We start from the raw sequence: 57,671 nt of genomic DNA, 5'->3' as shown, positions 1-57,671 counted from the left end.
GATCTCGGTCTACAACGACACCGAGCCCGCGCCGGGACCGAGGAACCTCGCCCGGCTCATCGCGACCCGGGGCCGTATCGAGGGCTTCCTGGTCGGCGACCACTACGACCTGCAGCCGGAGTTCGTCCAGAAGGTCGCGCCGTGGGTCGCCTCGGGCGAGCTGAAGTACCGCGAGACCGTCGTCGAGGGCATCGAGAACAACCTGGAGGCGTTCCTCGGGGTCCTGCGCGGCGACAACATCGGGAAGATGATCGTCAAGCTCTGAGGCCCCGGCCGGCCTTCCCCGCCCTTTCCGGCATGCGGTAACTTCTTTCCGAATTCCGTCGTCGATCGTGGGCGCGAGTCGCGGCGGACCGAGGAGGAAGAAACCGCATGCCCATCACGCAGTCCGATGTCCTGTACACCGCCGTCGCCACCGCCGAGAACGGCCGTGCCGGCCGGGTCGCCACGGATGACGGCAAACTCGACGTCGTCGTCAACCCGCCGAAGGAGATGGGCGGCAGCGGGGCCGGGACCAACCCGGAGCAGCTGTTCGCCGCGGGGTACTCCGCCTGCTTCCAGGGGGCGCTCGGAGTCGTCGCCCGGCAGGAGGGGGCCGACGTCTCCGGCTCCACCGTCACCGCGAAGGTCGGTATCGGCAAGAACGACGACGGGTTCGGGATCATCGTGGAGATCTCGGCGAGCATTCCGAACGTATCCGCCGAGGTCGCTCGGGGTCTGATCGAGAAGGCGCACCAGGTGTGCCCGTACTCGAAGGCGACGCGTGGAAACATCAGCGTGACGCTGGTCTGACAAGCGTCGTTTCAGACAGCGGAGGCCGCACCCTTGGACGTGGGGTGCGGTCTCTCTTTTGGCGGGGGGCGTGTGCCGGGTGCGGTGCGTCTTCGGGTGCGGGTTGTGGTGGGTTGCTCGCGCAATTCCCCGCGTCCCTTCAGGTTGGACCGCTGCCCCCTTCCCGAGAAGCGAGCGTCAGATGCGCCCGATCGCCGCTCGGTGCAGCACGCTCACGAAAGCGTCGTTCTCCGGTGCCGCTCCGCCCGGAAACGCCATCCGGCGGCGGGTGTAGCCGTAGGCCAGGCCGCTGCGAGGGTCGGCGAAGGCCTGGGTGCCGCCCGCGCCGCTGTGGCCGAAGGCGCCGGCGCCCAGGTTCGGGTGCCACATGTCCGCGGTCGCCTGGAAGCCCAGGCCGTACGACTTGTGGGCGCGGGCCACCAGGTCGTAGCCCACGGAGTGGATCTGGCCCACCTCGGCCACCGTGTCCGGCTTCAGCAGGGGCGGCCGCTCGTCCAGCTGGCTGATCGCCGCCGCGTACATCGTCGCGAGCCCCCGGGCGGAGGCGACGCCGCCCGCGGAGGCCGGTCCCTTGGCCCGTACGACGCGGGAGTTGACGTAGTCGGCCAGCGTGCCCGGCTCCGGCACGTGCGTGTTGAAGGCGATCGAGGTCAGGGTGTGCGGGCCGGCCGGCTGGGCGGCCAGCAGGGCCTGCTGCTCGGGGGTCGGGAGCATCGGCTGGACCGAGCGGAAGCGGGGCTCCTCGGACTCGGGCAGCCCGAGGAAGAAGTCCGTGCCGTACGGCGCGCGCACCCGCTCCTCGTACACCTCCTGCAGGGTGTGGCCCGTGGCCCGGCGGACCACCTCGCCGGTGAGCGCGCCGATGACCAGCGCGTGGTAGCCGAAGGCCGTGCCCGGACGCCAGAACGGCTTCTGGTCGGCGAGGCGTTCGGCCATCGCGCGGTCGTCGGCCATCTCCTCGGCGGAGAACCCGACGTCGATCCCGACCAGGCCCGCCCGGTGCGCCAGCAGCTCCCGGAGGGTCACCGCGCCCTTGCCCTCGGCGCCGAACTCGGGCCAGTAGTAGGTGACTTTGCGGTCCAGCTCCAGCGTGCCGTCCTGCACCAGGAGCGCGACCACCAGATGCGCGGCACCCTTGGTGGACGAGAACACGCCGTACAGCGCGTCCGCCTCCGTGCCCGCCCACAGGTCGACGACGCGCCGCCCGCGCACATAGGCACACAACTGGCCCTCGTAGTCGTCGCGTTCCCCGGCCACGAAGGCGGCGAACTCCTCGCGCACCGGCTCGAAGCCCTCGGCGACCGTGCCGTGGACGGTGATCTGCTGCGTCATCCGCTCTCCTCAACCTGAGCCGCTCTCGCTGCTCCCCCTCAGTACAACGCCCGTTCCCGCTCCGGACGTTCCCGAGACCGGTACGGCGCGATGTACCTGTTCGACTCAACCGCCGCGAGCGCCTCGGGATGTCGTCGCTGCCCCGGATGGCGGATGGCGCGGGGTGGCGCGCGGGCGCGCGCCGAGGCTCAGGTGCACCACCAGAGGAAGCGGGTGCAGGTCTTGCTCGGCGAGGGGGCCGGGGTCGGAGCCGATGTCGTCGGGGCGCTGGACGGGGTGGGGGCCGGGCGGGGCGTGGCCGGGGGCGCCGGGGCCCTGGAGGTGGTGTCGGAGCCCGTCGTGGCGGACTGCCGGACCGTGCCGGAGTCCTTGGCGCCGGGCGACTTGGAGTGCTTGCCCTTCGGGGACTTGCCGGCGGAGGCCGAGGCGTCCGGGGAGGCGGCGGCGCCCCGGCTCGCGGAGGTGTCGGAGACCGGGTCGGCGGTGGCGCCGGGCGACGCGGAGGACGTGCCGCCGTCGGCCGCGGTGCGCCCCGCCGCGTCCGGCTGGCCGCTGGAGAAGGGCGAGAAGGGCGCGTCCGTGCCGAGTTCGGCGAGGCTGAGGCCGCTCGCGGCCAGCACGAAGCCCGCAGTGATCACGACGGTACGGCGGCGTCGGCGCCGGTGCGCGGCGGCTTTGCGGTCGCGACGGCTGGCGTCGGCGTCGGCGGGGCCCACGGCGACGGAGCCGCGCCCCCTGCGCCGGGCCGCCCGGCCACCCGCCTCGGGGTCGGCCACGGACTCGGCCACGGATTCCGGGGCGTCGCGCGGCTCCGGTTCCTCTTCCTCTTCCGCCTCCATGGACCCGGCCGCCGCGTACTGCCCCTCCGCGGCCCCAGCCGGCGCGTACTGCTCTTCCGTGGCCCCAGCCGGCGCGTACCGCTCCTCCGTGGTCTCCGTCGGCGCGTACTGCTGGGGAATGCGGTACCCGTGGGCGTCGTAGTGCTGCTGCTCGTACCCGTGCGGTGTGTGCGCCTGAGGGGCGCTGTGACCCGGTGCCTCACCCGTGCCCGCGTATGCGTGCGCGACCGGTGCCTCCGCGGCGGAGTGTGCCGGTGTTCCGCACCCGGGGCAGGCCAGGGCGCCGTTGAGGTGCCGTTGGCACGGGTGGCAATAGTCCATGACGCCGGAAGACTAGATTCCCCATGCGTCAGGTTCCTAGGTACGTCTGTGAAGGTTTGGTAGAGCAGCGAAATAATTGCCGAAAGGCGTGTCGAAACCGTTACCTGTTCGACCCATTGACACTCCCACCACCCCGTCCTTACTGTCACGCCAGCATTTCGAACGTGTGACGAAATCTCGAACAGCTGAGAGGCAACTGCCGTGCGCATCACCGGAATCAGCACACACGTGGTCGGCACGCCGTGGCGCAACCTGACCTACGTCCAGGTGCACACCGACGAGGGGATCACGGGAGTCGGCGAGACCCGGATGCTCGGTCACACCGACGCGCTGATCGGCTATCTGCGGGAGGCCCAGGCCAATCACATTCTCGGCTCGGATCCGTTCGCGGTCGAGGATCTCGTCCGCCGGATGAAGTACGGCGACTACGGCCGGGCCGGTGAGATCGTCATGTCCGGCATCGCGGTCGTCGAGATGGCCTGCTGGGACATCAAGGGCAAGGCGCTGGGCGTGCCGGTGTGGCAGTTGCTCGGCGGCAAGGTGACGGACAAGGTCAAGGCGTACGCCAACGGGTGGTACACGACCGAGCGAACGCCGGAGGCCTATCACAAGGCCGCCCAGGGGGTGGTGGAGCGCGGATACCGGGCGCTGAAGATCGACCCGTTCGGCACCGGGCACTTCGAACTCGACCACCGGGAGACCCTGTACGCCGTCTCGCTCATCGAGGCCGTACGGGACGCGATCGGCCCGGACGCCGAGCTGATGCTGGAGATGCACGGCCGCTTCTCCCCCGCCACCGCCGTCCGGCTGGCCCGGGAGCTGGCGCCGTACCGGCCGGCCTGGCTGGAGGAGCCGGTCCCGCCGGAGAACCTGAAGGCACTGGAGAAGGTGGCCGCCAAGGTGGACATCCCGGTGGCCACCGGTGAGCGGATCCACGACCGGATCGAGTTCCGCGAGCTGTTCGACAGCCAGGCCGTGGACATCCTGCAGCCCGACGTCGGGCACGTCGGCGGCATCTGGGAGACCCGGAAGCTCGCCGCCACCGCCGAGACGCACTACATGCTGGTCGCCCCGCACAACGTCGGCGGCCCCGTGCTCACCGCCGCCTCCCTCCAAGTCGGCTTCACCACGCCGAACTTCAAGGTCCTGGAGCACTTCAACGACTTCGCGGACGCGGAGATCAAGAAGGTGGTGAAGGGCGCGCCGCAGGTCGATCCGGCGGACGGGTGCTTTCATCTGTCCGACGCGCCCGGTCTCGGGGTCGAGCTGGACGTCGACGCGGCCGCCGAGTTCCCGCAGCAGCAGGCCCGGTTCGACCTGTGGGCCGAGGGCTGGGAGCAGCGCAAGCCGAAGGGGACCAAGTGAGCGCCGCCGCCGTCGTCGTCGAGGCCCCGGGCCGGCACCGGCTCGCCGAGCACACGCCCCGCGAACCCGGTCCGGGCGAGGCGCTGGTGACCGTGCACGCGGTCGGCATCTGCGGCAGCGACCGCGAGGTGTACCAGGGCAACCGGCCCGAGGGGTACGTCCGTTACCCGCTGACCCCGGGCCACGAGTGGTCGGGAACGGTCGCGCGGGTGGGCCCGGGTGTCCCGGCGTCGCTCGCCGGCCGGAAGGTGGTCGGTGAGGGCTTCCGCAACTGCCAGGTGTGCGACCGCTGTCACGCGGGCGAGACCACACTGTGCACGGCCGGGTACGAGGAGACCGGGTTCACCCAGCCGGGCGCCATGGCCGCCACGCTGACCCTGCCGGCCCGGCTGCTGCACGTCCTGCCGGACGACGCCGACCTCACCGCCGCCGCACTGCTGGAGCCGGCCGCCTGTATCGCGGCGGCCGCGCTCAAGGCGAACGCCCGGCCGGGCGAGCGGGTCGCGGTGGTCGGCACGGGCACGCTCGGGATGTTCGCCGTGCAGTTCCTGAAGGCGATCTCGCCGGCGGAACTGCTCGTCGTGGGTACCCGGGGCGACCGGGCGGCGCTCTCCCGGCAGTTCGGGGCGAGCGACTTCCGGCTCAAGGACCAGACCCTCCCGGACGACTTCGACGTCGTGATCGAGACCGCCGGGTCCGCGTCGGCCGCGCGCACCGCCGCCTCCCTGCTCAGGCGCGGCGGACGCCTGGTCCTCACCGGTCTCCCGGCGCCGGGCGCGGCCGGGCTCGACCCGACCGATCTCGTCGTACGCCAGCTGGAGGTGCACACCGTCTTCGGGGCGCCGCCGGCCGCCTGGGCACACACCGTGCGGGTGTTCGGCGCCGGGCTGCTGGACCCGCTGCCGCTGGTCACGCACGAGCTGCCGCTGACCGAGTTCCCGCAGGCCATCGAGCTGGTGGGGGCCGGTGATCCGAAGGTGGGCAAGGTGCTGCTCCGCCCCTAGAGACGTACGCCGGTCGGGGCGTGACCTGACGGCGCCCTGCCCGGCGTACCTCCAGCACTTTTCCTTACCCAGAGCCGCGAACCTTGTCCGAAATACCGAACACGAAGGACAGCTTGTGACCGACGCTTCCGCTCCGGCAGCCCGCAGGCCCGGCGAGCAGGCGCTCGCCGCTCTCGGCCTGGCCGCGCCCGCCCTCGACCCCTCCGACGCCTCCCCCCACGGCTTCCCGGGCGGCGGCCGCTGGCGCACCGAGATCCCCTCGTGCGAGGGCCCCGAAGCGCTGGCGGTCGTCCTGAAGGAGGCCTCGCGCCTCGATGTGCCGATCCACCGGATCAGCCAGGGCAGCGGGGTGTGGATGCTCACCGACGCCGAGATCACCGAGATGGTCGAGGCGACCGGCGAACGGGACATCGAGCTCTGTCTGTTCACCGGTCCGCGCGGCACCTGGGACATCGGCGGTTCGGTGCGCTCCGACTCGCGGGGGGCCGGACTGCGCGCACGGGGCCACGACGCCGTCGCCGGCTGCGTCGAAGACGCCGTACGGGCCACCGAGTTGGGCGTCAGGTGTCTGCTGGTCGCCGACGAGGGCGTGTTGTGGACGCTGCACCGGGCGCGGGAGAGCGGCATCATCCCGGCCGGCACCACGCTGAAGGTCTCGGCGCTCGTCGGCCCCGTCAACCCGGCCTCGTACGCCGTCTTCGAGCGGCTCGGCGCCGACTCGGTCAATGTGCCCAGCGATCTGACGCTGGATCACCTCACCGAGATCCGCCGGGTGTCGGCGGCTCCCATGGACATGTACATCGAAGCCCCCGACGACCTCGGCGGCTATGTGCGCATGTACGAGGTCGCCGAGCTGATCCGGCGCGGCGCCCCGCTGTATCTGAAGTTCGGCCTGTCCAAGGCGCCCGGCATCTACCCGTGGGGCACCCATCTGCGGGACGTGACCCTGGACACCGCCCGGGAGCGGGTGCGGCGCGGCCGGCTCGCCCTGGACCTGCTCGCCCGGCACGGCGCGGACGGCGACATGGCGCCGCTCGGCTCGCGGCTGCCGGGGTCTTTGAACCGGTTCCCCGCCGAACGCTCTGCTGGCTGACCGATGGGGACTGCGGGCCGTCCGTGGCTGGTCGCGCCCGCGCGGCGGAGCCGCACATGTCCCCGCCCCGCGCCCCTTCAGGGCGCTTCCACCGACCTCCGCTTGAAACATCTCAACGCCGAGACGACCAAGGACAGATCATCATGCGCAACCGCAGAACGGCCCTCGCCGCGATAGCCGGAGCCGCCTCGCTCGCCCTCACCCTGACCGCCTGCGGTCAGAGCGGCTCGGGCGGCAGCAAGGAGAAGGCCGGCGACGTCAAGGGCGCCACCATCGGCATCGCGATGCCGACCAAGTCCTCCGAGCGCTGGATCAACGACGGCAACAACGTCGTCAAGGACCTCCAGGCGAAGGGCTACAAGACCAAGCTGGTCTACGGTGAGGACGACCCGAGCACCCAGGTCTCGCAGATCGAGAACCTGATCACCCAGGGCGTCAAGGGCCTGATCGTCGCGGCCATCGACAACAAGTCCCTGAACAACGTGCTCCAGGAGGCCCACCAGGCCAACATCCCGGTCATCGCCTACGACCGGCTGATCCTCGGCACCAAGAACGTCGACTACTACGCCTCGTTCGACAACGAGAAGGTCGGCACCCTCCAGGGCACGTACATCGTGCACAAGCTCGGTCTGGACAGCGGCAAGAAGGGTCCGTTCAACATCGAGCTGTTCGCCGGGTCGAACGACGACAACAACACCCAGTACTTCTTCGACGGCGCCATGAAGGTGCTCCAGCCGTACATCGACAAGAAGCAGCTGGTGGTCAAGTCCGGGCAGACCAAGCTCAACCAGGTCACCACCCTGCGCTGGGACGGCACCACCGCCCAGCACCGCATGGAGGACATCCTCACCTCCGCCTACAAGAGCGGCCGGGTCGACGCGGTGCTCTCGCCGTACGACGGCATCTCCATCGGCATCCTGTCCGCGCTGAAGTCGGACGGCTACGGCTCGGGCAGCAACCCGCTGCCGGTCATCACCGGCCAGGACGCCGAGCTCGCCTCGGTGAAGTCGATCATCGCCGGGCAGCAGACGCAGACCGTCTACAAGGACACCCGGCAGCTCGCCAAGGTCGCCTCGACCATGGTCGACGACTCCCTCCACAACAAGACGCCGCAGGTCAACGACACCAAGACCTACACCAACGGCGCCAAGGTCGTCCCGGCCTATCTGCTCCAGCCGGTGAGCGTGGACAAGACCAACTACGAGGACGTCCTGGTCAAGGGCGGTTACTACACCGAGTCCGAGCTCAAGTAAGCGCCCACACCTACGGATTGGAAGGCACGACCATGGCGGGACCCGTCCTGGAAATGCGCTCGATCGTCAAGACCTTTCCCGGTGTCAAAGCGCTGTCGGACGTCACACTGACCGTCCGCCAGGGCGAGGTCCACGCCATCTGCGGGGAGAACGGCGCCGGAAAGTCCACGCTGATGAAGGTGCTCTCCGGCGTCCATCCGCACGGCACCTACGAGGGCGAGATCCTCTTCGAGGGAGAGGTCTGCCATTTCAAGGACATCCGGGCGAGCGAGCAGCGCGGCATCGTCATCATCCACCAGGAGCTGGCGCTGGTGCCGTTCCTCTCCCTCGCGGAGAACATCTTCCTCGGCAACGAACACGCCACGCGCGGCTTCATCAACTGGAACGACACCCTCAGGCACGGCACCGAACTGCTGCGCCGGGTCGGCCTCGACGAGCACCCGGAGACCCGCGTCGCCGACATCGGCGTGGGCAAGCAGCAGCTCGTGGAGATCGCCAAAGCCCTGTCGAAGAAGGTGAAGCTGCTCATCCTCGACGAGCCGACGGCGGCCCTGAACGACGAGGACAGCGGCAAACTCCTCGATCTGATCCTGGAGCTGAAGAACCAGGGCATCACCTCGATCATCATCTCCCACAAACTGGGCGAGATCCGCAAGGTCGCCGACTCGGTGACGATCATCCGCGACGGGAAGTCGATCGAGACGCTCGACGTGAAGGCGCCGGAGACGACCGAGGACCGGATCATCAGCGGCATGGTGGGCCGCGACCTCGACCACCGTTTCCCCGAGCGCACCCCGCACGAGCCGGAGGCGGGCGCGGCCGCCGCGCTGGAGATCCGCAACTGGACCGTCCATCACCCCATCGACCAGCAGCGCAAGGTCGTGGACGATGTGTCGATCAGCGTCCGCCGGGGCGAGATCGTCGGCATCGCGGGCCTGATGGGCGCCGGCCGCACCGAACTCGCGATGAGCGTCTTCGGCCGCACCTACGGCAAGTACGGGGGCGGCACGGTCCTCAAGGACGGCACGGAGATCCGTACGAAGTCCGTCGCGGAGGCGGTGGAGCACGGCATCGCGTACGTCACCGAGGACCGCAAGCACTACGGCCTGAACCTCATCGACACCATCAACCGGAACATCTCGCTGACCGCGCTGAAGAAGGTCGCGAGGCGGGGCGTGGTGGACGAGCAGGCGGAGCGGCAGGTCTCCGAGGGCTTCCGCACGTCGATGAACATCAAGGCGCCGACGGTCTTCGAGCCGGTGGGCAAGCTGTCCGGCGGCAACCAGCAGAAGGTCGTCCTCAGCAAGTGGATCTTCGCGGGTCCGGACGTGCTGATCCTGGACGAGCCCACGCGCGGCATCGACGTGGGCGCCAAGTACGAGATCTACACGGTCATCGACCAGCTGGCCGCCCAGGGCAAGGCGGTCGTCTTCATCTCCTCCGAGCTGCCGGAGCTGCTCGGCATGTGCGACCGCATCTACACGATGGCCGCCGGGCGGCTGACCGGTGAGGTGTCGCGGGCGGAGGCCACGCAGGAAGTGCTGATGCGCCACATGACGAAGGACAAGGCGCCGGCGGACAACGCAAAGGACGAAGAGGTAACGCGATGAGCACGGACGTCACCGACAAGAGCCCGGCGGCCGCGCCCCCGGGCAAGGGCGGATCGGCCGCCGGGGAGGGCCTGTTGCACCTGGTGCTCGGCGGCCTGCGCCGCAACATGCGCCAGTACGGCATGCTGATCGCGCTCGGGCTGATCGTCGTCCTCTTCCAGTTCTGGACCGGCGGCGATCTGCTGCTGCCGCGCAACGTCTCCAACCTGGTGCTGCAGAACAGCTACATCCTGATCCTCGCGATCGGCATGATGCTGGTGATCATCGCCGGGCACATCGACCTGTCGGTCGGCTCGATCACGGCGTTCGTGGGCGCCTTCGCGGCCGTGCTCACGGTGCAGCACGGCGTGGCGTGGCCCGTCGCCGTGGTGCTGTGCCTGCTGGTGGGCGCGGTGGCGGGCGCCGTGCAGGGCTTCCTGATCGCGTATCTCGGCATACCGTCGTTCATCGTCACCCTGGCGGGCATGCTGCTCTTCCGCGGCCTGACCGAGATCCTACTCAAGGGGCAGACCCTCGGCCCGTTCCCGAACGGCCTGCAGAAGCTGGGCAACGGCTTCCTGCCCGAGGTCGGGCCGAACACCAACTACCACAACCTCACCCTGCTCCTCGGCATCGTGCTGATCGCCGCCGTGGTGTGGCAGGAGGTGCGCGACCGGCGCCGCCAGCGGGAGTTCTCCCTCGACGTGGTGCCCGTGAAGCTGTTCCTGCTCAAGCTCGTCGCCCTGGTCGCCGCGATCCTCGTCCTCACGATGCTGCTGGCCAGCTACGACGGCGCACCGATCGTCCTGATCATCCTCGGCGTGCTGGTGTACGGCTACGGCTACGTCATGCGCAACTCGGTCTTCGGCCGCCACATCTACGCCATCGGCGGCAATCTGCCGGCCGCCAAGCTGTCCGGCGTCAAGGACCGGCGCATCACCTTCCAGGTGTTCCTGAACATGGGCGTGCTCGCGGCCCTGGCGGGTCTGGTGGTCGCCGCCCGTCTGAACGCGGCCTCGCCGAAGGCGGGCGACGGATTCGAGCTGGAGGCCATCGCCTCCTCGTTCATCGGCGGCGCCTCCATGAGCGGCGGTGTCGGCACCGTCCTCGGCGCCATCATCGGCGGTCTCGTCCTCGGCGTGCTGAACAACGGCATGAACCTCCTCAGCGTCGGCACCGACTGGCAGCAGGTCATCAAGGGCCTCGCCCTGCTGGCCGCGGTCGGCTTCGACGTGTGGAACAAGCGCAAGTCCGGTTCGTGAGGGTCCAGACAAGGGAGCCGTACGCATGGAACTGAACAGACGCACAGTCATCGCGGGAGCCGCGGCGGCGGGCCTGGCCGCCACCGCCCTCGGCACAGCCCCCGCCCAGGCCTCCCCGGGCGGGAAGCCGGTGAAGGAGTACTTCGGCACACTCGCCGACGGCACGAAGGTCCACCGCTGGTCGCTGGAGAACGGCGGCACGCGGATGAAGGTCCTCTCCTACGGCGGCATCATCCAGTCCCTGGAGGTCCCGGACCGGCACGGCCGCCACGCGAACGTCTCGCTGGGCTACGACAACCTCGCCGCGTATGTCGCCGGGACCACCTTCTTCGGCGCCACCATCGGCCGCTACGGCAACCGCATCGCCAAGGGGCGGTTCACCCTCGACGGCAAGAAGTACCAGCTGTCCGTCAACGACGGCGTGAACAGCCTGCACGGCGGCAAGCAGGGCTTCAACACCAAGGTGTGGGACATCGAGCCGTTCACCGTCGGCTCCGACGTCGGACTGCACCTGCACTACACCAGCGTCGACGGCGAGATGGGCTACCCCGGCACGCTGCGGACGAAGGTGACCTTCACCCTCACCCGGCACGGCGACTGGCGCATCGACTACGAGGCCACCACCGACAAGCCGACCGTCGTCAACCTCACCAACCACACGTACTACAACCTCGCGGGCGAGGGCAGCGGCAGCATCTACGACCACGAACTCTGGCTCGCCGCAGGCCGGTTCACCCCCACCGACTCGGGCCTGATACCCACGGGCGAGCGGGCGTTGGTCAAGGGCACCCCCTTCGACTTCACGCACCCCAAGCCGATCGGCCGGGACATCCGCACCGGCCATCCCCAGCTGGTCACCGCCAAGGGGTACGACCACAACTTCGTGCTGGACAAGGGCGTCACGGCCCGGCCCGAGCACGTGGCGACGCTGCGCGACCCCGGCTCCGGCCGCACCCTGAAGATCTTCACCGACCAGCCCGGTGTGCAGTTCTACTCGGGCAACTTCCTCGACGGCACCCTGGTCGGCCCCTCCGGCCGCACCTACCGGCAGGGCGACGGGCTGGCCCTGGAGACCCAGCACTTCCCGGACTCGCCGAACGAGCCGTCGTTCCCCTCGACCGTGCTGCGGCCGGGCCGGACCTACCGGACAACCACCATCCACCGGTTCTCCGCATGAAATGGCTCACACGGCCGGTGAGTTGAACGCCACTGCCGTCCCTTCCGTATCCAAGGGTGGCCCGTGCTCCCCCGCACGGGCCACCCCGAACGGAGGACCCCTTTGGCCGGCAACGTCACCTCGTTGTTCCGCGGCACCGACGCGCACAGCCCCTCGATGGCGGCGCTGGCGCGGGAGGGCGGCGACGGGACCGGCCCGGTGGACTTCTGCGTTCCGTGCAACCCCTACTTCCCCACCCCGGCCATGTACGACGAGCTGTCGGCCCGGCTGCGCGAGATCATCACCTACTACCCGAGCAGCGCCGACACCATCACCGCCGAGCTGTGCTCCCTGCTCCAGCTGCCGCCCCAGTGCGTGGCGATGGGCAACGGATCCACCGAACTGATCACCTGGATCGACCACCTGCTGGTCCGCGAGTCGCTGGCGATACCGGTCCCCACCTTCGGCCGCTGGACCGACCAGCCGATGGAGACGGGCAAGCGGGTCGACATGTTCCCGCTCCAGGAGGCGAGCGGATTCGCCCTGGACCTCGCCCAGTACGCCGAGTTCATCCGGCGGCGCGGCACCCGCGTGGCGGTGATCTGCAACCCGAACAACCCCGACGGCGGCTATCTGCGCAAGCAGTCGGTGGTGCAGTTCATGGACGCGATGGCGGACCTGGACCTGGTGATCGTGGACGAGTCCTTCCTGGAGTTCGCCGACGCCGAGGTCGACCCGAGCGTCGTCCAGGAGGCCGTGATCCGGCCGAACGTCGTCGTCCTGCGCAGCCTCGGCAAGAACTTCGGCCTGCACGGCATCCGCTTCGGCTACCTGGTGGCGAACCCGGCGCTGGCGGGCAGGGTCCGCGCGATGCTCCCGAAGTGGAACCTCAACTCCCTCGCCGAGTACGTGGTGTTCATGCTGAGGGAGCACGGCGCCGCGTACGCGCAGAGCCTGCAGCAGATCCGCCGCGACCGCCTGGAGATGACCAGCCACCTGTCCGCACTGCCGGGCCTGACCGTCTACCCCTCCCAGGGGAACTTCCTCTTCGTCCGGCTGCCCGTCGGGGCCGAGGGCACGGTGGTCCGGGACCGGATGCTCACCGAGCACCGGATCCTGGTCCGCGAGTGCGGCAACAAGATCGGTTCCTCCAGCCGCTTCCTGAGACTCGTGGTGCGCCCCCAGGTCGACGTGCGTCGCCTGGTGTCCGGCCTGGAGCAGGTGCTCTACGGGTCCAGGAGGGGAGCCGCCGTACCCGAGCTGAGCACCGGGACCAGCTACAGCTCGGGTACGGCGGCCGTGGACCGGCTGATGACCGAGACCAACGGAGGCGGTGTCCGGGGTCTGGCCGCACAGGCCCAGGCCATGGCCGCCGCTCCCGCTCCGGCCGCCGGCACCGGCATGCCGCTCCCCGCCGCCGTACCCCCGTCCGGCGCCGGGATGCCGATGTCGGCGGCAGCCCCCTTGCCCGCGGCGGCTCAGCCCTTCCCCGCGGCGCCCGAGCCGGTCCCCGCACCCCAGCCGGTGCCGGCGCCGGTCCCGGTACCGGCCCAGTCGCCCATGGCGCCCGTACCGCAGCCGGTGGCCCCGGTGCCGGCTCCTCAGCCGGTCCCGGTACCGGCGCCCGCTCCCCTGCCGCCCCCGGCGCCCCTGCCCGCACCGGCACCCCTGCCCGCGCCCGTACCGGTACCGGCCCCCGCGGCCGCGCTCGCCCCCACTCCCCCCGGTGTCCCGGCCCGCGGCGGCCTCACGGCGGCCCAGGTGCGCGGCATGACGGCCCCGGCTCCCGCCACAGGCCTGACCCCGGCCCCGGCCACCGGCTGGCCGAACGCCCAGAGCTGGCCGAACGCGGCGGGAATGGGGCAGACGGGCTAGCGCCGGACCTTGTGCTAAAGTTCCGGTGTTGCAGTTGTGGTACCCATGAACCTATGTGCGCCTGACGGGAATGTTTATCCATCAGGCGCATTAGTTGTTTTCCGGCATCTCCGGATGGGGCCTCTGCCTACAGATCGGAGAAGGTCATGGCACAGGGAACCGTGAAGTGGTTCAACTCTGAAAAGGGTTTCGGCTTCATCGCGCAGGACGGCGGCGGCCCCGACGTCTTCGCCCACTACTCGAACATCGCGACCCAGGGCTTCCGTGAGCTCCAGGAGGGCCAGCGGGTCTCCTTCGACGTCACGCAGGGCCAGAAGGGCCCGCAGGCGGAGAACATCCTCCCCGCCTGATCGCCGGACGCGTATTCCGCTCACCGGGGTCCGCACCATCAGGGTGCGGACCCCGGTTTGTGCTGTTTCCAGGAAGGCAGACAACCGCATGTCCCGCAGGCCCCAGAAGCCGAACCGGCGCGCCTCGTCGCCCCGACCGTCCGCGTCGTCGCCGAGGGAATTCCGGCTGCCGGAAAACACGACGCCCGCACTTCCCGCCGTCGAGGACTTCGCCGCTCTGGGCATGCCCGCGGGGCTGCTGAAGACTCTCGGCGCGCAGGGCGTGACCACCCCCTTCCCCATCCAGGCCGCCACGCTGCCCAACTCGCTCGCCGGCCGTGACCTGCTGGGACGGGGACGCACCGGCTCGGGCAAGACCCTCGCGTTCGGGCTGGCGCTGCTGGCCCGCACGGCCGGACTGCGCGCGGAGCCCAAGGCGCCGCTCGCCCTCGTGCTGGTGCCCACCCGGGAACTCGCCCAGCAGGTGGCGGACGCGCTGACCCCCTACGCGACGGCGGTGAACCTCCGGCTCGCCACCGTGGTCGGCGGGCTGTCCATCACCAGGCAGGCCGGTGCGCTCCGGCGCGGCGCCGAGGTGCTCGTGGCGACTCCGGGCAGGCTCAACGACCTCGTGGAGCGCGGGGACTGCGTGCTCGACCAGGTGCGCATCACGGTGCTGGACGAAGCCGACCAGATGACCGACATGGGTTTCCTGCCGCAGATCACCAGGCTGATCCAGCAGGTACGGCCCGACGGACAGCGCATGCTCTTCTCGGCCACCCTGGACCAGAACATCGACCGGCTGGTGCAGCGGTTCCTGACCGACCCCGTGGTGCACTCCGTGGACCCGTCCGCCGGCGCGGTGACGACCATGGAGCACCACGTGCTCCACGTCCAGGACGAGACCGACAAGAAGGCCGTCACCACGCGCATCGCGGCCCGTGACGGCAGGGTCATCCTCTTCCTCGACACCAAGAGGTCCGCCGACCGGCTCGCCAAGCGGCTGCTGGCCGTCGGTGTCCGCGCGGCGGCACTGCACGGCGGCCGCTCCCAGCCGCAGCGGAACCGCACCCTGGAACAGTTCAAGAACGGCCAGGTCACCGCCCTGGTGGCGACGAACGTCGCGGCCCGGGGCATACACGTCGACGACCTCGACCTCGTCGTGAACGTCGATCCCCCCACCGACCACAAGGACTACCTCCACCGGGGCGGCCGCACGGCTCGCGCCGGCGGCTCGGGCAGCGTGGTCACGCTGGTCCTGCCCGACCAGAAGCGGGACGTCACCCGGCTCATGTCGGATGCCGGCATCCGCCCCCGGACGGCACGCGTCACATCGGGCGACGCCCAGCTGGCCACCATCACCGGCGCCCGCGAGCCGTCCGGCGTGGCCGTCACCATCGAGGTCCCCCAGCCGGCGACACCGACGGCGTCCCGGCAGGAGCGGAAGACCGGCACCAAGCCCGGCAGGCGATCCGGCCGCCGGCGCCGCGGCGGCGGGGCCGAAGCCGCGACGGGCACCGCCACCAGGACGGGGAGCCGGGGCTCCGACCGCCGGGCCGCGGCCGGGGCGACGGCGGCTGCCGGCACCTCCGCGACCGGCGGGCGCGGTTCTGCCCGCCGGGCGGGATCCGGCGGGGCCACGGGCGGTGCCGGCGCAGCGGGCGGCCGCGGTTCCGACCGCCGGGGCGGCCGCCGCGGCGCTGCCAACTAGTACGCCACCGGCCAACCCGTCGACCGGTTCAGCAAGTTGACGCCCGGCTTCGGGGTGCTCGCGGAGCCTCCGGCCGGGCCACGGCGGCATGCCGACCGTGACCCGCGCGGTCTTCCCGAGCGGGTCACGGTCGACCGCCTCCCCCCGGCACCCGGCCGGCGTTCGTCACGTACGCCGGGGAGTGACCGTCAGGACCTTGAGGGCCACCTGGGGATGGAACAGCAGGGCCGGTGAGGCCACCATGTTCACCACGCGGACGAACTTCGTCCATACGGCCGCGTCCTTCACCGCCACACGGAAGAGCCGCATGTTGTACCAGTGGGCGAAGCGCGCGGCGAGGGACTGGCCGTCCGGGGTCCACATCAGGTCGGAGTTGGTGGACACCGTCCACGGCAGCAGCACCAGGCGGCCCACCTTCTTCTGGAATCCGCGGGCGAGGCCGTCCAGCCGGCCGGTCGCGCGGCACCGCTTCAGCATGCCCTGCAGCAGCTCCGCCTCCATCGCGGCGACCGTCATGCCCTGGCCGTAGACGGGGTTGAAGGCGCAGACGGAATCGCCGACGGCGAGGAGACGGTCCGGCCAGTCCTTCACGGCGTGGAAGGGCCGCCACTGGTTGTCGACGTTGGTGTAGCGACGGGTGGGCTCCTGGACGCTGCGCCGGCCGATGTGCTCGGCGAGGCGCGGGTTCCGCAGGCTCTCGGCGAACTCCACGTATCCCTTGTCGTCGGTCGGCGGCTGGTCCTCGAACCCGAACAGCGAGCAGGTCCACCGGTCGCGCTCCACGGCGAGCAGGACCCCGGCCCGGGGCACGCTCGGGGCGAACAGCATCTGGTAGGCGACGTAGTAGTCCGGGTGGCCGGGCTCGCTCGTGTGCGGCCGGTCGAAGTTCATCGACGTGTAGGTGACCTTGGCCTTCACGGTCCGTTTGGGCGGGACCGTGACCCCCATCGCGCCCAGCCAGTCGGTCAGGGAGCTGGCGCGTCCGGAGGCGTCGACGACCAGATCGGCGGCCAGCTCGAAGGGCTCCGGGGAGTCCGAGGGGTCCGTGTGCTGGGACTGGCACGTCACGCCGGTCACCCGGCCCGAGGAGTCCCGGGTCAGGCCCGTGCACTGGGTGGACGGCACCAGCGTGATCTGGGGCAGCGCGAGCACCTTGCGGCGCAGCCGGCGTTCCAGCTCGTCGCGGGTGAAGGTCTGGATGCGGACACCCGTGCGCTGCCGTGGCGCGAGTCCGACGGGCAGCAGGAAGTCGATGCCCTCCCCGTAGTCGAACACCGGTGCGCCCGCCGCTCGCAACTCCTCGCGCAGGCCCGGGAACAGCCGCTCCAGGATCTGCCCGCCCTTGGCGAGCATCGCGTGCGCGTGGTAGCCCTGCGGAGCGCCGGGATGGACGCCGGTGTCCTCGTCGACGGCGTCCCGTTCCACGAGGACGACCTCGCGGAAGAAGTCGGTCAGGACGCGGGCGGTCACCAGGCCCGCGTAGCTGCCGCCGACGACAACGGCCTTGCCCCAGGGGCGTTCTGCTCTCATCTCGTTTCCCATCCACCCAAGTCAACGGCACCGCCGAGAGCCCCGGCAGGGGCTCTGGATGCATCCGGGGAGCGCGTGCAGGCCCACGATCATGCGTCCACAGGCCTGCACGCCGTAACGTCAGATCCGGTCGGCCGCGATCAGGAGGTAGTGGAAGCTGCCTTCCTTGTAGGCGGTGAGGAACGGGTCCTCGATGCCGGTGGCCACGGAGGACTTGGCGCGCAGCTCCCAGTAGGGGATCGTGTCCGGGGTCAGGTCCACCACCTGGATCGGGACGAGGTCGTTCGCGGCGAGGGCCCTGAAGTACTCGCTGCGCGGGTGGATGTTGCAGGTGTAGTGCTCGTCGATCCGGCTGACGGCCTTGGAGCGCATGCCGGTGACGTCGTTGGAGCAGCCGGTGACGCAGACGTAGCGGCCGCCGTACTCCAGCAGGCGGGAGAACTCGGCGAAGAGCTCGAACAGGTCGACGTACATGGTCGTCTCGTTGGTCCAGATCGCCCGGCGCGATCCGGTCTCCAGCCGGGTGTCGAGCATGTTGCGGAAGTGGAAGCGGACCCTGTCCATCACCCCGCGCTGCTTCGCCTGCTCGTTGGCGAAGTCGACCTGCTGCTCGGAGATGCTGACGCCGTCCACATGGCAGCCGAAGCGCTCGTTGGCCATGAAGCTGGTGCCGCCGCGGCCGGAGCCGGCGTCCAGCAGCCGGTCGTCCGGCGTGAGGGTGCCGAGGTGGTCGAGGAGCACCTCGGCCTGTGCCGACTCCAGGCGGTGCATTTCCTCGATGATGCGCTGGTCGCGGGTCTCGGGCGGGCCGGCGAGGACCGACGGGTCCCATTCGCCGAGGCCGTAGTGGTGGTGGTAGAGGCCGTCGACCTCGCCGAGCTTGATGTTGACGGGGTCCTTCTCCTTGTTCCAGTACTCCGCGACCGACTTCTGGTAGTCGGTGCGCAGGACATCACGCATGGCGATGCGTTCCATCTGGGTGGAGATCTTGGACATGGGGGTTCCTTACGTGGGACTGAGGTGGGGGATGCGCGCAGTGGACGCGGCTCGGGGTCGGGCGGCCTTCGCGGCCTCGTGCGACGCGGCAGAGCTGGGCTCGTGCCGGTGCGTCAGGAACTCCCGGACGGGCGGGGGGTGTCCGGACACCCGTCCGCGGTGACGGACCGCCCCGGATCGGTCCCCGTCTCCTCGGCCTCCCGGCGGGGCTCGGCGGCGGTGGTACGGAGGTCTGCCGCCGGGGTGGCCTCGCCGGTGCGGACGACTGCCCCGGGTGCGCCGTAGCCGGTGCAGACGGCTGCCGCCGGGGTGGCCTCGCCGGTGCGGACGGCTGCCGCCGGTGCGCCGAAGCCGGTGCGGACGGCCGCCGCCGGTGCGCCGTAGCCGGTGCGGCCGAGGGCCGCCGCCGAGACGCCCAGCCCGGTGGGGCCGGTCGGAAAACCGACCCGGGACGGGCCCGCGCTCACCGGTGCCTGCCCGGCCGCCACCGCTTGCCCCGGCTCCGGCGGCCGCACCGCCTCCGTCGCCTGCCCGGCCGTCGGCAGCGGCGGCCGCAGCGCGTCCGTGCCTGCGCGGTGCTGGGCGGCCGCCGTACCGAAGGGGATGTGGGCCGCCGACGTGCCCAGCCCCGTGGGACCGGGCGGCAGGGCCGGGGCGACGGAGCCGGCCCCTGACGGGGACCCGGACTCGGGTCCGGCGGCCCGGGACCCGGAGTCGGGTCCGGTGGCCGGGGGGCGGGGCGAGGGGGAGGTACCGGTCGGCAGCAGGGTCCGTACCAGGCCCGCCATGTCGTGGGTCCCGGTGGGGGCCATTCCCCGGGAGAACAACGACACCGTCGTCAGCTCCCGTTCGTGCGGGCGATCTCGACGTTCTCCAGGACGCCGAGGGCGTCGGGCACCAGGACGGCGGCCGAGTAGTAGGTGCTGACCAGGTACGAGATGATCGCCTGATCGCTGATGCCCATGAAGCGGACGTTCAGGCCGGGCTCGACCTCGTCCGGGATGCCGGTCTGGTACAGGCCGATGACGCCCTGGTCGTCCTCGCCGGTACGCATGGCGATGATCGACGTCGTGCCCTGCTCGCTGATCGGGATCTTGCTGCACGGCAGCAGCGGCACCCCGCGCCAGGCGGGCAGGTGGTTGCCGTTCAGTTCGATGCCGCCGAAGTAGATGCCCCGCTTGTTGCACTGGCGGCCGAACGCGGCGATCGCCTTGGGGTGGGCGAGGAAACAGCGGGTCTTGCGCCGCATGCTCAGCAGCTCGTCCATGTCGTCCGGGGCCGGCGGGCCCGAGAAGGTGGAGATCCGCTGGTCGAAGTCGGCGTTGTTGAGCAGGCCGAACTCCTCGTTGTTGATCAGCTCGTGCTCCTGCCGCTCGCGCAGCGCCTCGATGGTCAGCCGCAACTGCTGCTGCGTCTGGTTCATCGGCTCGTTGAAGAGGTCGGCGACCCGGCTGTGCACCCGCAGCACGGTCTGCGCGACGCTCAACTCGTACTCTCGCGGGGTGAGTTCGTAGTCGGCGAAGGTCTGCGGCAGGGTCTCCTCGCCCACGTGCCCGGAGGAGAGCAGGATCTCCGCCTCGCCCGACTTGCTCAGCTTGCGGTGTCCGTTGGAGCTGATCTGCTGTACATGCCTGCGCAGCGCCTCGTGCCGGTCGGCGACCGCCTTGTACGCCGACAGCGGCAGGGCGAGAACCGTGGTGGCGGTCGCCGCGCGGGCCGTGAAGTCCCACTTCTTGGCCTGCCCGGACATCACCCGGCCGCCGAAGGTGTCCCCGTCGGCCAGCAGTCCGATCACGGCCTCGTCGCCGTACGGCCCCTCGCCGATCTTCTCCACCTTGCCGTGCGCGATCAGGTACACCTGGTCGGCCTTGCGGCCCTCCTGCACGATGATCTGGCCCGGAGCGAACTCCTTCTGCACGAACTTGTCGGCCAGCGCGCCGAGCACGTCGGCGTCCGTGAAGCCGCGCAGCAGCGGCAGTTCGCCCAGTTCGGCGGGGATCACCTGGACCTTCGAGCCGGTCTTCACGAAGGTCACCCGGCCGTCGCCCACGGTGAACGACAGGCGGCGGTTGACCCGGTACGTCGCGCCGGGCACGTTCACCCAGGGGAGCATGCGGCTCGCCCAGCGGGAGGTGATGCCCTGCATCTGGGGTTCGGACTTGGTGGTGGTGGCGAGATTGCGCGCCGCAGCGGTGCTGAGGCTCTGCTGCTCGCGCTGCTGCTGCTCGGACTCCGGGCCGGCCGCCGGTGCTGTCATGGTGTCGAGGGGCATGGCTCTACCTCGTCTTTCACGGCACGTAGGGACGCAACGACCTGTTGCCGTCACGCTGCGTACACAGAGGTATCAGAGCCTCGCTTACGTTGAGTAACCAAATTGGGGGCGCGCGAAGGCAGTCCGCAGGCTCACCCTGCGCCCCTCGCGCGCCCCCGACGCGCATCACTGCTGGTCTAACGTTTCCTCAGGTCAACCGATGGATGACGGTTCACCGGCGAGAATCGACAAGAGCCGGCAAAGGTCACCGCCTACTCGGAGTGACCGGCGTGGCGGATCGTCGCCCTACTTGCTCGGGCAGTCCTTCCACGCCAGGTGGTACACCGTGCTGATGTCGCCGTCCGTCGAGTCCATCGTCATGAAGCTGACCTTGTCGGCGGAGGTGGTGCCCGCGTTCACCCGCAGCTCGGTGTTGATGTTGAAGTTGCGCAGGACCCCGCAGGGCGCCCAGACCAGCTGGGCCCAGTCCGTGCTGTCGGTGGCCTCCCAGTTGTCCTTGAAGGGGCTGCTGAAGGGGTGGCTCTTGGGCACGGTCTGCGAGGAGCCCTGGAAGTAGTACGAGGCCTTCTGCGTGGCGCTCGCGCCGGGCTGGAGCGAGAGGAAGCCGCGGTAGTCGGCGCTGGCGATGGCGTAGGTGAAGCCCTGCGGGACGTGGACCACCAGGTTGAGCTGGCAGTTCTTGCGGAAGGCCGTGGGGTCGGAGTTGCCGCCGGCCTGGGCCAGGTAGTTGCTGTAGGTCACCGTGAAGGCGGTGTTGTCCGGTGAGACGGCGACCGCGGCGGTGCCCTCGGGGCAGCCGGAGCCGTTCACCGTCGCCACATCGATGACGATCTTGTCCGGGGGCGGGTTGTCGATCGGGCCGCCGGCGGGTCTCTGGGCGGGTATCGCGGTGGAGAGCAGCGCCGCCACGGCGCCGCTCAGGAGGAGTCCACCAGCCATGGTTTCTCCCATAGTCGGGTGTGGGGGGTCTGTGTGCAGCCTGTGAAGCGTTCGCATCGTAGGAAGCCCCGCTCACTCCCGGGAGAGTCAACTCCGGCCATTCACAACCGGCCGTTCACACCGGCCCCCTACGGGTTCTCCCAGGCCTCCGGTTCCGCCGCGAGGGCCCGGACGGGCTCCGGCAGGGCGCCCGCCGCGAGGTCGGCGAGGGTGACGCCCTCCAGGATCCGGCGGACGTTCGCGCGCAGCGCGATCCACAGGGGGAGCAGGGGCTGTGCGGTGCCGGTGTAGGCGAGGCCCGTCGGGCGTTCCCCGCGGACCGACACGATCGGGCCGTCCACGGCCCGGATCACATCCGCGACCGTGAGGCCGGTCGCGTCCCGCGCCAGCCGGTAGCCGCCACCACCGCCCCGCCGGCTGTCGACGATCCCGGCCCGCCTCAGGTCACCCAGGATCCCTTCCAGGAACTTGTGCGGGATGCCCTGCACGGCGGCGATTTCCTCCGCTTTCACGGGGCCGATACCCTGCCGTACGGCCAACTCCAGTACCGCCCGTACCGCGTAATCCGCCCGTGCCGAGATCCTCATGAATCCATTGTGGGGCGTCGCCGCAGGGAGAATGGCCCTCGCCCGCGCCCCGTAAGATCGCCCGGGAGGATCCACCTTGGCGCTCAGCAGACGTACTTTCAGCGCCCTGGCCGGCTCGACCGCCCTGGGGCTCGCCCTGGGCGGCAGCGACGGCACCGGGGCACCCTCGGCATACGCGGCGCGCAGCGTGCCGACCGGCCCGGCGCCGGCCCCGCCGAGCGCCGACGGCGAGCGGCACACCATCGGGTACGACCGGTACTCGCTGCTCGTGGACGGCAGACGGCTGGTCGTGTGGTCCGGCGAGATGCATCCCTTCCGGCTGCCGAGCCCGTCCCTGTGGCGGGACGTCCTGCAGAAGATGCGCGCCCACGGCTACAACGCGGTGAGCATCTACGTGGCCTGGAACTACCACTCCCCCGCACCCGGCCGCTACGACTTCACCGGTGTCCGGGACCTGGACCTGTTCCTGCGCATGGCCGCCGAGACCGGCCTGTACGTCATCCTGCGGCCCGGCCCGTACATCAACGCCGAGGTGGACGGCGGTGGCTTCCCCGGCTGGCTGACCGCGACGAAGGGCACGGCCCGGACGGACGACCCGACGTATCTGGGGCACGTCGACGCCTGGCTGACCCAGGTGAACCGGATCGCCCGCAGGCACCTGTTCACCCAGGGCACCGGCACGATCCTGCTGTACCAGATCGAGAACGAGTACGACGCCCACACCGACCGGACCGGCCGGGCGTACATGTCCCATCTGTACAAGAAGGTGCGGGCGGACGGCATCGACGTACCGCTGTTCCACAACGACAAGGGGCGGGGCGGCTACTGGACGCCCGGGTCGTTCGACACCGGCGGCGAGAAGGGCGGCTGGCTGTACGGGTTCGACGGGTATCCGTCGCCCGCGCAGACGCCGCCGGACTGGGGGACGTTCGGGCCCGGCGGGGCGAAGGGCGGGGCCGGTGCCTCGCCGTCCACGCCCGGGTTCGTGCCCGAATTCGGCGGCGGCTGGTTCGACCCGTGGGGCGGCGCCTGGTTCGACGGCAAGGGTTACGCCGAGTCACGGCGCACCCGGGACGCCGCCTACGAGCGCCGCTTCTACCTCACCAACCTCGCCAACGGCCTCACCCTGCACAACGTGTACATGACCTTCGGCGGGACCTCCTGGGGCTGGCTGCCCGCGCCGGTCGTCTACACGTCCTACGACTACGGCGCCGCCATCGACGAGGCCCGCAACGTCACCGAGAAGATCGCGCCGATGCACCAGCTCGGCCATCTGCTGCAGCGCGTGCCCGACTTCGCCAAGCTGGACCGGGCGGCGGAGGTGAAGGCCGCGGGCCTGAAGGTCTACCACCTGACCAACCCGGACACCGGCGCGCATGTCTACGTCGCCCGCAACGACGGCACGGACGCGGTCACCACCGATCTGCCGACCGACGCCGGCCGGTTGCGGATCACCGTGCCCGGCAAGGACGCCAGGCTGCTGACGACCGGGCTGAAGCTGGGCCGGCGGACCCTTGAGTACTCCACCGCCGAGCCCGTGCTGTGCGTGACGGCGGGGCGGCAGGACATCGCGCTGTTCTCGGGCCGCAGCGGCGAGATGACCGAGCTGGTGCTGAAGTGCCAGACCGAGCCGGACGTCATGCGGCTCGACCCGGAGGCCGCCTGGGCCTTCGACGGCGCCGACGCGCTGCATGTGAACGCGCCGCTCGGCGAGGGCGGACTGACCCGGGTGCTGGTGCAGAAGGGCGACACCGAGACCCCGCTGCTGCTGCTCTTCGCCGACGACCTCACCGCCGCACGCGTGTTCCCGTACGACACCCCGTCCGGGACCCTGCTGGTGTACGGCCCGGCGCTGCTGCGCCATGTCGAACTGCGCGGCTCCGAGGTCCACTTGACGGGTGACGTCACCGACACGACGAGCGTGGAGGTGTGGGGACCGCGCGGCATCGACACGCTGGTGTGGAACGGGCGCACCCTGCCCACCCGGGTGACCCTGTCCGGCAGCCTGATGACCACCAAGATGCTGCCCGCCGCCCCCGAGGTGAAGCTGCCCGAGCTGGGCGGCTGGCGGATGCGCAGGGAGAACCCGGAGGTCGGGCCCAGCTTCGACGACTCGGGCTGGCAGGCTGCGGACAAGAAGACGTCGTTCAGCACCACGCCCGTCCCCGACGGCGGGCCGGTCCTCTTCGCCGACGACTACGGCTTCCACTACGGAGACGTCTGGTACCGCGGCTCCTTCACCGACTCCACCGGCCTGGAGGAGCTCTCGCTCGCCTACAGCACCGGCACCCAGGGCCTGTTGATGGCGTGGCTGGACGGCGAGCCGCTGGGCACGCACCGGATGCCGGTGCCGGACAGGAACACGACCACCAGGCAGGGGACTTGGACGGCGACGGCCGCCTTCCCCGTCCGGGAGGCGCTGCGCTCCCCCGGCCGGCATGTGCTGTCCGTGCTCGTCCGGCGCATGCAGCACGACCAGGACGGCAAGGGCCTCGACACCCACAAGGCGGCCCGGGGTCTGACGGCAGCCTCCTTCAAGGGGGCTTCCCCGACGGTGAGTTGGCGGATCCAGGGCGAGGGCACCCCGGATCCCGTCCGCGGCCCGATGAACAACGGCGGGCTGTACGGAGAGCGGGAGGGCTGGCATCTGCCCGGCTTCCGGGACCACGACTGGGAGGAGGCGAGCTTCCCGCGCGCCGCCCGGTACCAGGGCGTGACCTGGTACCGGACGGCCTTCCGCCTCTCGGTCCCGGCCGACATCGACGCCTCGATCGGCCTGACCCTTCAGGACGACCCGTACCGGGCCTACCGTGCCCAGATCTTCCTCAACGGCTGGAACATGGGCCAGTACATCAACAACGTCGGCCCGCAGCACACCTTCGTCCTGCCGAACGGCGTCCTGCGCACCCGGGGCACCAACACCCTCGCGCTGGCGGTCCTGTCGGAGTTCACCACGCTGTCCGGACCGGGGACCGTACGTCTGACGCTGCTCGGCCGGGCGACCGGCGGGCTGCCGGTCACGCCAGTCTGATCACGTTCCAGGACAGCGGCTCCAGTACGGCGGTGAGGGTGCCGTCCGCCAGGGCGGTGCCCTCGACCGGGTGCGGGGCGACCCGCTCGGGGTCGTCGAGGGTGTTACGGGCGTCGGGGTCGGCGTCGGCGAGCGCACTGTGCTCGGTGACTCTCGTCAACTCCATTCCGCTGAGGGTGACTTCGAGGGGCAGGGCGTCCGTACGGCTGCGGTTGACGGCGAACACGGTGACCGTGCCGTCGGCGGCGCGGACGGCCGTGGCGTGCAGCAGGTCGGTCTCGCCGTACTTCTCCGTCTCGTACGTCGGCGAGTCCACCCGTACGTCGAGCACCTCGCCCCGGCCGTACTTCGAGGCCTGCGCGAACGGGAAGAACGTCGTCTGCCGCCAGGCCGGGCCGCCCGGCTCGGTCATGATCGGGGCGATCACGTTGACCAGCTGGGCGAGGCAGGCGATGGTGACGCGGTCGGCGTGCCGGAGCAGGGCGATGAGGAGCGAGCCGAGGACGACGGCGTCCGTGACGCTGTAGTTGTCCTCCAGCAGACGGGGCGCCTCGGGCCAGTCGGACGGGTCGAGGCTCTCGGCGTACTCCTGCCAGCGGGAGAGATACCAGACGTTACACTCGTCGAAGGAGAGGTTGATCTTCTTCTTGGACTTGAGCCGGGCGCCCACGTGGTCGACGGTCGCGATCACGTTCTCGATGAAGGACTCCATGTCGACGGCCGAGGCGAGGAAGGAGTCCAGGTCGCCGCCCGTGGGCTCGTAGTAGGCGTGCAGCGAGACGTGGTCGACCAGGTCGTACGCCTCCTGCAGGACGGTCGCCTCCCACTCGGCGAAGGTGGGCATGGCCTGGCTGGAGGAACCGCAGGCGACCAGTTCGACGCCGGGGTCCGCCTGGCGCATCGCCCGTGCGGTCTCGGCGGCGAGCCGGCCGTACTCGTGGGCGGTCTTGTGTCCGGTCTGCCAGGGCCCGTCCATCTCGTTGCCGAGGCACCACAGCCTGATCCCGAAGGGTTCCTTGTCGCCGTGGGCGGCGCGGAGGCCGGAGAGGGCGGTGCCGGCGGGGTGGTTGGCGTACTCCTGCAGTTCGAGGGCTTCGGCCACGCCTCTCGTCCCGAGGTTCACGGCCATCATGGGTTCGGCCTGGGGGCCGAGCTTCCTGAGGAAGGCGATGTACTCGGAGAGACCGAACCGGTTCGTCTCGGTGGAGTGCCAGGCGAGGTCGAGGCGGCGGGGGCGGTCCTCGACCGGGCCGACCGAGTCCTCCCACCGGTAGCCGGAGACGAAGTTGCCGCCCGGGTAGCGGATGACGGTGACACCGAGTTCACGGACGAGGTCCAGCACGTCGGTCCGCAGGCCCTCGGCATCGGCTGCGGGGTGCTCCGGCTCGTAGATGCCGGTGTAGACACAGCGGCCGAGGTGTTCGACGAAGGAGCCGAAGACACGTGCGCTGACTTCGCCGATGGTGAAGGCGGGGTCGAGGGTGAAACGGGCGGGGTGCATGGGCGCCTTCCGGGGAGGGGTGCGGGTATTTCGTCGGCGGGTGCGGGTGATGCGTGGTCTCTCGCGCTCACGCGGCGGTGGCCGCACCGGGTCACTGGCCGGCCAGGCCCGTGTGGGCCACGCCCCGGACGATCCGGCTCTGGAAGAAGACGAAGACGACGATCAGCGGCAGACCCGCCATCAGGCCGCCCGCCATGAGCTGGGGCCAGACGATGCCGAAGGCGTTCTGCACGGTGGCGATGCCGTTGAGCATGGTCATCAGGTCGGGATTGTTGGTCACCATGTAGGGCCACAGGAAGTTGTTCCACGAGGCGATGAAGGTGAAGATCCCCACCGCCGAGAGGGAGGGCTTCGACAGCGGCAGGACGATCGTGAAGAAGATGCGCCATCTGCCCGCGCCGTCGATGAAGGCCGCCTCCTCCAGCTCCTTCGGGAGCGACTGGAAGAACTTGTAGAGGATGTAGACCATCGCTGCCGGGGCGCACTGGGGCAGGATCATGCCCCAGTAGGTGTCGACCATGCCGAGCGACTGGACGGTGCTGAAGAGAGGCACGCCGAGGATCGCCGGGGAGAACATCAGGCTGGCCATGGTGACGGCCATCAGAGCGCGCTTGCCGCGGAACTCGGTGCGGGCGAAGCCGTGTCCGGCGAGGGCTGCCCGGGATCCAGTGGGGTGAACTGACCGATTCCGTAGGTGGCTTGAGGGAGGTGGACAGGGCCCAGACCAGCGGGGCGAGCCAGATCAGGGAGAGGGCGGCGGCCGCGATGATGACGAACAGGACAAAGGAGATCGCGGAGGCGTAGCCCACGCGGTAGCTGGTGTAGCCCTCTTCGAGGGTGTAATGCGCGAACGTGCGCGTCGAGTCCTCCGGCCCCGGACCGAACTGGTACATCACCACCGCCTGGTCGAAGACCTGGAGCGAGGCGAGGATCTGGAGCGCGACGAGCAGGCCGGTGATGTTGCGCAGGTTGGGCACGGTGATGTGCAGCATCCACTGGAAGGCGCCCGCTCCGTCCAACTCGGCCGCTTCGTACACGTGGTTGACCATGACGTTGGTGGGCTGGAACAGCCACCGCCACAGGTTGCCGACGACCGCCGAGAGGAGGAAGGGCGCGAAGAAGCACAGCCGCCACAGCCACGTGAAGTGGACGGTGTGATGGGCGATGAGCGCCATCAGCAGGGCCACCACGACGATCAGCGGGACGACCCAGAGCGTGAACTTCACGCTGTACCAAAGGGAGGACCAGACCAAGGGGTCCTTGAGGGCCTCGCGGTAGTTGGCGAGGCCGACGAAGCCGGTGTGATCGCCGGAGATGTTGGCGTCGGTGAAGCCGAGGTAGAGGCCGCGGACGACGGGGAGAAGGACGAACAAGCCGTAGAGGACGAAGAACGGGGTCACGAACCAGCCGCCGTGCTGGAAACGGCGCCCCATCGCACCCGGGCGGAGTCGGCCGCGGCGGCCTCGCGGGCGTGCAGCGCACCCGTCGTGGACAGGGTCGTACTGCTTCTCCAGCTCGGACTTCATACGGCGGGCTGCCTGGGCGGGCTTGGCGGAACCGAGGTTGAAGGAGGCGATGACCGGGCCCAGGCGCTGGGCGAGGATGCCGGAAACCACTCGTCGGTGGAGGCGGCGGAGGGGAGTCGGCCGTCCCCGTCCAGCAGTCCGGCCTTCCTGCAGACGTCCCTGCGGTAGAAGCAGTACTGGACGTGGATGTCGAGGGGCAGGCCGTAGAGCTTGCCGCCGACGATGCCGCGCTGCCACAGGACCGGGTTGAAGTCGGCTTCGTGGACGCCGTACCGGGCGAGGAGGTCGGCGCCCCAAGGGTCGAGGAGGCGCCCGGGGGCGAAGCCCGGGATGTGGCCCTGGCACATGACCGCGAGGTCGGGGGCGCGGTTGCCGGCTGCGGCCATGGCGAGCTTGGTGTAGTAGGGGCCGCCCCAGGTGAGGGTCGAGTCCTTGACCGCGATGCCGGGGTGCGCCGTGTGGAAGGCGTCGACCATCGCGACCTGGTTGGTGCCGTCGCCGCCCTGGAAGAGGTTCCAGTAGCGGACGCGGGTGCGTGCGCCGGCGGCGAGTGCGTCGGCTCCGGTGCCGAGTGCGGCGAAGCCGAGGCTCGCGGCCACCGCCGTTCCGCCTGCCGCTGTGAGCAGTTGTCTGCGATGCAGGCCGGGTTGCCCCATACCTTGCCCCCACCGTTCCGAGATGATCGAAATATCGAATAGCACTCGCAACTTCGAACGGGACCGTAGATTCGAAGCGCTTCCGCGTCAATGGGTCGGACGCAAGCTCCTGGGGCGGACCCACGCCCATAAGGCCGTTCACGGTTGAACGACGCTCGCGGATCGCATGACGCGAACACACCCAGGCGCGTACCCTCGGACGGGCTCTACAGCGGCGGTCAGAAGGGGGAGGCATGGGCATCGCGGGCGCGCGTGAGCGGGCGGCACGCCTGACCGCACGACTGCGGGGCTCCCGTCCCGGCTCGGCGATGCGCTCACTGGCCGGCGACCTCGCCGCCGCCATCCACGCCCGGCCCTCGGCGCCCGACGGCGTACGGGAGGTGTGCCGGGCCCTGTGCGAGGAGATGAGCACGCGGCGCGGCGGACGCCCGGTCGAGCTGCGCTTCGAACGCTTCCCGGACGAGATCGAAGTCACCGGGCTGTGGGTGGAGTTCGCCGACTTCGACCTGGTGATCGTGGAGGAGCGGGCCGAGGCCGTGCAGCAACTGGTCATCCTGGGCCATGAGTTGTGGCATCTGCACGCCGGGCACCGGCACCACCACCTGGCTGGGGACGCGGCGGCCCGCGCACTCGCCGACGCGCCGGGCTGGCGGGACATGCCCCTCACGGTGGCCGCCCGCAACGGCTCCCGGGAGGCCGACGAGGCCGAGGCGGACGACTTCGGGCACCGCCTGGCCGCCCTGTTCCGGCCCCACCTCGCCGGCTCCGGCACCGGCGCCCCGCAAGGCCGGGCGCAACGTTCTCTCAGCCCGGTGCAACGGACCCTCGGCTATCGCGGAGGAGGAGGGGAAACGCCGTGACACTGGCGCTCGATGCCTCGACCCTGGCGGTCCACTCCCCGCAATCCCTCGGCGACGTCTCCGTCTCCTTCTGGATCCCCACGGCCGTCCTGACCGCCGCTCTGGCGATCAAACTGCCCAGCATCATCAAGATGTGGCGGGACCCGATGCTGCGCGCCGTCGGCGGTCTGCTGCTGTTCGCCTGCGCGGTGTTCGTCTTCGCGTCCCCGCGGACCATCGCCTGGACCAACCGGGTCACCGGGGTCCCGAACATCTCGGCGCCCTGGGTGTACTCCCTGCTCACCGCGCTCTGCGCGTCCTGGCTGCTGCTGATCATCGCCTGGCGCAACGGCCGCTCCGACCGCTCGGCCCAGACCCGCCGGGTGACCCGCTGGGTGGTGTCCGTCTACGCAGGTGTGGTGGTCGCCCTGTGGGTGCTGTTCGCGCTCGCGGACGTGCCCGTGGAGCGGCTGCGCGACCTCGACACCTACTACGCCAACACCCCCTTCATGCGCGAGGAGATCCTGCTCTACCTCGTCGCGCACACCGTGGCCTGCTCGATCACAGCCCGGCTGATCTGGAACTGGATCCGCACCGACGGCCTCGACGCCTGGCTGCGCTGGGGGCTCGGGCTGCTGGGCGTCGGCTACGCCACGAACCTGTTCTTCGACGCGGCCAAGCTGACCGCCGTCGCGGCCCGGTGGACCGGGCACGACCTGGACTGGCTGAGCACCGATGTGGCCCCGGCGGGCGCGTGTGTGTCCGCCACCCTGGTCGCGGTGGGCTTCATCGTCCCGCACGTCGGCCAGTATCTGCACGAGCGCTGGAACGTCCGGCTGCGCCACCGCTCCCTGGGCCCGCTCTACCAGCTGATGCGCGCGGTCACGGGCGAGCGCGAGCCCTTCGCCCCGCACGCCCCCGCCGAACTGCGCCTGATCCGCCGCGAGACCTTCATCCGCGACGCCCTGCTGCAACTGTCCCGGCACCTGGACGAGGACCTGCGCGCCCGCTCGTACGAGTCCGCCCTCGCCCTCGGCTTCTACCCCGACCGGGCCAGGGCCCTCGCCGCCGCCGTGACCCTGCTGGACGCGGCCGGCGGTGCGCGGCCGGCCCGGGCCGACGGCGCCGAGGCCGCGTCCGGTCCCGACACGGCGTATCTGCTCCAGGAGATCCAGGCCGTGTCCCAAGCCCTCCGCCACCCCGACGACATCATGGCGGTACGCGCCGGCGCGGCCGCCCCGGCAGAGAGCGTGCCCGCGCATGACTGACCGCCCCTCCCCCATAAGAACCGCCGTCGTGCTGGGGGGATCCCACACCGGCATGCTCGCGGCCCGCGCGCTCGCCGACTGTGCCGACCGGGTCGTGGTCGTCGAACGCGACGCCCTGCCCACTGGCCCGGAACCCCGCAAGGGGCTGCCGCAGGCCCGGCACGCGCACATGCTGTGGTCGGGCGGGGTACGGGCCGTGGAGCAGTTGCTGCCGGGCATCACCGAGGCGCTCCAGGCCGCCGGGGGGCGCCGGCATCCGGTGACCACGGGCGTGGTCGCCCTCTCCGCGCAGGGCTGGTTCCGCCGCTGGCCCGAGTCCCACCATGTGATCCTGGCCGGCCGGGACCTGCTGGACGCCACCATCCGCGCACAGGTCCTCGCCGATGCGCGGATCGACCTCGTCGACCGCACCGAGGCTCTCGGCCTCACCGGCACCGACACGGCGGTCACCGGCGTACGGCTGCGGACGCGGGACGGTGCCGAGCACACCCTCGCCGCCGGCCTCGTGGTCGACGCCACCGGGCGCGGATCCCGGGCCACACGGTGGCTGGCCGACCTCGGGCTGCCCGCGCCGGAGCACCGGGAGATCGACCCGGGCGTGGTTTATGCCAGCCGTCTCTACCGGGCCCCCGAGGCGACCTGGGACAGCTTCCCCGTGATCAATGTGCAGCCCGATCCGCACGACGACGGACCGGGCCGGTCGGGCTTCCTGCTGCCCATCGAGCAGGGCCGGTGGATCGTCACCCTGTCCGGCACCCGGGGCGGCGAACCCTCCGCCGCGAACGAGGCCTTCCTCCCCTTCGCCCGGGAGCGGCTGCGCCATCCGCTGCTCGGCGAACTGCTGGAGAGCGCCGAGCCGCTGTCCGACGTGTCGGTGACCCGCTCCACCGTCAACCGGCGGCACTTCTTCGAGCGGATGCCGGTGTGGCCCGAGAACTTCACCGTCCTCGGTGACGCGCTCGCCGTGTTCAACCCGGTCTACGGCCACGGTCTGGCGGTCGCCGCGCAGAGCGCGGTGCTGCTCCGCGAGGTGATACGGCGGCACGGCCGGGGCACGCCGGGGCTGGCGCGCCGGGTGCAGCGGGCGGTCGCCCGGCCGGTCCGCGCGGCCTGGGACCTGGCCCTCGGCCAGGATGTGTTCTACCCCGGCGCGACGGCCTCCGGCCCCACCGTGCGGGACCGGCTGCTGTCCGCCTACGTCGGCCGCCTGCTGTACACCGCGACGGGCAACGGCCGCGTGGCCCGCCGGGTGACCGACGTGACGTCTCTGGAGCGGGGCGCGGAGGTGTTGCTGACGCCGAGTGTGCTCCTCGCCGCCGCGGTGGGGCCGCTGAGACCCCCCTTGGCGGGGCCGCCGCTGACTGCGGAGGAGCGGAAGGCCGCGGGGGTTCTTTAGGCCGTTGCCGGGTGCGGGTGCGTCGTGGCCGGTCACGCGGTTCCGCGCGCCCCCGGTCAGCCCTTGAACGCCGGTTGGGGCAGGCCCTGGCCCGCGTCCGGGATCACGAGTACCGAACCCGACAGGGGGTGCGGGGAGCGCAAGCCGGTGCGGGCTGTCGTGACGTACAGGTCGGTCAAGGCGGCGCCGCCGAATGCGCAGGCGGTCGTGCGTGGCGTCCTCTGCAGCGAGATCTCCCGGTCCAGCTCGCCGGACGGCGTGTAACGGCGCACCGCTCCCCCGTCCCACAGCGCCACCCACACGCATCCGTCCGCATCCACCGTCAGACCGTCCGGGAAGCCCGCGCCCTTCTCGATCTCCGCGAACGGCCGCCGGTCATGGACCCGTTCGCCGTCGTGGTCGAAGACGTCCACGCGGCGGGTCGGGCTGTCGACGTAGTACATGAGGCGGCCGTCGGGGCTCCAGCCGGTGCCGTTGCTGACGGTGGCTTCGGAGAGGATCGTGCGCGCCGTGCCGTCGCCGGTCAGCCGGGTCAGTGTGCCGCCGCCCGGTGCCTCGTCGTAGCGCATCGTGCCCGCCCACAGCGAACCGTCGGGCGCCACGGCGGCGTCGTTGGCGCGGCGGCCCGGGACGGGCTCGTGGTGCAGCCAGCGGAAGGTGTCGTCGGGGTCCAGCAGGCCGACGCCGTCGCGGAGGTTGAGCACCAGTCCGCCGCCCTCGCGGGGCTTGGCCGCGCCCACGTGCTGCTCCGTCGTCCGCACCGTGCGCCGGCCCGTGCCGGGGTCGTAGGTGTGGATGCGCATACCCAGGATGTCCAGCCAGATCAGCCGGCCCGTCGCCGGATCCCAGGTCGGGCCCTCGCCCAGCTCCGCCGCCGCCCGTACCGCGACCTCGTACCGGCCGCTCATGCCACGCCCCGGTGGCCCAGCCGCTCGGACAGCTCCGCCGCGCCCTTCGCCGCGAGCTGCTCCAGCTCGGCCCGGCGCTCGTCGCTCCAGCGGATCATCGGGACCGAGATGGAGAGGGCGGCAACGACCTGGCCGGTGCGGTCGCGCACCGGGGCCGCCACACAGCTCACGTCCGGGTTGGACTCGCGGCTCTCCACCGCCATGCCCCGCTGCCGGATCCCGGCCAGGGCCTCGCGCAGCGCGGCGGGGTCGGTGATGCTGTTGGGCGTCATCGCGGCCAGCTCGGCGTCGTCCGGGATCCGCGCCGCCAGCTCCTGCTCCGGCAGCGAGGCCAGCAGCATCTTGCCGACCGAGGTGCAGTGGGCCGGCAGCCGGCGGCCGGCGGCCGAGACCATGCGGACGGCGTGCGTGGAGTCGACCTTGGCGATGTAGATGACGTCCGTGCCCTCGAGGATCGCCACATGGACCGTCTCGTCGCAGGTCTCGGCGACCGAGCGGGCCACCTGCTGGCCCTCGGCGGCCAGGTCGAGCTGCTCGGCGTAGCGGCTGCCGAGCTGGTACGGGCGTACGCCGAGCCGGTAGCGTCCGGGCTGGCCCGGCACGGGCACGATGTACGAGCGTGCGGCGAGCGTGGTGACCAGCTCGTGCACGGTGGTGCGCGGCAGCTGGAGCTTGCGCACGATGTCGGGGGCGGAGAGCGTCCCGTCTCCGTCGAGGAACAGCTCAAGAATATCGAGAGCCCGGGTCACGGCAGGCACGAGGCGTCCCACGTCCGGCCCCCTCCCTTGGGTCTAAGCGCCCGTTCGACAGCTCGATGTCGAGATGTTCGAGATATCAACAGGCGATCGGCATGACGAACACAGGCTAATCATGGGGAGGTGCGCGGGCAATGGTCCGGAGCACGCCGGGCACCATGAAGGGCATGTATGTCGACTTCCAGCTGGTGCTGCTGCGCCGCATGGCCGACCACAACCCGGATCTCGTCGAGGACGCCCGGCGCTCGCTCGGCGCCTCGATCGCCGACATGCGGGAGGCCAACAAGCGTTGGCAGGCGATGGTCCGTTCACCGAGGTCCCGGTCCGCCGCCGCCCGGTACCGCTCCGTCCTCGGCGAGCCGGAGTCCGTCGTCCCGCGCCGGCTCGGGGACGTCGACTGCGAGGCCCGCCACTGGGCCCTGCCCCTCTGGCCCGACCTGCGCTTCGAGGTGCTGGTCGGGCCGGACGGCGCGGTCTGGAACGAGTGGCTGGTACGGGCACCGGGCGCCCCGGCCCCGCGGCTGGAGACCCTGGACGACCTCGTCCCCTGGTCCTGCACGGTGGACGAGGCCGCCCGCGCCTTCGCCCCGGCCCGCCCGCTGGAGGGCACCGCGCCGACCCGGTGGGGGCTCGCCTTCACCGCACCCGGCCCGGACGGCGTACGGCACGAGGTGACCGCCGAGTTCACCTGGGGGCTGCTGCAGCGGACGGCCGTGATCACCTAGCTCAGGCGTCGAAGGCCGTCGCCCGGGTGCGCTTCTCCCAGGCGGTGATGTCCTCGCGGACCTGGTCGAGGTGGGCCAGGACGGCGCTCACGCCGTCGTCGCCGAGGGGCAGGCGCAGCGGGGTGTGCTCCGCCTCCAGCGCGGCCAGGATGAGGGCTGCCGCCTTGGCCGGGTCGCCGGGCTGGCTGCCCTGGCCGCCTGCGACCGAGCCACGGGTCTCGGCCACCCTGGCGTACGCGCCGGTGTCGGAGCTGACCCCGGCACGGCCGGTGTCGAACAGCGAGGTCCGGAACGCGCCCGGCTCGACGATCAGCACCTTGATGCCGTACTCCCGCACCTCGTCCACGAGCGCCTCGGACAGGCCCTCCAGGGCGAACTTCGTCGCGCTGTACGCCCCGAAGCCCGCGAAGGACATCTGCCCGCCCATGCTGCTCATCTGCACGATCGCGCCCGAGCGCCGCTCCCGCATCTGCGGCAGCACCGCCCGGACGAGCGCCGCCGGTCCGAAGAAGTGCAGGTCGAACAGGGCGCGCAGCTCGGCCTCGGTGGTCTCCTCGACGGCGCCGACATGGGTGCGGCCCGCGTTGTTGACCAGCACGTCGATCCGCCCGTGCCGGGCCACGACGTCCCGGACCGCCGAATCGATCGCGGCCAGGTCGGTGACGTCCAGACGCAGCGCCTCCACCTGGTCGGGGTGAGCCGCCACCAGGTCGTCCAGGGCCTCCGGACGCCGGGCCGCGCCGACCACCACATCACCGGCGGCTACGGCCGCCTCGGCGATCGCCCGCCCGAAACCGCTGCTCGCCCCGGTCACCAGCCATACCTTGTTCATCGCAACTCCCCGTCGCTCTCGTCTCGTTCGCCCCATCGGGTGCGACACGAACAAGACTGCTGCCGGATGCCGTTGCCCGTCCAAGACCCTCGGTGATAGCCAACGGTTATGACGATGGACGTCCACGCTCGTGATCTGCGGTACTTCGTCGCGGTCGCCGAGGAGCTGCACTTCACCCGGGCCGCCGAGCGTCTCTATGTCTCGCAGCCGGCGCTGAGCAAACAAATCCGGGCGCTGGAGCGGCAGTTGGGGACGGAACTGTTCCGGCGCGATCAGCACGGGGTGGCGCTGACGGCGGCGGGCGAGGCACTGCTGCCGCACGCCCGCGCCGTCCTGTCGGCATGGGAGGCGGGCGCGGCGGCGGTGGAGGCGGCCAAGGCGGCCCAGCGCAGCACGCTGGTGGTGGGCATGAGCACCAGTCCGGGCCGGGGCGGGCTGCTGCCGGCCATCCGCTCCCGGTTCACCGCCGCGCACCCGCGGGTCACGGTGCGGCTACGGCAGATGAGCTGGGACGATGCGACGGCGGGCCTGGCGGACGGCTCGACGGACGTCGCCTTCGTCTGGCTGCCGCTGCCGGACGAGGAGCGCTACGCCTGGACGGTGGTCGCCGAGGAACCGCGCCTGCTCGCCCTGCCGGAGACGCACCCGCTGGCCGCCCGCACCGAGCTGGACTTCACGGACGTCCTGGACGAGCCGTTCCTGGCGCTGCCGGAGAGCGCGGGCCGGCTGCGGGACCACTGGCTCGCACTGGACGCCCGCGCCGGCCGGCCGCCCCGGATCGGCGCGGAGATCTCCGGGGCGGAGGAGACGTACGAGGCGCTGGTGGCGGGCCTCGGGCTCTGCCTGGTGGCCGAGGGCAACGCGCCCCTGATCACCCGGGGCGGGGTGGTCACCCGCCGGGTCCGGGGCATCGGCCCGAGCCGGTATGCGCTGGCCTGGCGGCGGGAGGACCGCGGCCGCCCGCTCGTACGAGCGTATGCGGAGGCGTGCCGGGCGACGACGCAGCCGCAGGACGACACATCACGGCACCCCCCTGGCGTGCAGCATCCCGCCGCCGAAGAACGTCGCGGCCCGGTGTGAACCGACCATGACCACCGACGGCACCGCGGCCCACACGACCGTAACCGGCCTCCCGCCCCTCGTACGGTCCGCGCTCACCGCCGCCCGGACCCACCGCTTCCCGTACTCCTGCCGCCCCGAACAGGGCGGCCTGCTGCGCGTGTTGGCGGGCGGGGCGCGGGCCCGCATCGGGGAGACCGGGACCGGACTCGGGGTGGGCCTGGCCTGGCTGGTCTCGGGCGCGGCGCCGGGGGTGCGGCTGTACAGCGTGGAGCGGGATCCGGAGCGGGCGCGGGCCGCCGCCCAGGTGTTCGCGGGGCGCCCGGAGGCCGCCGTGCTCACCGGCGACTGGCGCCGGATCGAGGAGTACGGGCCCTTCGACCTGCTCGTTCTCGACGGGGGCGGGCAGGGCAAGGCACCCGGCGATCCGCCCGCCGACGTCGAGCGGCTGCTCGTGCCCGGCGGGACGGTCGTCGTGGACGACTTCACCCCGGCGACCGGCTGGCCGCCGCTGCACGAGGGCGAACCGGACCGGGCCCGGCTGCACTGGCTGGAGCATCCCGCGCTGCACGCGACGGAGCTGCGGCTCGCACCGGACCTGAGCGTGGTCGTCGGCTCCAGGCTCCTGGTGTAGGAAGGTGCCGAACGGTCCCCACCGCGAGTGTTAGGAGTGCCCCGCGTGTCCTCCCTCTTTCCCGCTCTGACGCACGGTCCGGGTGAACGGATCGCCCTGCGGTTCGGTGCCCGGTCGTTGACGTACGGCGAGCTCGCCGGGGCCGCCGGTGCGCTCGCCGCCCGGCTGCGCGGCACGGGCCGCGTCGCCGTGTGGGCCACGCCCGAACTGGAGACGGCCGTAGCGGTGACGGGCGTCCTGCTCGCCGGGGCGGCCGCGGTGCCGCTGAACCCGAAGTCGGGCGAGAAGGAACTCGCGCACATCGTCTCCGACAGCGCGCCGACCCTGGTGCTGGCCCCACCGGGTGCCGAACTCCCCTCCGCGCTCGGCACGTTGGAGCGGCTGGACGTCGACGCGGCCGCCGCCCCCGGTGCCGTACCCGGCGAGACCGCCGCCGACGGGGACCCGGCGCTGATCGTCTACACCTCCGGCACCACCGGCCCGCCCAAGGGCGCCGTCCTGCCCCGCCGGGCCCTCACCACCACCCTGGACGCGCTCGCCGACGCCTGGCAGTGGACGGCCGAGGACGTACTGGTCCACGGGCTGCCGCTGTTCCATGTGCACGGGCTCGTGCTGGGCACCCTCGGCCCGCTGCGGCGCGGCGGCAGCGTCCGGCACCTCGGCCGGTTCTCCACCGAGGGCGTGGCCCGGGAGCTGACCGCCGGCGCGACCATGCTGTTCGGGGTGCCGACGATGTACCACCGCATCGCCGAGGCGCTGCCCGAGGACCCGGAGCTGGCCAAGGCGCTCACCCGGGCCCGGCTGCTGGTGTCGGGCTCGGCGGCGCTGCCCGTGCACGACCACGAGCGGATCGCGGCGGCGACCGGGCGAGGCGTGATCGAGCGGTACGGCATGACGGAGACGCTGATGAACACCAGTGTGCGGGCCGACGGGGAGCCGCGCGCCGGGACCGTGGGCGTGCCGCTGCCCGGCGTCGAGCTGCGGCTCGTGGAGGAGGACGGGACGCCGATCGGCGCGTACGACGGGGAGAGCGTCGGCGAGATCCAGGTACGCGGGCCGAACCTGTTCACCGAGTACCTGAACCGGCCCGACGCCACGGCCGCCGCGTTCACCGCCGACGGGTTCTTCCGCACGGGGGACATGGCGGTCCGCGAGCCCGACGGATACGTCCGGATCGTCGGACGCAAAGCCACCGACCTGATCAAGAGCGGCGGTTACAAGATCGGGGCCGGTGAGATCGAGAACGCGCTGCTGGAGCATCCGGGGGTGCGGGAGGCGGCGGTCACCGGGGAGCCGGACGCGGACCTGGGCGAGCGGATCGTGGCCTGGATCGTCCCGGCGGACACGGAAGTCCCGCCCGCCGCCGAGGAGTTGGCGGACCACGTGGCCCGCCGCCTCGCCCCGCACAAGCGCCCACGCGTCGTCCGGTACCTGGGTGCCCTCCCCCGCAACGACATGGGGAAGATCATGAAGCGGGCGCTGGTGGCCGATGCCTGAGCGGCTGTCGGCCCGGGAGATCCTGGCCCTGGTCGCGGACGAGGCGACCTTCGGCGAACTGCCCGGCAGAATAAGGGAACCGAAGACGGACGGCCCCCTCGACTGGCAGGGCTACGACGCCTCCCGCGCCCGTGCCACGGCCCGCACCGGCGAGGAGGAGTCGGTCGTCTGCGGCACCGCGCGCGTCGGGGGCACCCCGGCCGTGCTGATCGCCTTCGAGTTCGGCTTCCTCGGCGGCTCGCTGGGCGAGCGCACCGGTGACCGGCTGGAGGCGGCGTACCACCACGCCCGCGCCCACCAGCTCCCGGTCGTGCCGTTGATCGCCACCGGCGGCAGCCGGATGCAGGAGGGCATGCTCGCGCTGAGCCAACTCCAGCGGGTGGCCCGCGAGTCGGCGCTCACCCGGGAGGCCGGTCTGCCGCAGATCGCGGTCCTGCGGGACCCCACGACAGGCGGCGGCTGGGCCACCCTCGGCGCGGGCGCCGACGTCGTCCTGGCCCTGCCGGGCGCCCAGGTGGGCTTCGCCGGTTCCCGGGTCCGGCCCCCGGACGCCGACCCGGCGGCCTACACCGCCGAGGGACAGGTGGCGGTGGGGTCGGCGGACATGGTGGTACGGCCCGCGGAACTGCGGGAGACACTGGGGCGGTGGCTCAGGCTGCTCACCACGCCGGCACAGGAGGCCCCCGCACCAGCCGCCCTCGGCGCCGGTGGCCTGCCCGCCACCGGCTGGGCAGCCGTCCGCCGCGCCCGCTCCCCCGAACGCCCCCGCGCACAGGCCTACTTGGACGCCTACTTCACCCATCGCCTCGACATCGGCGGTGACCGGTGCGGCGGTACGGATCCCGACGGCATGCTGTGCGGGTTCGGTGAGCGGGACGGTCGTACCGTGGCCTACGCGGCGCAGACCGGGGCGGCGACCCGGCCCGCCGGATACCGGACCGCGACCCGGCTGATCCGGCTCGCGGACCGGCTCGACATCCCGGTGCTGACACTGGTGGACACCCCGGGCGCGGCCAATGACGCCGAGGCGGAGCGGCAGGGAGCCGGGGCCGCGATCGCCGAGGCGTTCGGGGCGGTGGCGTCCGCCCGGGTACCGATCACCACACTCGTCATCGGCGAGGGCGGCTCCGGCGGAGCGCTCGCGCTGGCCGCGCCCGGCAACACCTGGGCCACCCCGGACAGTTACTTCTCGGTGATCGCCCCGGAACTGGCGGCGGCCATCCTCAAACGCCCGAAGGACGAGGTCGAGGCGACCGCGGACCAGCTCCGCATCCGCCCACAGGATCTGGTGGAGCTGGGGGTGATCCAGGGCATCGTATGAACCCCGAACCGCCCATGAGCGCGGCCGGGCCGGGTCCGCCGCGTGCACCGTGGCCCTTTACCTCTTCCGCGCGCCGAACGGAGCCCGGGACGCGCCCGAAGCCGCGAAGAACCCCCGTTCGGCGGCACCCCGCCCGGCCCCCTCCAGCAGGCGTCCGCCGGTGTGGCGGGCTCAGGATGCTGGGAGAGGCCCGCCAGCCGGCCGGGCGCACCAAGGCCCGTGCACCGGGAGGATCGCCGTGACCGTCAACCTGGAGCAGCTGCGTCGCTGCCACTTCGCCGTCGACCTGGGCGCGGCCCGTACCAGGGTGTATGTGCGGGGCTCCGGTCTGGTCGTCGACGAGCCCTCGGTGGCCGCGGTGAACGCCCGTTCCGGCTCGCTCATAGCCGTCGGCGAGCTCGCGGAGCGGATGACGGGACGGACGCCGGACTACATCCAGGTCGTGCGGCCCATCGCCGGCGGCACGGTGGTCGACATCGAGATGGCCCACCGCATGCTGCGGCAACTGCTCGGCGACAAGATGCGCCGTGCCCTGCGCCGTAATCTGCGGCTGCGCGCGGCGGCCTGCGCCCCGTACGGCGCCGATCCGCTGGCCCAGCGGGCGATCACCGAGACGCTGGTCGGGCTGGGCGCGCGCCGGGTCGAGCTGGTGGACACGCTGATCGCCGCCGCCGTCGGCTGCGGGCTGCCGGTGGAACGCCCCGAGGCCGCCATGATCATGGTGTGCGGGGCGGCGACCACGCAGGTCGCGGTGCTCTCGCTCGGCTCGATCGTCGCCGCCGAGCGGATCCCGGTGGGCGGCGACGCCGTGGACCACGCGATCGTGCAGTACCTGCGGCACCAGCACAAGCTGCTGCTGCCCGGCCAGTCCGTGCGTCCGCTGCAACTGGCCCTGGCCGGCACCGGGCTCACCCCGCACGGCCCGGCGGAGACCGAGATCCAGGGCCGTGACGTGGTCAGCGGGCTGCCGCGCAGCGCGCAGATCGACACCGCCGCCGTGCGCGACGCGATCCAGACCCCGCTGACCGGCGTCCTCGACGGCATCGGCAAGGTGCTGCGCGACTGCCCGCCCGACCTGGTCGCCGACCTCGCCGACCGCGGGATCGTGATGGTCGGCGGCTCGGCGCTGCTGCCCGGCTTCGACCAGATGCTGCGCCAGGCCACCGGGATGCCCGTGCACATCGCCGAACGGCCCGACATCTGCGCGGTGCAAGGCCTCGGCGCCATGCTGGAGGGCCAGATCGAGCCACTGGTCCTGAACCCGATGGCCGCCTGAGCCTGCGCCACGCCCCGTGCCCGGCGATCCCGTCCCGCATCTGCCGCCGCTGCTCGAAGCGGCTCTCGGGGTCGGCTCCGAACTCGAACTGCGCACCACCCTGCAGCGCATCGTGGACGGCGCCGCCGAGCTGACCGGCGCCCGGTACGCGGCGCTGCGCACCGCCGATCCCGGCCAGGCGGGCCCGGACGGCGGGCGCGGCGACGCTGCTCGGCTTCCCGCCGTCCGCTCGCTTCCTCGGCCCGGTGGACAGCCGCGTCCCGGACCGCGTCGCCACCCAGCTCCTCACCACCCTCCGCCGCGCCCTCGACACCGCGGCCCGCCGCCGGGCCGTCTCCCGCATCGAGGTGACCGTCGACGCGACGGCGACCCTGCCGGACGGCCGTGCGGCGGTACGGCTGACGGTGTACGACGACGGAAACACCGAGGCGGGCGAGGACACGGAGGGGACAACGGTCACCTGGCAGGCACCGCTGTGACACCCGGCAGCCGACAACGGCCCCCAGGGTGGGAAGCCGCAGCGGAACCCGTCAGTACGGCAGTACCCGCCCCGACGGAGTCCTGCGGTCGATCTCGCGTTCGCGCGGCGCGGCGGGGCGTCGGCTGACGCGTACCCGGATGCGACGGTCCATGACGCCCTCCCTCTGCCGGTACGGCCCGGCGGTGGATGCCGGTAGGAGGTGCGTGCCCAGGACGCGGACTGTTCAAGCGTGTACGGGTCAACTCAACGGTTGCTTAACGCTGGTTGGCGAGCACGGTGGCCGGGCCGCTACCGGATGGCGTACCTGCTGAGGGCGAAGTCCAGCCGGGCGAACCACTCCCCGAGCCGGGCCGAGCGCCGGGCGTTCAGCTCGCAGTCGTACACGCCGCCGTCCCACAGCCGTACGGTCACCGTGAGATGGTGGCCGCGCCGGGTGCGCCAGACGTGCGCGATCTCCGCCCACTCGAAGTCCGCGGCCGCGCCCGCCACTTCGAGGACGACCCCGGTGGCGTTCACGACGACGCGCGCCTGCCCGTCGGTGAGTTCGACCTCCGGGGGCGCGTACGGGACCGGCGGACCGAATCCCTGGGCGACCTGCGGCGGGGGCGTGGCCGGGTAGGGCGGGAGGGGAGTCGGGGACGGGGCCGGGGCCACGTGGGCCGCCGGGGGCTGCGGGGGCGGGGGCGTCGGCCGTGCGGGTGCGGCCAGGGTCGGGGCGTAGGCCGCCTCCGCGGGGGCCGGCACCGGTGCACCGTCGGTCAGCAGGTCCAGCAGTTCGGTGGGGGTCGGCCGGTCGGCCGGGTCCTTCGCCAGGCAGCGTGCGACCAGGCCGGCGAGTCCGGCCGGTACGGCGGCCAGGTTCGGCTGTTCGTGCACGGAGCGGTACATCAGCCCCATCGGCGTACCCTCGCCCCAGGCGCTGCCGCCCGCCGCCGCGACCAGTACCGCGCCGAGGGCGAACACATCGGCGGCGCCGGTCACATCGTGGCCCAGGGCCTGTTCGGGCGCGAGGAAGCCGGGCGTGCCGAAAGCGGTGCCGGTCGCGGTGAGCCGGGTGGACTCGACGGCCCGGGAGATGCCGAAGTCGAGGACGCGCGGGCCGTCGACGGCCATGATGATGTTGCCGGGCTTGAGATCGCGGTGCACCAGCCCGCAGGAGTGGATGGACTCCAGCGCCTCGGCGAGCGCGGCGGCCAGCGCCCGCAGCCGCGGCTCGTCCATCGCACCCTCGGCGGCGAGCCGCCCCGCGAGGGTCGGTCCGGGGATGTAGGCCGTGGCCAGCCACAACAGCTCGCCGTCCACGTCCGCGTCCACGACCTGTGCCGTATGGAAACCGCCCACCGCACGGGCGGCCTCGACCTCGCTGCGGAACCGCTCACGGAAGACGGCGTCCGCGGCCAGCTCGGCCTTGGCGACCTTCACCGCGACGGCCCGCCCGCCGCGCGTCCGCGCCAGATACACGGTGCCCATGCCACCCTCGCCGAGCCGCCGCTCGACCAGGTATCCCCCGATGCGTTCCATGCGCACAGTATGGCCGCCGCCCTGCCCGGCTCCGGCACCCCCTGACGGCACACCCTCAACCACCGCGCGGCGCAGCGCACTTGGTGCCCCGACTGAAGGCGCGGGCCGGGATCGCTCCCGGCCCGCGCGACACGACCACCGCTTCCGGGGCCGCCGGTTGCCGCATCCGACGTCAGTGAGGGCTCTGCCGAGGGCTCTGTCGAGCGATCTAGCGAGGGATCTGCTGCCAGCCCTCGTCGGGCTTGCCGTTGCACCTGTACTGGATCAGCTGCGTGCCCTTCGTCGCGGTGGCACCGAGTCCGAGGCACTTGCCCGAGTAGACGTTCCGCAGCGTCTTCGCGGAGGCGTCGTACCACCACTTCTCGTCGACCGCGGTGTTCCTGCACGTGTACTGGATGACGCCCGCGCCGTCGTCGAGGTGCGAGGCGACGCCCATGCACTTGCCGGAGTACTCGTCGCGCACGCGGTAGGCCCGGTTGCCGTTCGCGTCCGTGGTGTTCTCGAACACCCAGCGCTCGTCGCGGGACTTGTTGCAGCCCCACTGGATGACCCGGGCGCCGTTGCCGGTCTTGCTGCCGACGCCCGCGCACAGGGCGCTGTAGGCGTTGCTCAGATAGACGCTGTGGTCGGCGGCTCTGGGCACGAGGGAGAACACGGAGCGGTCGCCCGAGACCTCGTTGAGGCCCCAGAGCCGGCCGACCGTGGGGTCGTAGGACAGGTTCTGCGTGTACTTCGGGGTCCGGGTGAGGACCTTGCCGATCTCCCCGGGGGCGGCCCGGTAGATGCACGAGTAGCTGTTGGCCGGGTCGTCCTCCCCCATGTACCCCTTGGGACACTCGGCGGCCAGGTAGTAGGAGGTCCCGTCGGTGGCCACACCCTGCAACTGCTGGACGGGCGCCGCGAAGCCGCCGTCCGCGGTGGTCGTGCCGACGGTGTCGCCGTTGTCCGCCTTCGGCAGGTCGGTGGCGGGGTTCAGGGGCCAGCGCGCCAGGTGGGCCACCGGGCCGTGCTTGTCCTGGTAGTACTCGCCCGACACGAGGTGGTCCGTGCCTCCGCTCCGGTCCAGGCTCAGGGAACTGAGACAGGTGCGCCCCTTCAGATGGGGCGCCGGGCAGTAACCCGGACCGCCTTCACCAGGGGCGATCCGGTACTTGCCCACCATGGGCAGGGCCCACTGGTGGTATCTGGCCGACGAGACACCGTCCTTGATGCCGACGTAGTCGGAGCTCTTCCCCATCTTCCAGATGTGCTGGAAGTCGTAGACCTGAAGCTCGTTGCCGTTGGCGATGAACAGCTTGTTGCCGTACCAGAGGGCACCGTCGGCGTGGGTCGCGGTGACCGGCACGAAGTTCGCGCTGTGCGTGTCACCGTTCTGGTCACCCGTCGGCTCGACCAGCAGGACGTGTCCGTAGGTCCACTGGCTGCCGGTGGAGTCGACGATGGAGATCCGGGCGAACTCGTTGTCGTCGTAGTGCCAGGACGCCACGTACAGGCGATGCCCCGCGACCGTCCCGCTGGGGTCGGCGTCGTGCGACGCGGTGAGACCCTGCGGGGTCCAGCCGCCGTCGGACGTGTCATCGCCCTGGTCCCAGCAGAAGCCGTTGTACAGGAACGTGCCGTTGATCCCCGTGGTGTGACACAGGGCCCGTCCGGTGTGCTGGCCCGACAGGGCCACGCCGAGCACGCCGTTCGTGGTGACGGCACCGCTCTGCTCGACGCCGCGGATGGAGTGGCCGTAGTTGTCGTAGTGGGTCGTACGGTCGATCTTCAGTTGGTACTGCGTGTACTCCTCTTCGGGCGTGGGCGTCAGCGGACCCGCCATGCTGTCGGGCTCGGCCACCGCGGGAGGCGCGGCGGTGAGGCTGAGCGCCAGCGCGGCCGCCGAGAGCAGCGCGGCCAGAACGGAGCGTATGCGGGCTGGTCTTCTGTCCCTTGTCGTCATGCTCGCTGTCACATGAGGAAACCCTACTTTTCCTGTACATGACCACAAGGAGAACCACCGCGTGTCGCGCAACGAAGGCGGCGGTGGGCACCGCCTGCCAGGCCGGCTCGATGACCATGAGGACCACGGCGGAGCGGGAACGGCGGTGCGCCGCCCTGCGGTCCGCCTTCGAGGACTGCGACGCGGCGGAATTCGCTCGAAGACGGGGCGCTGACCGACGAGTTGCCGCAGGGGCACACCGTCGCCGCCTCGGAGCCGGCCTCCGCCTACGACGCCACCGACCTGGGCGAGCGTGCCGTTGAGCACCACCGGAAGGCGCTGGACGGAGGCCTGGACGGCGGCCTGGACGGTGATCGCCGACGGCAGGCCGACATCCAGCCGGTGAGTACGCTGCGCACGCTCGGCGACCCGCGGGCCGGCGCCGGTCTGCTGCTCGCGGAGCGCGAGCAGCCCTCGAACCATCCCGAGGACGCGGTCACCGCGTTCCTCGCCCTGGCGTGCGTCGACCTCGGCCGGGAGCGGGACGCCGCGTGCTCGCACCGGGCGCGCTCGCCCGCCATCTGCCCTGCCACAACGCCTCGTTGGCGTGGTCGCGTTCCTGCTCGATCAGCTCGCAGCCGGGGCAGCGCAGCGTGTCCGTGACGTAGGCGTGCGGGTCTCCGCCGTGTTCCGGGTCCCAGTCCTGAAGGCGGGTGTGGCACTCGGGGCACACCGACCGCTGCCACTGCGCCCATGCCAGCGCCTTCGCCCGGTCCAGGTCCGTCCAGCGGCCGTCGCCGCCGAGGAACTGCGAGTGCGGGATCCGGTATCGCTCGCACAGCTCCAGTTCGGTGCGCAGCTGCGCGTCACGGCTCAGTCTTTTCCCAGGTCCACCCGGCTTTCCTGCTGGACGGACCAGGCCGCCTCCCACAGCAGGTTGGCGTCGGCCGCGGGCCAAGTGGGCAGCAGCTCATCGGCCTCGTCCCGGGTCATGCCGTCGAAGGAGGCTGCCGCGATCAGCGCGGCCGGGAAGGTGTCGGGGTTGAACACCGTCCCCTCTGCTGCCTGCTGCTCGGTCGGCGGGTGCTTGGAGATCAGCTCCTCCAGCACCGGGCGGGGCAGGGCGAGGAAGGTGAGGAAGTCGGAGGTGTCGTCCAGCGCCGCGCGGGCTTCCTCCAGCGTGCTGGTGGCCTGGGCGGCGTGCTGGGCGACCTGCTCGTCGTCGGGGTTTGCCTCGGCGAGGAACCGGGCGCGCTGAGCGGTCTGTTCGGCGTCCTCGAACCGTCGGCGTAGCTGGTCGTCGTCGCAGATGCGGAGCTTGTTCTGCGGCCGGGCACGGTGGCGCAGGCGGTCCATCTTGGCCGCCCACGCCCCCCTCCGCCGTCTGCCGGGCAGCGGAGGGGGACGGCGGGCGCTTGGCCGGCGTGGGGCGCGACATGCTCAGTCCTCGACGTCCTCGTGGACCGTGGCTGCGGTCGCCGTCGCGGTGGTGCTCACGACGGTCACGTCGACGTGCTCACCGCCGTGGTGGCGGTGCTCGTGGTCGTCGTCGCAGTCCTCGACCGGCGCGGGGAGGGTGTGGAACGCCTCGGGCACCGGGGCGTCCAGGGAGGGCACGTCGGTGATGGTGAAGTCGACCTTGAACTTCGCCGCCTCGTTGCCGGTCGAGTAGGTCGCGGCGCGGGTGGCGACCTGTACGGGGAAGACGTCGACCGAGCGGGAGCCTGGGATGTCACCCTTGCGCAGGAAGACCACGTACCCCTGGGCGCCCTTGGGGAGCTGCTGCTCGATCGCGTCGGAGAGCCGGTCCTCGTAGAACGTCAAGGAGCTGTTGTCGGCCTTGTCGTTGCCCGGGATCGAGGAGTTGAACGTGCTGCCCATGTCCGGGGTCTCGATGGGCTCGTTCGTCAGCGCCCAGCCCTCGATGTCGCTGACGGCCTTGGTCAGGTCGAACCGGTTGGGCTCCTCGGTGATCTCCGTACGGGTCGGCCGCTTCGGGTCGTTGATCTTCTTGAGCCAGTAGATCTGGGAGATGCCGCGCCGCAGGAATCGGGTCTGGGTGGACGGCTCCGTGGCCGGCTTGGTCGAGGACACAGGGTCGCTCCCGCTTCCGGGGCAGCGTCCCGTGCCGAGGCCCTGCCCCTTTGAGGTTCAAGAGGGGGTTCGCCTGGCCTGGGGCCGAGGGTCCGCGCGGGCCTCCGCGGTGAGGAGCCGAAGAACAAGTCTTCAGGCTGGGGTCACGGTGATCGTGAACCGCTGTACGTAGGACACGATAGCGCCTGCCGCCGACACGGAGGTTTCTCCGCCGCTCTCGTGCGCCAACTCGCGGTCGATCACCCGGCCTTGGGAGATGCGCAGGTCGTAGGCCCAGCTGCCGTCGCTCCGGCCGACGACGCCGTCGCGTACACGGTCGGCGAGCCACTGCACCTGGTCGCCGCGCTCGCCGACCGAGGTGACCTGGTAACTCCAGGCCGCATCCGCCTGCCAGTCCGCCAGCGGCGGCCCGCTGAACTCACCCGGCAGCGAATCGAGCATGGTGTGCGGCGCAGCCGCGGGCATCCAGTCTCAGAGATAGTTGGCCACCGCGGTCTCGACGGTCACTCAGCGGAACGGGCCGTCGTCGGCGAAGGCATGGGCGGCGAAGCGTTTGCCCATCCGGCGGTATGCGGCGGCGGTGGGGTGCAGGCCGTCGGCAAGGTCATCCACCTCGTCCGGGCCGAGCAGTTCGCGTCCGTCGAGATAGTGCAGGTGGGGATCGCGTGCCCGCCGGGCCGCCACGATTCGGGCCAGTTCGTCACGGACCACCTCCAGCGACAACGCCCCACCGGCCACATCGGCCGGGTCGCCCAGGGCTGTGATTTTCCCGTCCGGGCCCATCACGGTCGGGCCGGGAGTCGCATCGAGCGCCGGACAGCTCACCGGGGACATCAGCAGCAGCGCGGTGTCCGGGTGCCCGTCCCGGATCGTGTCCAGGAATCCGTGCACCGCCGGGCCGAACGTCCGCAGCCGGAAGGTAGCCAGGCCCACGATGTTGATGCCTACCTTGAGGCTGATCAGGTCGGCGGGCAGGTCGCGGATCGTCCGGGCGACATACGGGTCCAGCATGTCGTTGCCCGCCTGACTGAGGTTGATCACCTCCACTCCCCCGAGCGAAGCCGCCACCACCGGCCAGGTGCCGGTCGGGCCGTCGGCCTCGAGGCAGTGGCTGATGGAACTGCCGTGGTGCACCCAGCGGCGCCGACCGTCCGGCAGCGGTGCCAGCACCTCGCCGTCAGCACGTAGTGCCACCAGTTCCGTTGGGGTCTGCTGCGGCAGCCACAGCTCGACGTTCTTCATGCCAGTCGGCAGCCCGGCAAACCGCACGGTCCCCGGCTTCCCCGGGACGAGTCGCTGCGCGGTCCCGGGGCCAGCCATCCGCACCACATTGCCCATCGGTGCTTGCTGCCGCCCGGCATGGGCACCGTCCACCAGCAGTTCCAGCATCCCAGTCGGGCGGGGTTGGGGGTCGGTGTCGAGCTGCCCTGTGGAGGTGAGTACCTCGAACTCCAGCTCACGCGCATCGGTGCGGAACACGAGCCGCACCCCCGAAGGCATCACCGTCACCCCGTAGACGGACGGGTCCTGGTACTGCTCCTTGGTCCACGCGGGCAACCGGCGAGGCATCACCCCCGCCTGCGTCCTCTCCAGGTCCAGCGCACCCCGTAGCTCCACCGGCCCGCCCACCAGCGGAAATGCCCGCATCGCCACCGTCACCGCTCCCCTGCACGCTCTCAGGTCCGGATGCGTGTACGCACCCGCGAGTTCTCCCACCGCCACCCTGGCACACAAGCACCGTTGCCGCTCAAACTTCGTTGGCACGAACGGGCTGCTCGCCAACCTTCAATGACAACGATCATGTCCCGTCTCGAAGGATCTGCCCCCCATCTCAAGTAGCCCGGTCTGACTCGTCGTTGATCTCACTTGACCTGGTTCGCGATCCTGATCACTGCACTACTCTGTCGAGCCATGAACGCGGACCGCTGGTTGGCAGACACCCGGACCTCCTACGACACGGTCGCGGTCAGCTATGCCAACCAACTACGCGAGGCTCTGGCCGGGGCGCCGTATCTTCGGGCGACTCTGGCACTGTTAGCCGACTTGGTGCACGCCGCTGGCGGTGGGCCGGCGGCGGACGTGGGCTGCGGACCTGGACACGTCACCGCTCACCTGCACAAGCTGGGTGTGGACGCTTTCGGCATCGACCTTTCGTCCGCGATGATCGACGTGGCTCGACGTGACCACCCCCGCCTGCGGTTCGAGGTGGGCTCGATGACCGACCTCGACCTCGCCGACGCTTCAGTCGCTGGCCTGCTCGCATTTTGGTCGTTGATTCACGTCCCCGACGAAGCAGTGCCCACGGTCTTCGGCCACTTCCGGCGCGTGTTGCGTCCCGGCGGACCACTGCTGCTCGGCTTTCACGTCGGCAACGAGTCGAGGCTGAAGACGCAGGGCTACGGCGGCCACCCGATGAACGTCCACGTTCACCGCCGCCAGCCTGACCAAGTGGCGGCCTGGCTACGCGATGCCGGGTTCACCGTCGAGGCCCACATGCTGATCGACCCCGACGAGAGCGTTCCAGGTGCGGTCCTCTTCGCACGTCGTCAGTCCTAGCCACGCCAGCGGTCCGGTTGCGGCCGACGACACAGCGAATTCGGACCACATCAACTGAGACAGCCTCCGGCATCCGCTCGCCCGGGATCACATCACTTGAGATTCCCGGCTTCCCCACGTCTTAGACGGTGTCCTATGTGGTGATCGCTCGTTGGTCCGTCTATGGGGCGGGGTACGTGGAGTTGGATTGTTCCGGACGGGCTGTGGGAGATCGCCGAGCCGCTGATCCCACCGTCGAAGGTGCGGCCGCAAGGTGGTGGAACGCAGGACACGCCTGATGACACGCTGTTCGCGGCGATCATCTACGTGCTGGTCAGCGGTTGTGCCTGGCGGGCTCTGCCGCCGTGTTTCGGGATATCGAAGTCGACCGCGCACCGCCGGTTCCTGATCTGGTCGCGGGCCGGGGTGTGGGGCCGGCTGCATGAGGCGGTACTGCACCGGCTCGATGACGCCGGTCTCATCGACGTCTCGCGTGTGGTCCTCGACTCCGCTCACGTGCGGGCTGAAAAGGGGGCGAACTCACAGGTCCGAGTCCCGTGGACCGGGGTAAGCCGGGTTCCAAGATGCACGTCCTGTCGGACGCGAACGGACTGCCCCTGGTCGTCGGCGTCTCGGCCGGCAACACCCACGACAGTGAAGGACTGAAGCCCATGGTGGCGGGTCACCAGACGAGACACGACCCCCACCGGGGCCGCCACTTCAAGCCTCAGCGCCTGCACGCCGACAAGGCGTATGACGTCCTCCACCTGCGGAAATGGTTACGAGGCAAGCGCATCGGCGTGCGCATCGCCGCAAAGGCATCGAGTCCAGCGAACGGTTGGGCCGCCGCAGGTGGGTGATCGAGCGGACGATCTCATGGCTGTCCGGCTGCCGCCGCCTCAGCCCCCGCTACGAACGCCACTCCCGCAACTACCTGGCCTTTCTCGGTCTCGCCGCCGCCCTGTGCTGCTACAAGCGACTCGTCCGCCTCACCACATAGGACACCGTCTTAGCTGACGGGCGAGAGGAGGTGCCCGGGCAGAGCGGCCCTGATGCTTTCACCCGCCCGTGTGCGTGCCGCTCACTCAGCTTTCCCGACCCACACTCGGCATAGTCTTGCGTGCGGTAGCCACGGTGCCCAGCGAGGGCCGTGTTGGCCGTGGTGCCGTACCAGTGGTGCTCGCGACTGGAGGTGCCGCCGGAGGGCAGGCCAGCGGCGGCAGATCATCTCGGCGGGATTCGGCGCGGCGCTTCGGCGCCGCAGCGCGAGGGTGTACCACTCGTCTGCTTCGGTGCACTGGATGGCGATGCGGGCTAGTGGATGGCGATGCGGGCTCGGTCGTCGGGAAGCGGAGTGGTGGCGATGGTCAGTTCGCCAGTGACGACGCCGACTTCGTCGGTCATGGCGCCGCCGGGACAAGCCTCCACGTCATCGATCAGTCGCTGACCTTGGGGCGCGTCAATGCTTACCCCGGACGGTGTGCGAGTCGCTGTTCCAACAGGCCTCGCGTTCTCGACGTCAAGCTTTATCTGCCGTTCCAGGTCAGCAAGACAAGAATGGCCAGCAGAGGAAGGCCGGTCAACACGAGATGGGTGATGCTCGTTTTCCAGAACCGGAACAGTGCGGCGAGTGCAGAACCCCCGCCGGCGAACAGCGCGGTTATGACGAGAATGCTGTTCTGGGAGGTTTCCCGCTGCTGTAGTTCACGGGCGTCTGGGGCGCCAATGCTAAGCCCGGAGAGTACATAATAGGAAGCCAGCATTCCGATGGCCACCAGGTCAATTGCGGCAACGAGGACAGCCAGCGGCACGTCGCTCTGGCGTGGTTTCTTCATGCTTCCCATCCTCCTGTGCGGAAACGCCGGGGCCTGAGTGGAATTACGTATCTACCCAGGTCCCCGGCTCACTATCGCTTGTCAGCCCTTGCCCTGGAGCGTGTGCTCCAGGCTATCTGCATACAGTCGGGCTCCTGCTGGCTTGGGGTGGAACGACTGCATCGACGCGTTTGGAAAGTCCTCGTCGGCTTGCGATCGTCCGCTCATCACGATGCCGTGCACGGTCTCGGGGGCTCCGCAGATCGTCTTGCCGTCGAATTCGTCACGTGGATCGGAGAACACCGCCCACGAACCGGCATCCTGCGTTGCGCCCTTCATCTCCGCCGCAAGGTTGTCGGCCATGACGTTGAGCCACTCGCCTTCCGGCTTCTCCATGTTGAGGACGCACGTACCCGGATACGATGCCCCCTTCTCCGTGGACAGCAGGCGCGGGTAGCCCATGAGGACGACCTTCGCTTTCGGAGCCTTGGCGTGAATGGCGTTAAGCGTTTTCACGACCTGGGGGCGTACAGCGTTGTGCAGCCACTTCGGCGCCCACTCCCGCAGTGGCCCGGTGTCACCCCCGACGTCCTTGCCGTTGGTCGGGTCTACGTTGCTCATGGAATTGCCGTCGCAGTTCGTCCCTGCCGGAAAGACGCACTTCTTGACGATGTCGGCGAACCGGGCGTCGTTGCCGCCGATGCTCAAAGTGACCAGAGTGGTGTTGTCGTCGAGGTAACCGGAGTCGATCTGCGGAACCTCACTGGACTGCCCCTTGAACATATCGTAGGTGCGGGCACCGGAGCAGGCCACGAAGTGGTAGTCCACCTGCGGATCGAGACTGTCGGCCATCTCACCGATGGACTTCGAGTAGCCAGGCAGAGTCGCCTGCCGCGACCAGGCCAGCTTCGAACGATGGCACTTGTCCGTGGTCTTGTCGGTCAGCTTGCTGAAGTAGTCGGTCTCCGGGAAGTAGTCCTTGCCGCCCGGTGCCGTGACGCCCTCGCCCGAAGAGTAGGAGTCGCCCATGGCAACAACGGAGTTCTTCGGCTTGCCTGGCAGAGGCTGGAAGGCGACCGAGTCCCAGGCGATGTCTTCGTCCGCGGTGCCGTCCGCAGTGATGTTGGACAGCTCGACCTGTGGTGTTCCCGTGAAGTGGAACGCACCGAGGCTTACCCAGCCGCCGGCGCGCTGGAGCACATGGCGCTTCTCACTCTTGGAGTCGGAGTTGCGGACGATGTAGGCGGCCTGCCGGGTCTGTGCGCCGGTGTCGGGCAGGTGCACCAGCACCCGTGCCCACTCGAGCTTGTGCCCGAGCGTCCACTGGCCCTTGATCGTCATCCGGTTTCCGTCGCCGCCGAGGTTGTCCTCGTTGCGGGTGTGGGTGTACCAGAAGTGGCCGCCGTGGCCGCCGCCGACCGAACGCAGATCGGCCTTCGCCTCGTACTGCTTGTCCCAGTCGGGGTAGAAGGTGAACTGGAACGTGCCCTTCGACGACACCTTCCCGCACTTCGACCACGTCTCTGTGCCGTTGGGGAGGGAGGCGACGACTTCCGCGCCCTTCGGGGCGGCGTCGCACACCGGCTCACCATATTGCAGCCGTTTGCCGCGTCCGGGCTCGGAGCGCAGGGTTTTGTATTTGATGTTTTCGTACCCGCACGTTTGGTCGCAGTCGGGCTTCCACGTCACATTCTCTTGATTCCACCAGAACTGCCGATAGCAGGCTTCATCCGGGCAGTCAACCGGTTTGTCTGGGTCGCAGCCGTTCTTCTGGTTACAGAAGGTGTCCAGCGGCGGGCTGACGCGGGAACGGTGTTTCTTGTCGGTCCACCAGGCGGGTTGGAAGCCGGCGGAGGAGAAACCGTCCTCGCCCTTCCAGTCCTGACGGCCGTCGGTGCCGTAGGAGAAGCCGGTGTCGATGGACCAGGCGGCCCAGCCCATCACCTTCTCCTCATAGGGCCAGTACTGCGGGTGCGCCGCGTCACGGATGTGTGTCGGGTTGAGGGTGACATCCATGAATGGGTGGTCCCAAGCGCCCTTCTTGTACATGGGATTCGCGGGGTTGTTGTACCAGCCCAGACCCCAGTGGCCGCCGTTCTTGGAGGCTTCTGACTTGGGGTTGAAGCCGAGGTTGTAGTTCCAGGCGGCGGTGAACCAGTTCTCCACGCGGGAGGGGTCGTCGTTGTTTACCGTGATCTTCTGCCCCTCCTTGTGCACCTCGTTCCACTTGTCGGCGAGGATCTTCATGGAGGCGGCGATGTTGGTTGCGTAGTCGACCGCGATCGCCTTCTGGAGCTTCGGGTCAAGGCTCGTTTCGACCTTCTTGCCCGTCTTCTTGTCTGTCTTCTCGTGCCCCTTCAGGCGCATGCCGTCGGTGACCTGACCGACGCCGTAACCACAGTCGGACTTCTCCCAGTTGATGCGCCAGTAGCCGAGGAGTGTGTCCTTCGTGCTGTGGCCGTAGTAGCCGTCCATGGCGGCCAGCGGGTTGCCCATCTGGCCGGGGATCGCGCCGTTTTCGGCCTGCCACAGGTTGGACTCCTGCGCCAGGATGCCCAGGAGGACATTGGCGGGGATCCGGCCGCCTCCGTTCAGCTTCGGGAGGGGGAACAACCCCTGCGGGTCGATGTCGCCCAGCCCGGCCTGACTGCGGTAGTCGCCCTGGCGGAGCCATTTGCCGCGCAGCTCGCCGCGGACGGCCATGTCCACCGCCCACTCGACCTGGTTCGGCGTCGGCTGCAACGCCTGGGCACGCATGTCGTTACGGGAGACGGAGCACCAGCGGTCGGTGTCACGGGGATCGTGGGAGACGGCTGCGGCCACCGGCGACAGCATGCGCGGCCGGGGGCTGCCGGTCAGGGCGGGGGAGAGACCGTTGCTGTTACGCGGCTGTGTCAAGGCAACCTTCTGCTTGACCTCCTTCCCCGTCGTCGTAGCAGTCGACGTGACGGTGATCGTGTCGCCGTCCGCGGTCCCCGGAGCTTTCCCGGAGCGGGAACGCACACCCGCCTCAGGCTCATCGACCTTGTCGAATCCCTTCCCGGCCGCCTTGATGCGAGTCAGCCCTGCACGGACGCCGGGGGTGAGGACGGGGTCGACGGCCAGGCGGCCGTGGGAGGAGAGATCGGTGTCGGCCGACGCCTCGACCTTGGCGACGCCACTTCCCTCCACCTTGACGTCCTTGGCGTCACCGGTGAGGAAGACACGGCCCTGCGCGCCAGGCACGAGGTCGAGGTCACCGAGGCGTCCGGTGGCGACCGTGCGTGTTTTGTCGTGGCCGTCGTACACCTTCGCCTGCGCCGTCTTCGTGCCCTTGCGGTCCACGAAGCCGATGCGGCCACCGGTCATGGGGCGGATGTCGAAGGGGATGCTCTCGCCCTTGGCGAGTCGGCGAATCTTGCCCTTGTCGTTGACGTGGACGAGATCGCGGCCCAGACCGGCGACGACACCGTCCTTCACCGGGGCCGCCGACGACACCTGCCCGCGCAGCTCGCCGGTCTTCGCGACGGTCCTGCCGGCCGTGTCCACCGTGATCACCTGCGTCTTCACCTTCGACGCGTCGTTCATGTCGCGGTACTGGGTGAAGGCGGCGGTGTGCGTGGTGGTGTTGCAGGTGGGGTCGAAGTAGGCGAGGGTCGCGGTGAACGGCAGCTTCGTCACCCCACCCGTCTTGACGTTCACGATCGCCGTGAACGCGCCGCCTTGCATCAGGTCGGGCTTGTTCGTGAACGCGCGAGGCGCGTACACGGCGGCGACGTGGTCGCGGTCCATGACGCACTGGTTGCCGATCCACGAGTCGGCGGGCATACCCGGCTCCGAGAGCGCCGCGACCGTCTTCCAGTCGTACGCCTTCGCTTCATCGGCAGCGAGGATCTTGAAAGCCTTCGCGTCGGCCGCGCCGGTCACGGCCCGGTCCTCGCTCTTCTTCCAGTCCTTGCCGAGGTTGGCGTCCGGGCTTGCCACCCGGCTCGAGCGGGGCTCGCCGGACGACTTCGGTTCAGCGGCCGCGTCGCGGACCTCGGGGGTTGGGGGTTGAGGTTCGGCGGCGAGTGCCTGCGACACCAGGGGTCCGCTCGCGACCAGCATGGCCGTGGTGATGAGCAGTGGTGTGCGCAGACGCTTCGACACGCTATGACGGCGTATCAAAACGATCCTTAATCACTTGATTCGTAGACAAAAAACGTTGACCACCTTCAGATCGCGGGTGGTTCTTCTCTCGGTATCGGCCGTGAGTCAGGGGTATTTCCCATAAGGGAAAATTGCACGGGTGACGTGCAGTCAACTTGCGAGAGCCTGTTCCGACTCACACCGCTAACGAGTGCTACTTCGTTCCAGGGGCGGCGAGAAGGGCTGCTTCAGCTGGCAACGGCATCGCTCGTTGGTGCAAGAGAACAGTGGAAGTTGATGGCTGGGGCCGTCGCCTTCCCGCCCGGGCGCCTGGAGCCATACGGTCCTGTTGGAGCCTGGTCGGCGGCAGGCCGGACAGCTAGTGCAACTACTGCCCGGCACTGCTTCACAGGGATTCGGTCAGAACGCCTTCGCCTTGTCGACCGCTTCCCTGCTCGCTTTGGCTGCCTCGTTGAATTCCTTCAAGTGCTTAGCAATCTCCGTCCGTTGGATCTTCGACTCGGCATCGAACCAAGTTCGGGCGACGTCGTACTTGTCACGGCAGGCGAGGTCTGCCGTGGCCGTTGCGATCTCCTTGCCCGTCACCTTGTCGGGATCCGTGAAGCGAGGGTCGTCACTGGCGTCCAGCGGCTGCTTGTACGAGGAGTAGCCCTTGTCCTTCATGCAGGACGACCACTTGGCGAACACGGCGACGACCTCGGGAGCCTCTTTGGACTTCTCGAACGCCTCACCGCTGATCTGCTGGACGATGGCCCGCGGCTGTGCGTCGGGGACCTTCCCATCCGTCTGCTCCACGCAGCGCCGCAGCGTGGCTTCGTCGGCACCGGACTCGTCCACTGCCCCAGCCTCCACCGCCTTGTCGTACGCCTTCTGTTCACCCTCGGCGGGGTGGTATCCACGCTTGGCGGCGAGCCGACCGTCATGGATGCCGTAGCGCCAGTCAGTGAGGGTCTTGCCTCCGAGGTCCGGCAGGTCGGGGGCGGGCTTCCATGCTGCGTAGCCCGCGGCGCTCATGCACTTGCCGATCAGCTGGTCCCGCGTTTCGGTCACCAGGCGCGCCTGTGTCGTGGTGGGCATGTAGGCCTCGACGGGCAGACGCCAGGTCGCAGGGTCGTTCGGGGAGCCCACGTGCGCATGCGCCACCTGTGCCAGAGCGGCGGTATGGTCCGTTCCGGAGGGACTGTTGGTGCCCGTCTCCGTGCCGCCGCACCAGTAGTAGGCAGTACCTGCCCCCGCGGCGAGCACGAGAGCAGTGACGGGAACCGCAGCCTTGGCCGTCAGTCGCATGCCTGTCTTTCCCCTCTGCCGTTGCTCGATCGTCACTTACTGGTCCACTTGAACGAGGCGTTGTTGTTGTGGACGTTCCGGAAGGTGTCGACGTGCTGATAGGGGGCCATGACGTCCTGGGCCCCCTTGTAACCGCTGTTGAAGTACACCCGAGCCCAGTACTTGTAGTGCTCGTTCTCGCCCGACGCGGCATTGTTCTTGACCTTCAGTCCCGAACCCGGCCATGGGGCGCTCGCACCATTGACTTCGCAGAACCTCAGCGGCGTGGTCACACCCACGACCCCGTCTGGTGCGTCGTCGAAGTCGTAGATGCTATAGCCGATGTTGCGGTAAGAGCCGTTCTGCCCGGAGTTGAAGTGGATGTGGAATTTGAACTTCGATATGCCGGGGCGCTTGCATGCCTCCGGGCTGTACAGGTTGT

46 protein-coding genes and 5 pseudogenes (2 of these 51 cut by a window edge) are annotated in these 57,671 nt (G+C 70.4%); 26 read left to right on the top strand and 25 right to left on the bottom strand.

The window, feature by feature from the left end:
- Positions 1-265, top strand: the final stretch of a protein-coding gene (locus AB5L52_RS30425) for an NADP-dependent oxidoreductase (protein WP_369367233.1). The gene continues 764 nt to the left of window position 1, outside the view; only the last 265 of its 1,029 coding nucleotides appear in the window; its start codon lies off the left edge, out of view; it ends in the stop codon at positions 263-265.
- A 107-nt stretch (positions 266-372) separates the two neighbouring features.
- On the top strand, positions 373-792 hold the full coding sequence (locus AB5L52_RS30420; RefSeq protein ID WP_369367232.1) for an organic hydroperoxide resistance protein: 420 nt from the start codon (positions 373-375) through the stop codon (positions 790-792).
- Between the two features lie 177 nt (positions 793-969).
- On the opposite strand, the gene AB5L52_RS30415 is transcribed toward AB5L52_RS30420, so the two are convergent.
- Positions 970-2,124, bottom strand: a complete 1,155-nt coding sequence (locus AB5L52_RS30415) for a serine hydrolase domain-containing protein (RefSeq protein WP_351565868.1) — start codon at positions 2,122-2,124, stop codon at positions 970-972.
- Positions 2,125-2,312: 188 nt separating this feature from the next.
- The gene (locus AB5L52_RS30410; RefSeq protein ID WP_351020670.1) at positions 2,313-3,284 is read right to left on the bottom strand and encodes a hypothetical protein; all 972 of its coding nucleotides are present in this window, start codon (positions 3,282-3,284) and stop codon (positions 2,313-2,315) included.
- A gap of 201 nt (positions 3,285-3,485) precedes the next feature.
- Here AB5L52_RS30410 and AB5L52_RS30405 point away from each other — a divergent pair, with 201 nt between their 5' ends.
- The 10 genes from AB5L52_RS30405 to AB5L52_RS30360 all read left to right on the top strand — a co-directional run bounded on the left by AB5L52_RS30405 (position 3,486) and on the right by AB5L52_RS30360 (position 15,921).
- Positions 3,486-4,649, top strand: a complete 1,164-nt coding sequence (locus AB5L52_RS30405) for a mandelate racemase/muconate lactonizing enzyme family protein (RefSeq protein ID WP_351020668.1) — start codon at positions 3,486-3,488, stop codon at positions 4,647-4,649.
- Entirely contained in the window at positions 4,646-5,653 is a 1,008-nt protein-coding gene (locus AB5L52_RS30400) for an alcohol dehydrogenase catalytic domain-containing protein (RefSeq protein WP_351020666.1), read from the top strand. The genes AB5L52_RS30405 and AB5L52_RS30400 overlap by 4 nt, the downstream gene beginning before the upstream one ends.
- Positions 5,654-5,768: 115 nt before the next feature.
- The gene (locus AB5L52_RS30395) at positions 5,769-6,746 is read left to right on the top strand and encodes a hypothetical protein (RefSeq protein WP_351020664.1); all 978 of its coding nucleotides are present in this window, start codon (positions 5,769-5,771) and stop codon (positions 6,744-6,746) included.
- Between the two features lie 143 nt (positions 6,747-6,889).
- Positions 6,890-7,999: a multiple monosaccharide ABC transporter substrate-binding protein gene (gene chvE, locus AB5L52_RS30390; RefSeq protein WP_351020662.1), complete on the top strand. Its 1,110-nt coding sequence runs from the start codon at positions 6,890-6,892 to the stop codon at positions 7,997-7,999.
- A gap of 32 nt (positions 8,000-8,031) precedes the next feature.
- Positions 8,032-9,609, top strand: coding sequence for a multiple monosaccharide ABC transporter ATP-binding protein (gene mmsA / locus AB5L52_RS30385; protein ID WP_351020660.1), 1,578 nt, complete (start codon positions 8,032-8,034; stop codon positions 9,607-9,609).
- Positions 9,606-10,850: a multiple monosaccharide ABC transporter permease gene (gene mmsB, locus AB5L52_RS30380; protein ID WP_351020658.1), complete on the top strand. Its 1,245-nt coding sequence runs from the start codon at positions 9,606-9,608 to the stop codon at positions 10,848-10,850. Before mmsA ends, mmsB begins: the two co-directional genes overlap by 4 nt.
- Before the next feature lie 25 nt (positions 10,851-10,875).
- Positions 10,876-12,027: an aldose epimerase family protein gene (locus AB5L52_RS30375; RefSeq protein WP_351020656.1), complete on the top strand. Its 1,152-nt coding sequence runs from the start codon at positions 10,876-10,878 to the stop codon at positions 12,025-12,027.
- Positions 12,028-12,129: 102 nt separating this feature from the next.
- Positions 12,130-13,881 carry a histidinol-phosphate transaminase gene (locus AB5L52_RS30370; RefSeq protein ID WP_369367231.1) on the top strand — a complete coding sequence of 584 codons (1,752 nt, stop codon included), beginning with the start codon at positions 12,130-12,132 and terminating at the stop codon, positions 13,879-13,881.
- 146 nt (positions 13,882-14,027) lie between these two features.
- Positions 14,028-14,231: a cold-shock protein gene (locus AB5L52_RS30365; protein ID WP_055710303.1), complete on the top strand. Its 204-nt coding sequence runs from the start codon at positions 14,028-14,030 to the stop codon at positions 14,229-14,231.
- An 88-nt stretch (positions 14,232-14,319) separates the two neighbouring features.
- Positions 14,320-15,921, top strand: coding sequence for a DEAD/DEAH box helicase (locus tag AB5L52_RS30360; protein WP_369367230.1), 1,602 nt, complete (start codon positions 14,320-14,322; stop codon positions 15,919-15,921).
- Between the two features lie 165 nt (positions 15,922-16,086).
- On the opposite strand, the gene AB5L52_RS30355 is transcribed toward AB5L52_RS30360, so the two are convergent.
- The 6 genes from AB5L52_RS30355 to AB5L52_RS30330 all read right to left on the bottom strand — a co-directional run bounded on the left by AB5L52_RS30355 (position 16,087) and on the right by AB5L52_RS30330 (position 22,245).
- Positions 16,087-17,451 (bottom strand): FAD-dependent oxidoreductase, encoded by a 1,365-nt coding sequence (locus AB5L52_RS30355; RefSeq protein WP_369367229.1) that lies wholly within the window; start codon positions 17,449-17,451, stop codon positions 16,087-16,089.
- Positions 17,452-17,571: 120 nt separating this feature from the next.
- Complete coding sequence (locus AB5L52_RS30350) at positions 17,572-18,447, bottom strand: geranyl diphosphate 2-C-methyltransferase (RefSeq protein ID WP_351020647.1); 876 nt, start codon at positions 18,445-18,447, stop codon at positions 17,572-17,574.
- Positions 18,448-18,560: 113 nt separating this feature from the next.
- On the bottom strand, positions 18,561-19,259 hold the full coding sequence (locus AB5L52_RS30345) for a hypothetical protein (protein WP_369367228.1): 699 nt from the start codon (positions 19,257-19,259) through the stop codon (positions 18,561-18,563).
- A gap of 26 nt (positions 19,260-19,285) precedes the next feature.
- On the bottom strand, positions 19,286-20,719 hold the full coding sequence (locus AB5L52_RS30340; protein ID WP_351020643.1) for a family 2B encapsulin nanocompartment shell protein: 1,434 nt from the start codon (positions 20,717-20,719) through the stop codon (positions 19,286-19,288).
- A gap of 285 nt (positions 20,720-21,004) precedes the next feature.
- Positions 21,005-21,658, bottom strand: a complete 654-nt coding sequence (locus AB5L52_RS30335; RefSeq protein ID WP_351020641.1) for a DUF4360 domain-containing protein — start codon at positions 21,656-21,658, stop codon at positions 21,005-21,007.
- A gap of 128 nt (positions 21,659-21,786) precedes the next feature.
- Positions 21,787-22,245 carry an Rrf2 family transcriptional regulator gene (locus AB5L52_RS30330; protein WP_369367227.1) on the bottom strand — a complete coding sequence of 153 codons (459 nt, stop codon included), beginning with the start codon at positions 22,243-22,245 and terminating at the stop codon, positions 21,787-21,789.
- Positions 22,246-22,321: 76 nt separating this feature from the next.
- Here AB5L52_RS30330 and AB5L52_RS30325 point away from each other — a divergent pair, with 76 nt between their 5' ends.
- Entirely contained in the window at positions 22,322-25,276 is a 2,955-nt protein-coding gene (locus tag AB5L52_RS30325) for a beta-galactosidase (RefSeq protein ID WP_369367226.1), read from the top strand.
- Here the strand turns inward: AB5L52_RS30325 and AB5L52_RS30320 are convergent.
- From AB5L52_RS30320 to AB5L52_RS30305, 4 genes and pseudogenes are all read right to left on the bottom strand, one after another.
- A complete protein-coding gene (locus AB5L52_RS30320; protein WP_369367225.1) occupies positions 25,263-26,777 on the bottom strand; it encodes an alpha-N-arabinofuranosidase in 1,515 nt (504 codons plus the stop codon). The two genes, AB5L52_RS30325 and AB5L52_RS30320, sit on opposite strands and share 14 nt — an antisense overlap.
- 91 nt (positions 26,778-26,868) lie before the next feature.
- Positions 26,869-27,532: pseudogene (locus AB5L52_RS30315) on the bottom strand (carbohydrate ABC transporter permease); the annotation flags it as partial.
- A pseudogene (locus AB5L52_RS30310) lies at positions 27,512-28,254 on the bottom strand (carbohydrate ABC transporter permease); the annotation flags it as partial. The pseudogenes AB5L52_RS30315 and AB5L52_RS30310, both read right to left, overlap by 21 nt.
- 132 nt (positions 28,255-28,386) lie before the next feature.
- Positions 28,387-28,959 (bottom strand): annotated as a pseudogene (locus AB5L52_RS30305) (ABC transporter substrate-binding protein); the annotation flags it as partial.
- A 233-nt stretch (positions 28,960-29,192) separates the two neighbouring features.
- Here AB5L52_RS30305 and AB5L52_RS30300 point away from each other — a divergent pair.
- The 3 genes from AB5L52_RS30300 to AB5L52_RS30290 are packed head-to-tail and all read left to right on the top strand — an operon-like array spanning position 29,193 to position 32,462.
- Positions 29,193-29,819 carry a toxin-antitoxin system, toxin component family protein gene (locus AB5L52_RS30300; protein WP_351020633.1) on the top strand — a complete coding sequence of 209 codons (627 nt, stop codon included), beginning with the start codon at positions 29,193-29,195 and terminating at the stop codon, positions 29,817-29,819.
- A gap of 2 nt (positions 29,820-29,821) precedes the next feature.
- A complete protein-coding gene (locus tag AB5L52_RS30295) occupies positions 29,822-31,066 on the top strand; it encodes an MAB_1171c family putative transporter (protein ID WP_369369003.1) in 1,245 nt (414 codons plus the stop codon).
- Positions 31,059-32,462 (top strand): FAD-dependent oxidoreductase, encoded by a 1,404-nt coding sequence (locus AB5L52_RS30290; RefSeq protein WP_369367224.1) that lies wholly within the window; start codon positions 31,059-31,061, stop codon positions 32,460-32,462. Before AB5L52_RS30295 ends, AB5L52_RS30290 begins: the two co-directional genes overlap by 8 nt.
- A 56-nt stretch (positions 32,463-32,518) precedes the next feature.
- Here the strand turns inward: AB5L52_RS30290 and AB5L52_RS30285 are convergent, their stop codons facing one another.
- Positions 32,519-33,370, bottom strand: a complete 852-nt coding sequence (locus tag AB5L52_RS30285) for an SMP-30/gluconolactonase/LRE family protein (protein WP_369367223.1) — start codon at positions 33,368-33,370, stop codon at positions 32,519-32,521.
- Complete coding sequence (locus AB5L52_RS30280) at positions 33,367-34,140, bottom strand: IclR family transcriptional regulator (RefSeq protein ID WP_369367222.1); 774 nt, start codon at positions 34,138-34,140, stop codon at positions 33,367-33,369. The genes AB5L52_RS30285 and AB5L52_RS30280 overlap by 4 nt, the downstream gene beginning before the upstream one ends.
- Before the next feature lie 119 nt (positions 34,141-34,259).
- On the opposite strand from AB5L52_RS30280, the gene AB5L52_RS30275 reads away from it, so the two are divergent.
- Entirely contained in the window at positions 34,260-34,850 is a 591-nt protein-coding gene (locus tag AB5L52_RS30275; RefSeq protein WP_351020625.1) for a hypothetical protein, read from the top strand.
- A gap of 1 nt (position 34,851) precedes the next feature.
- Here AB5L52_RS30275 and AB5L52_RS30270 read toward each other — a convergent pair whose 3' ends face one another.
- The gene (locus AB5L52_RS30270; protein WP_369367221.1) at positions 34,852-35,682 is read right to left on the bottom strand and encodes an oxidoreductase; all 831 of its coding nucleotides are present in this window, start codon (positions 35,680-35,682) and stop codon (positions 34,852-34,854) included.
- A gap of 108 nt (positions 35,683-35,790) precedes the next feature.
- On the opposite strand from AB5L52_RS30270, the gene AB5L52_RS30265 reads away from it, so the two are divergent.
- The 6 genes and pseudogenes from AB5L52_RS30265 to AB5L52_RS30240 all read left to right on the top strand — a co-directional run.
- On the top strand, positions 35,791-36,762 hold the full coding sequence (locus AB5L52_RS30265; RefSeq protein WP_369367220.1) for a LysR family transcriptional regulator: 972 nt from the start codon (positions 35,791-35,793) through the stop codon (positions 36,760-36,762).
- Positions 36,763-36,769: 7 nt separating this feature from the next.
- Positions 36,770-37,375, top strand: coding sequence for an O-methyltransferase (locus tag AB5L52_RS30260; protein WP_369367219.1), 606 nt, complete (start codon positions 36,770-36,772; stop codon positions 37,373-37,375).
- A 45-nt stretch (positions 37,376-37,420) separates the two neighbouring features.
- Positions 37,421-38,872 (top strand): acyl-CoA synthetase, encoded by a 1,452-nt coding sequence (locus AB5L52_RS30255; protein WP_369367218.1) that lies wholly within the window; start codon positions 37,421-37,423, stop codon positions 38,870-38,872.
- Positions 38,865-40,193: a carboxyl transferase domain-containing protein gene (locus tag AB5L52_RS30250; RefSeq protein WP_351020615.1), complete on the top strand. Its 1,329-nt coding sequence runs from the start codon at positions 38,865-38,867 to the stop codon at positions 40,191-40,193. The genes AB5L52_RS30255 and AB5L52_RS30250 overlap by 8 nt, the downstream gene beginning before the upstream one ends.
- Before the next feature lie 238 nt (positions 40,194-40,431).
- A complete protein-coding gene (locus AB5L52_RS30245; RefSeq protein ID WP_351020613.1) occupies positions 40,432-41,469 on the top strand; it encodes a rod shape-determining protein in 1,038 nt (345 codons plus the stop codon).
- 185 nt (positions 41,470-41,654) lie between these two features.
- Positions 41,655-41,948: pseudogene (locus tag AB5L52_RS30240) on the top strand (histidine kinase); the annotation flags it as partial.
- Between the two features lie 290 nt (positions 41,949-42,238).
- On the opposite strand, the gene AB5L52_RS30235 reads toward AB5L52_RS30240, so the two are convergent.
- Positions 42,239-43,471, bottom strand: a complete 1,233-nt coding sequence (locus AB5L52_RS30235) for a serine/threonine-protein kinase (RefSeq protein ID WP_369367217.1) — start codon at positions 43,469-43,471, stop codon at positions 42,239-42,241.
- Positions 43,472-43,679: 208 nt separating this feature from the next.
- Positions 43,680-45,413: an RICIN domain-containing protein gene (locus AB5L52_RS30230; RefSeq protein ID WP_369367216.1), complete on the bottom strand. Its 1,734-nt coding sequence runs from the start codon at positions 45,411-45,413 to the stop codon at positions 43,680-43,682.
- A 222-nt stretch (positions 45,414-45,635) separates the two neighbouring features.
- On the opposite strand from AB5L52_RS30230, the gene AB5L52_RS30225 reads away from it, so the two are divergent.
- Positions 45,636-46,055, top strand: a complete 420-nt coding sequence (locus tag AB5L52_RS30225) for a tetratricopeptide repeat protein (protein WP_369367215.1) — start codon at positions 45,636-45,638, stop codon at positions 46,053-46,055.
- A gap of 210 nt (positions 46,056-46,265) precedes the next feature.
- Here AB5L52_RS30225 and AB5L52_RS30220 read toward each other — a convergent pair whose 3' ends face one another.
- The 4 genes from AB5L52_RS30220 to AB5L52_RS30205 all read right to left on the bottom strand — a co-directional run bounded on the left by AB5L52_RS30220 (position 46,266) and on the right by AB5L52_RS30205 (position 49,133).
- Positions 46,266-46,748 carry a hypothetical protein gene (locus AB5L52_RS30220; RefSeq protein WP_369367214.1) on the bottom strand — a complete coding sequence of 161 codons (483 nt, stop codon included), beginning with the start codon at positions 46,746-46,748 and terminating at the stop codon, positions 46,266-46,268.
- Between the two features lie 84 nt (positions 46,749-46,832).
- Positions 46,833-47,486, bottom strand: a complete 654-nt coding sequence (locus tag AB5L52_RS30215; RefSeq protein WP_369367213.1) for a hypothetical protein — start codon at positions 47,484-47,486, stop codon at positions 46,833-46,835.
- A 132-nt stretch (positions 47,487-47,618) separates the two neighbouring features.
- Positions 47,619-47,951 carry a hypothetical protein gene (locus AB5L52_RS30210; protein ID WP_369367212.1) on the bottom strand — a complete coding sequence of 111 codons (333 nt, stop codon included), beginning with the start codon at positions 47,949-47,951 and terminating at the stop codon, positions 47,619-47,621.
- 42 nt (positions 47,952-47,993) lie between these two features.
- On the bottom strand, positions 47,994-49,133 hold the full coding sequence (locus AB5L52_RS30205; protein ID WP_369369002.1) for a GDSL-type esterase/lipase family protein: 1,140 nt from the start codon (positions 49,131-49,133) through the stop codon (positions 47,994-47,996).
- 264 nt (positions 49,134-49,397) lie between these two features.
- Here AB5L52_RS30205 and AB5L52_RS30200 point away from each other — a divergent pair, with 264 nt between their 5' ends.
- Both AB5L52_RS30200 and AB5L52_RS30195 read left to right on the top strand, forming a co-directional pair.
- Positions 49,398-50,042 (top strand): class I SAM-dependent methyltransferase, encoded by a 645-nt coding sequence (locus AB5L52_RS30200; protein ID WP_369367211.1) that lies wholly within the window; start codon positions 49,398-49,400, stop codon positions 50,040-50,042.
- 162 nt (positions 50,043-50,204) lie between these two features.
- Positions 50,205-51,021: pseudogene (locus AB5L52_RS30195) on the top strand (IS5 family transposase).
- A gap of 526 nt (positions 51,022-51,547) precedes the next feature.
- On the opposite strand, the gene AB5L52_RS30190 reads toward AB5L52_RS30195, so the two are convergent.
- The 4 genes from AB5L52_RS30190 to AB5L52_RS30175 form a co-directional block, all read right to left on the bottom strand.
- Positions 51,548-51,856, bottom strand: a complete 309-nt coding sequence (locus AB5L52_RS30190) for a hypothetical protein (RefSeq protein WP_351020581.1) — start codon at positions 51,854-51,856, stop codon at positions 51,548-51,550.
- 81 nt (positions 51,857-51,937) lie between these two features.
- Positions 51,938-55,963 carry an SGNH/GDSL hydrolase family protein gene (locus tag AB5L52_RS30185; RefSeq protein WP_369367210.1) on the bottom strand — a complete coding sequence of 1,342 codons (4,026 nt, stop codon included), beginning with the start codon at positions 55,961-55,963 and terminating at the stop codon, positions 51,938-51,940.
- Between the two features lie 399 nt (positions 55,964-56,362).
- Complete coding sequence (locus tag AB5L52_RS30180; RefSeq protein ID WP_369367209.1) at positions 56,363-57,208, bottom strand: hypothetical protein; 846 nt, start codon at positions 57,206-57,208, stop codon at positions 56,363-56,365.
- Positions 57,209-57,282: 74 nt separating this feature from the next.
- Positions 57,283-57,671, bottom strand: the 3' portion of a protein-coding gene (locus AB5L52_RS30175; RefSeq protein ID WP_369367208.1) for a hypothetical protein. The gene runs 109 nt beyond the window's last position; the window shows 389 of its 498 coding nt (coding positions 110-498); the start codon falls outside the window, past its right edge — the gene reads right to left on this strand; its stop codon occupies positions 57,283-57,285.

The organism is Streptomyces sp. CG4 (assembly GCF_041080655.1).
In the GTDB taxonomy this organism is placed as follows: domain Bacteria; phylum Actinomycetota; class Actinomycetes; order Streptomycetales; family Streptomycetaceae; genus Streptomyces.
This window is presented reverse-complemented; position numbering and strand designations above follow the sequence as displayed.

Excerpts from the sequence above, each read along its gene's own strand:
- AB5L52_RS30420 (WP_369367232.1), top strand. The coding sequence starts at position 373 with ATGCCCATCACGCAGTCCGATGTCCTGTACACCGCCGTCGCCACCGCC.
- AB5L52_RS30415 (WP_351565868.1), bottom strand. The coding sequence starts at position 2,124 with ATGACGCAGCAGATCACCGTCCACGGCACGGTCGCCGAGGGCTTCGAG.
- AB5L52_RS30410 (WP_351020670.1), bottom strand. The coding sequence starts at position 3,284 with ATGGACTATTGCCACCCGTGCCAACGGCACCTCAACGGCGCCCTGGCC.
- chvE (WP_351020662.1), top strand. The coding sequence starts at position 6,890 with ATGCGCAACCGCAGAACGGCCCTCGCCGCGATAGCCGGAGCCGCCTCG.
- mmsA (WP_351020660.1), top strand. The coding sequence starts at position 8,032 with ATGGCGGGACCCGTCCTGGAAATGCGCTCGATCGTCAAGACCTTTCCC.
- mmsB (WP_351020658.1), top strand. The coding sequence starts at position 9,606 with ATGAGCACGGACGTCACCGACAAGAGCCCGGCGGCCGCGCCCCCGGGC.
- AB5L52_RS30375 (WP_351020656.1), top strand. The coding sequence starts at position 10,876 with ATGGAACTGAACAGACGCACAGTCATCGCGGGAGCCGCGGCGGCGGGC.
- AB5L52_RS30365 (WP_055710303.1), top strand. The coding sequence starts at position 14,028 with ATGGCACAGGGAACCGTGAAGTGGTTCAACTCTGAAAAGGGTTTCGGC.
- AB5L52_RS30360 (WP_369367230.1), top strand. The coding sequence starts at position 14,320 with ATGTCCCGCAGGCCCCAGAAGCCGAACCGGCGCGCCTCGTCGCCCCGA.
- AB5L52_RS30355 (WP_369367229.1), bottom strand. The coding sequence starts at position 17,451 with ATGAGAGCAGAACGCCCCTGGGGCAAGGCCGTTGTCGTCGGCGGCAGC.
- AB5L52_RS30350 (WP_351020647.1), bottom strand. The coding sequence starts at position 18,447 with ATGTCCAAGATCTCCACCCAGATGGAACGCATCGCCATGCGTGATGTC.
- AB5L52_RS30345 (WP_369367228.1), bottom strand. The coding sequence starts at position 19,259 with ATGGCCCCCACCGGGACCCACGACATGGCGGGCCTGGTACGGACCCTG.
- AB5L52_RS30340 (WP_351020643.1), bottom strand. The coding sequence starts at position 20,719 with ATGCCCCTCGACACCATGACAGCACCGGCGGCCGGCCCGGAGTCCGAG.
- AB5L52_RS30335 (WP_351020641.1), bottom strand. The coding sequence starts at position 21,658 with ATGGCTGGTGGACTCCTCCTGAGCGGCGCCGTGGCGGCGCTGCTCTCC.
- AB5L52_RS30330 (WP_369367227.1), bottom strand. The coding sequence starts at position 22,245 with ATGAGGATCTCGGCACGGGCGGATTACGCGGTACGGGCGGTACTGGAG.
- AB5L52_RS30320 (WP_369367225.1), bottom strand. The coding sequence starts at position 26,777 with ATGCACCCCGCCCGTTTCACCCTCGACCCCGCCTTCACCATCGGCGAA.
- AB5L52_RS30300 (WP_351020633.1), top strand. The coding sequence starts at position 29,193 with ATGGGCATCGCGGGCGCGCGTGAGCGGGCGGCACGCCTGACCGCACGA.
- AB5L52_RS30290 (WP_369367224.1), top strand. The coding sequence starts at position 31,059 with ATGACTGACCGCCCCTCCCCCATAAGAACCGCCGTCGTGCTGGGGGGA.
- AB5L52_RS30285 (WP_369367223.1), bottom strand. The coding sequence starts at position 33,370 with ATGAGCGGCCGGTACGAGGTCGCGGTACGGGCGGCGGCGGAGCTGGGC.
- AB5L52_RS30275 (WP_351020625.1), top strand. The coding sequence starts at position 34,260 with ATGGTCCGGAGCACGCCGGGCACCATGAAGGGCATGTATGTCGACTTC.
- AB5L52_RS30270 (WP_369367221.1), bottom strand. The coding sequence starts at position 35,682 with ATGAACAAGGTATGGCTGGTGACCGGGGCGAGCAGCGGTTTCGGGCGG.
- AB5L52_RS30265 (WP_369367220.1), top strand. The coding sequence starts at position 35,791 with ATGACGATGGACGTCCACGCTCGTGATCTGCGGTACTTCGTCGCGGTC.
- AB5L52_RS30260 (WP_369367219.1), top strand. The coding sequence starts at position 36,770 with ATGACCACCGACGGCACCGCGGCCCACACGACCGTAACCGGCCTCCCG.
- AB5L52_RS30250 (WP_351020615.1), top strand. The coding sequence starts at position 38,865 with ATGCCTGAGCGGCTGTCGGCCCGGGAGATCCTGGCCCTGGTCGCGGAC.
- AB5L52_RS30235 (WP_369367217.1), bottom strand. The coding sequence starts at position 43,471 with ATGGAACGCATCGGGGGATACCTGGTCGAGCGGCGGCTCGGCGAGGGT.
- AB5L52_RS30230 (WP_369367216.1), bottom strand. The coding sequence starts at position 45,413 with ATGACGACAAGGGACAGAAGACCAGCCCGCATACGCTCCGTTCTGGCC.
- AB5L52_RS30220 (WP_369367214.1), bottom strand. The coding sequence starts at position 46,748 with ATGGACCGCCTGCGCCACCGTGCCCGGCCGCAGAACAAGCTCCGCATC.
- AB5L52_RS30210 (WP_369367212.1), bottom strand. The coding sequence starts at position 47,951 with ATGCCCGCGGCTGCGCCGCACACCATGCTCGATTCGCTGCCGGGTGAG.
- AB5L52_RS30205 (WP_369369002.1), bottom strand. The coding sequence starts at position 49,133 with ATGCGGGCATTTCCGCTGGTGGGCGGGCCGGTGGAGCTACGGGGTGCG.
- AB5L52_RS30200 (WP_369367211.1), top strand. The coding sequence starts at position 49,398 with ATGAACGCGGACCGCTGGTTGGCAGACACCCGGACCTCCTACGACACG.
- AB5L52_RS30190 (WP_351020581.1), bottom strand. The coding sequence starts at position 51,856 with ATGAAGAAACCACGCCAGAGCGACGTGCCGCTGGCTGTCCTCGTTGCC.